The organism is Nonomuraea sp. PA05 (genome assembly GCF_008086045.1).
In the GTDB taxonomy this organism is placed as follows: Bacteria; Actinomycetota; Actinomycetes; order Streptosporangiales; family Streptosporangiaceae; genus Nonomuraea; species Nonomuraea monospora.
The window spans coordinates 113702-168217 of sequence record NZ_VSEY01000001.1; the positions used below are offsets into that span (position 1 = coordinate 113702).

Annotated in this window: 62 protein-coding genes and 1 pseudogene (1 of these 63 running past the window's edge); 34 read left to right on the forward strand and 29 right to left on the reverse strand. The window is 71.3% G+C overall.

From position 1 onward, the window contains the following. Positions 1 to 191: 191 nt before the first annotated feature. The 5 genes from FXF51_RS00505 (at position 192) to FXF51_RS00525 (ending at position 4213) form a co-directional block, all read left to right on the forward strand. Positions 192 to 722: a hypothetical protein gene (locus FXF51_RS00505; protein ID WP_148432194.1), complete on the forward strand. Its 531-nt coding sequence runs from the start codon at positions 192 to 194 to the stop codon at positions 720 to 722. A gap of 2 nt (positions 723 to 724) precedes the next feature. Then, complete coding sequence (locus FXF51_RS00510) at positions 725 to 1141, forward strand: hypothetical protein (RefSeq protein ID WP_222871059.1); 417 nt, start codon at positions 725 to 727, stop codon at positions 1139 to 1141. 75 nt (positions 1142 to 1216) lie between these two features. Further along, the gene (locus tag FXF51_RS00515; protein ID WP_148432195.1) at positions 1217 to 2176 is read left to right on the forward strand and encodes an ABC transporter ATP-binding protein; all 960 of its coding nucleotides are present in this window, start codon (positions 1217 to 1219) and stop codon (positions 2174 to 2176) included. Continuing rightward, positions 2173 to 2898 (forward strand): ABC transporter permease, encoded by a 726-nt coding sequence (locus FXF51_RS00520; protein ID WP_148432196.1) that lies wholly within the window; start codon positions 2173 to 2175, stop codon positions 2896 to 2898. Before FXF51_RS00515 ends, FXF51_RS00520 begins: the two co-directional genes overlap by 4 nt. A gap of 19 nt (positions 2899 to 2917) precedes the next feature. Continuing rightward, complete coding sequence (locus tag FXF51_RS00525; protein ID WP_262379224.1) at positions 2918 to 4213, forward strand: serine hydrolase domain-containing protein; 1296 nt, start codon at positions 2918 to 2920, stop codon at positions 4211 to 4213. Positions 4214 to 4293: 80 nt separating this feature from the next. Here FXF51_RS00525 and FXF51_RS00530 read toward each other — a convergent pair whose 3' ends face one another. The 9 genes from FXF51_RS00530 to FXF51_RS00570 all read right to left on the reverse strand — a co-directional run bounded on the left by FXF51_RS00530 (position 4294) and on the right by FXF51_RS00570 (position 14534). Next, a complete protein-coding gene (locus FXF51_RS00530; RefSeq protein WP_148432197.1) occupies positions 4294 to 7452 on the reverse strand; it encodes an NACHT domain-containing protein in 3159 nt (1052 codons plus the stop codon). A gap of 40 nt (positions 7453 to 7492) precedes the next feature. Continuing rightward, on the reverse strand, positions 7493 to 8104 hold the full coding sequence (locus FXF51_RS00535) for a hypothetical protein (protein WP_148432198.1): 612 nt from the start codon (positions 8102 to 8104) through the stop codon (positions 7493 to 7495). Positions 8105 to 8205: 101 nt separating this feature from the next. After that, positions 8206 to 9639, reverse strand: coding sequence for an MFS transporter (locus tag FXF51_RS00540; RefSeq protein WP_148432199.1), 1434 nt, complete (start codon positions 9637 to 9639; stop codon positions 8206 to 8208). A gap of 36 nt (positions 9640 to 9675) precedes the next feature. Then, positions 9676 to 10476 carry a glycerophosphodiester phosphodiesterase family protein gene (locus FXF51_RS00545; RefSeq protein ID WP_148432200.1) on the reverse strand — a complete coding sequence of 267 codons (801 nt, stop codon included), beginning with the start codon at positions 10474 to 10476 and terminating at the stop codon, positions 9676 to 9678. 36 nt (positions 10477 to 10512) lie between these two features. Continuing rightward, positions 10513 to 11052, reverse strand: coding sequence for a TrmH family RNA methyltransferase (locus tag FXF51_RS00550; protein ID WP_148432201.1), 540 nt, complete (start codon positions 11050 to 11052; stop codon positions 10513 to 10515). After that, entirely contained in the window at positions 11049 to 11639 is a 591-nt protein-coding gene (locus FXF51_RS00555) for a class I SAM-dependent methyltransferase (protein WP_148432202.1), read from the reverse strand. The genes FXF51_RS00550 and FXF51_RS00555 overlap by 4 nt, the downstream gene beginning before the upstream one ends. Positions 11640 to 11650: 11 nt before the next feature. Continuing rightward, positions 11651 to 12598: a VWA domain-containing protein gene (locus FXF51_RS00560; RefSeq protein ID WP_148432203.1), complete on the reverse strand. Its 948-nt coding sequence runs from the start codon at positions 12596 to 12598 to the stop codon at positions 11651 to 11653. After that, positions 12595 to 13536, reverse strand: a complete 942-nt coding sequence (locus FXF51_RS00565; RefSeq protein ID WP_148432204.1) for a DUF58 domain-containing protein — start codon at positions 13534 to 13536, stop codon at positions 12595 to 12597. Before FXF51_RS00565 ends, FXF51_RS00560 begins: the two co-directional genes overlap by 4 nt. Further along, positions 13533 to 14534 (reverse strand): AAA family ATPase, encoded by a 1002-nt coding sequence (locus FXF51_RS00570; RefSeq protein WP_148432205.1) that lies wholly within the window; start codon positions 14532 to 14534, stop codon positions 13533 to 13535. The genes FXF51_RS00565 and FXF51_RS00570 overlap by 4 nt, the downstream gene beginning before the upstream one ends. A gap of 55 nt (positions 14535 to 14589) precedes the next feature. On the opposite strand from FXF51_RS00570, the gene FXF51_RS00575 reads away from it, so the two are divergent. The 12 genes from FXF51_RS00575 (at position 14590) to FXF51_RS00630 (ending at position 25048) form a co-directional block, all read left to right on the forward strand. After that, positions 14590 to 15363 (forward strand): hypothetical protein, encoded by a 774-nt coding sequence (locus tag FXF51_RS00575; RefSeq protein WP_148432206.1) that lies wholly within the window; start codon positions 14590 to 14592, stop codon positions 15361 to 15363. A gap of 50 nt (positions 15364 to 15413) precedes the next feature. After that, positions 15414 to 16277, forward strand: a complete 864-nt coding sequence (locus tag FXF51_RS00580) for a DUF2268 domain-containing protein (protein ID WP_148432207.1) — start codon at positions 15414 to 15416, stop codon at positions 16275 to 16277. A 165-nt stretch (positions 16278 to 16442) separates the two neighbouring features. Then, a complete protein-coding gene (locus tag FXF51_RS00585; protein WP_148432208.1) occupies positions 16443 to 17006 on the forward strand; it encodes a ClpP family protease in 564 nt (187 codons plus the stop codon). 1 nt (position 17007) lies between these two features. Next, positions 17008 to 17625, forward strand: coding sequence for an ATP-dependent Clp protease proteolytic subunit (locus FXF51_RS00590; protein ID WP_148432209.1), 618 nt, complete (start codon positions 17008 to 17010; stop codon positions 17623 to 17625). Positions 17626 to 17751: 126 nt separating this feature from the next. Beyond that, complete coding sequence (locus tag FXF51_RS00595; RefSeq protein ID WP_222871060.1) at positions 17752 to 18741, forward strand: Lrp/AsnC family transcriptional regulator; 990 nt, start codon at positions 17752 to 17754, stop codon at positions 18739 to 18741. A gap of 18 nt (positions 18742 to 18759) precedes the next feature. Further along, complete coding sequence (locus FXF51_RS00600) at positions 18760 to 19653, forward strand: polysaccharide deacetylase family protein (protein WP_148432211.1); 894 nt, start codon at positions 18760 to 18762, stop codon at positions 19651 to 19653. After that, entirely contained in the window at positions 19650 to 20939 is a 1290-nt protein-coding gene (locus FXF51_RS00605) for an MFS transporter (protein WP_148432212.1), read from the forward strand. The genes FXF51_RS00600 and FXF51_RS00605 overlap by 4 nt, the downstream gene beginning before the upstream one ends. Continuing rightward, positions 20936 to 21682 (forward strand): SDR family NAD(P)-dependent oxidoreductase, encoded by a 747-nt coding sequence (locus FXF51_RS00610; protein ID WP_148432213.1) that lies wholly within the window; start codon positions 20936 to 20938, stop codon positions 21680 to 21682. The genes FXF51_RS00605 and FXF51_RS00610 overlap by 4 nt, the downstream gene beginning before the upstream one ends. 66 nt (positions 21683 to 21748) lie before the next feature. Then, positions 21749 to 22747, forward strand: a complete 999-nt coding sequence (locus FXF51_RS00615; RefSeq protein ID WP_148432214.1) for a ketopantoate reductase family protein — start codon at positions 21749 to 21751, stop codon at positions 22745 to 22747. 181 nt (positions 22748 to 22928) lie between these two features. Further along, positions 22929 to 23936 carry a helix-turn-helix transcriptional regulator gene (locus FXF51_RS00620; protein ID WP_148432215.1) on the forward strand — a complete coding sequence of 336 codons (1008 nt, stop codon included), beginning with the start codon at positions 22929 to 22931 and terminating at the stop codon, positions 23934 to 23936. Positions 23937 to 24098: 162 nt separating this feature from the next. After that, positions 24099 to 24467, forward strand: a complete 369-nt coding sequence (locus FXF51_RS00625; protein WP_148432216.1) for an STAS domain-containing protein — start codon at positions 24099 to 24101, stop codon at positions 24465 to 24467. Positions 24468 to 24508: 41 nt separating this feature from the next. After that, positions 24509 to 25048: a hypothetical protein gene (locus FXF51_RS00630; protein ID WP_148432217.1), complete on the forward strand. Its 540-nt coding sequence runs from the start codon at positions 24509 to 24511 to the stop codon at positions 25046 to 25048. A gap of 26 nt (positions 25049 to 25074) precedes the next feature. Here the strand turns inward: FXF51_RS00630 and FXF51_RS00635 are convergent, their stop codons facing one another. Further along, entirely contained in the window at positions 25075 to 25839 is a 765-nt protein-coding gene (locus tag FXF51_RS00635) for an SDR family oxidoreductase (RefSeq protein WP_148432218.1), read from the reverse strand. Positions 25840 to 26079: 240 nt separating this feature from the next. Between FXF51_RS00635 and FXF51_RS62335 the strand changes: the two are divergent. Further along, a pseudogene (locus FXF51_RS62335) lies at positions 26080 to 26311 on the forward strand (integrase core domain-containing protein); the annotation flags it as partial. 491 nt (positions 26312 to 26802) lie between these two features. On the opposite strand, the gene FXF51_RS00645 reads toward FXF51_RS62335, so the two are convergent. Genes FXF51_RS00645 through FXF51_RS00660 form a run of 4 tightly spaced genes read right to left on the reverse strand, consistent with a single transcriptional unit; the run spans position 26803 to position 30200 of the window. Beyond that, positions 26803 to 27507 carry a site-specific integrase gene (locus tag FXF51_RS00645; protein WP_187414079.1) on the reverse strand — a complete coding sequence of 235 codons (705 nt, stop codon included), beginning with the start codon at positions 27505 to 27507 and terminating at the stop codon, positions 26803 to 26805. Between the two features lie 49 nt (positions 27508 to 27556). After that, positions 27557 to 28303, reverse strand: a complete 747-nt coding sequence (locus FXF51_RS00650; RefSeq protein ID WP_148432220.1) for an SDR family oxidoreductase — start codon at positions 28301 to 28303, stop codon at positions 27557 to 27559. Next, positions 28300 to 29280, reverse strand: a complete 981-nt coding sequence (locus FXF51_RS00655) for an alpha/beta hydrolase (protein WP_148432221.1) — start codon at positions 29278 to 29280, stop codon at positions 28300 to 28302. Before FXF51_RS00655 ends, FXF51_RS00650 begins: the two co-directional genes overlap by 4 nt. Next, positions 29277 to 30200, reverse strand: coding sequence for a zinc-binding dehydrogenase (locus FXF51_RS00660; protein WP_148432222.1), 924 nt, complete (start codon positions 30198 to 30200; stop codon positions 29277 to 29279). Before FXF51_RS00660 ends, FXF51_RS00655 begins: the two co-directional genes overlap by 4 nt. Positions 30201 to 30288: 88 nt before the next feature. Here FXF51_RS00660 and FXF51_RS00665 point away from each other — a divergent pair, with 88 nt between their 5' ends. Further along, the gene (locus FXF51_RS00665; protein WP_148432223.1) at positions 30289 to 31236 is read left to right on the forward strand and encodes a LysR family transcriptional regulator; all 948 of its coding nucleotides are present in this window, start codon (positions 30289 to 30291) and stop codon (positions 31234 to 31236) included. A gap of 103 nt (positions 31237 to 31339) precedes the next feature. After that, on the forward strand, positions 31340 to 31465 hold the full coding sequence (locus FXF51_RS62340) for a hypothetical protein (RefSeq protein ID WP_262379225.1): 126 nt from the start codon (positions 31340 to 31342) through the stop codon (positions 31463 to 31465). Here the strand turns inward: FXF51_RS62340 and FXF51_RS00670 are convergent. The 7 genes from FXF51_RS00670 to FXF51_RS00700 form a co-directional block, all read right to left on the reverse strand. Continuing rightward, the gene (locus FXF51_RS00670) at positions 31443 to 32075 is read right to left on the reverse strand and encodes a 2OG-Fe(II) oxygenase (protein ID WP_148432224.1); all 633 of its coding nucleotides are present in this window, start codon (positions 32073 to 32075) and stop codon (positions 31443 to 31445) included. The genes FXF51_RS62340 and FXF51_RS00670 overlap by 23 nt on opposite strands. Further along, positions 32039 to 33454, reverse strand: a complete 1416-nt coding sequence (locus FXF51_RS00675; protein WP_148432225.1) for an MFS transporter — start codon at positions 33452 to 33454, stop codon at positions 32039 to 32041. The genes FXF51_RS00670 and FXF51_RS00675 overlap by 37 nt, the downstream gene beginning before the upstream one ends. Then, complete coding sequence (locus FXF51_RS00680; protein ID WP_148432226.1) at positions 33451 to 34665, reverse strand: arginase family protein; 1215 nt, start codon at positions 34663 to 34665, stop codon at positions 33451 to 33453. The genes FXF51_RS00675 and FXF51_RS00680 overlap by 4 nt, the downstream gene beginning before the upstream one ends. Beyond that, the gene (locus FXF51_RS00685; RefSeq protein WP_148432227.1) at positions 34662 to 35762 is read right to left on the reverse strand and encodes a JmjC domain-containing protein; all 1101 of its coding nucleotides are present in this window, start codon (positions 35760 to 35762) and stop codon (positions 34662 to 34664) included. The genes FXF51_RS00680 and FXF51_RS00685 overlap by 4 nt, the downstream gene beginning before the upstream one ends. After that, complete coding sequence (locus FXF51_RS00690; RefSeq protein ID WP_187414080.1) at positions 35759 to 36922, reverse strand: hypothetical protein; 1164 nt, start codon at positions 36920 to 36922, stop codon at positions 35759 to 35761. Before FXF51_RS00690 ends, FXF51_RS00685 begins: the two co-directional genes overlap by 4 nt. Before the next feature lie 115 nt (positions 36923 to 37037). Next, a complete protein-coding gene (locus FXF51_RS00695) occupies positions 37038 to 37295 on the reverse strand; it encodes a hypothetical protein (protein ID WP_148432229.1) in 258 nt (85 codons plus the stop codon). A gap of 146 nt (positions 37296 to 37441) precedes the next feature. Continuing rightward, on the reverse strand, positions 37442 to 37672 hold the full coding sequence (locus tag FXF51_RS00700; protein ID WP_148432230.1) for a hypothetical protein: 231 nt from the start codon (positions 37670 to 37672) through the stop codon (positions 37442 to 37444). Between the two features lie 197 nt (positions 37673 to 37869). Between FXF51_RS00700 and FXF51_RS00705 the strand changes: the two genes are divergently transcribed. From FXF51_RS00705 to FXF51_RS00725, 5 genes are all read left to right on the forward strand, one after another. Next, entirely contained in the window at positions 37870 to 38268 is a 399-nt protein-coding gene (locus tag FXF51_RS00705) for a UTRA domain-containing protein (RefSeq protein WP_187414081.1), read from the forward strand. After that, positions 38192 to 38380 (forward strand): UTRA domain-containing protein, encoded by a 189-nt coding sequence (locus FXF51_RS63630; RefSeq protein ID WP_411268339.1) that lies wholly within the window; start codon positions 38192 to 38194, stop codon positions 38378 to 38380. Before FXF51_RS00705 ends, FXF51_RS63630 begins: the two co-directional genes overlap by 77 nt. A gap of 354 nt (positions 38381 to 38734) precedes the next feature. Further along, positions 38735 to 39289, forward strand: coding sequence for a calcium-binding protein (locus FXF51_RS00715; RefSeq protein ID WP_148432233.1), 555 nt, complete (start codon positions 38735 to 38737; stop codon positions 39287 to 39289). Between the two features lie 24 nt (positions 39290 to 39313). After that, entirely contained in the window at positions 39314 to 39532 is a 219-nt protein-coding gene (locus tag FXF51_RS00720) for a hypothetical protein (protein ID WP_148432234.1), read from the forward strand. Between the two features lie 123 nt (positions 39533 to 39655). After that, positions 39656 to 39937 carry a hypothetical protein gene (locus tag FXF51_RS00725; RefSeq protein WP_148432235.1) on the forward strand — a complete coding sequence of 94 codons (282 nt, stop codon included), beginning with the start codon at positions 39656 to 39658 and terminating at the stop codon, positions 39935 to 39937. 306 nt (positions 39938 to 40243) lie between these two features. On the opposite strand, the gene FXF51_RS00730 is transcribed toward FXF51_RS00725, so the two are convergent. Then, the gene (locus FXF51_RS00730; RefSeq protein WP_148432236.1) at positions 40244 to 40891 is read right to left on the reverse strand and encodes a winged helix-turn-helix transcriptional regulator; all 648 of its coding nucleotides are present in this window, start codon (positions 40889 to 40891) and stop codon (positions 40244 to 40246) included. 192 nt (positions 40892 to 41083) lie between these two features. Here FXF51_RS00730 and FXF51_RS00735 point away from each other — a divergent pair, with 192 nt between their 5' ends. After that, the gene (locus tag FXF51_RS00735) at positions 41084 to 41371 is read left to right on the forward strand and encodes a DUF4287 domain-containing protein (RefSeq protein ID WP_148432237.1); all 288 of its coding nucleotides are present in this window, start codon (positions 41084 to 41086) and stop codon (positions 41369 to 41371) included. A gap of 490 nt (positions 41372 to 41861) precedes the next feature. Here FXF51_RS00735 and FXF51_RS00740 read toward each other — a convergent pair whose 3' ends face one another. The 5 genes from FXF51_RS00740 to FXF51_RS00760 all read right to left on the reverse strand — a co-directional run bounded on the left by FXF51_RS00740 (position 41862) and on the right by FXF51_RS00760 (position 47960). After that, the gene (locus FXF51_RS00740) at positions 41862 to 42458 is read right to left on the reverse strand and encodes a hypothetical protein (RefSeq protein ID WP_262379226.1); all 597 of its coding nucleotides are present in this window, start codon (positions 42456 to 42458) and stop codon (positions 41862 to 41864) included. Between the two features lie 509 nt (positions 42459 to 42967). Then, positions 42968 to 43786, reverse strand: coding sequence for a GNAT family N-acetyltransferase (locus FXF51_RS00745; protein WP_148432238.1), 819 nt, complete (start codon positions 43784 to 43786; stop codon positions 42968 to 42970). Between the two features lie 177 nt (positions 43787 to 43963). Then, positions 43964 to 45589 (reverse strand): RecQ family ATP-dependent DNA helicase, encoded by a 1626-nt coding sequence (locus FXF51_RS00750; protein WP_148432239.1) that lies wholly within the window; start codon positions 45587 to 45589, stop codon positions 43964 to 43966. A 215-nt stretch (positions 45590 to 45804) separates the two neighbouring features. Next, entirely contained in the window at positions 45805 to 46665 is an 861-nt protein-coding gene (locus tag FXF51_RS00755) for an SCO6745 family protein (protein ID WP_148432240.1), read from the reverse strand. A gap of 137 nt (positions 46666 to 46802) precedes the next feature. Then, complete coding sequence (locus tag FXF51_RS00760; protein WP_148432241.1) at positions 46803 to 47960, reverse strand: pyridoxal phosphate-dependent aminotransferase; 1158 nt, start codon at positions 47958 to 47960, stop codon at positions 46803 to 46805. 51 nt (positions 47961 to 48011) lie between these two features. Here FXF51_RS00760 and FXF51_RS00765 point away from each other — a divergent pair, with 51 nt between their 5' ends. Then, positions 48012 to 48557, forward strand: coding sequence for a helix-turn-helix domain-containing protein (locus tag FXF51_RS00765; protein WP_148432242.1), 546 nt, complete (start codon positions 48012 to 48014; stop codon positions 48555 to 48557). A 101-nt stretch (positions 48558 to 48658) separates the two neighbouring features. Further along, positions 48659 to 49222 carry a DUF4232 domain-containing protein gene (locus FXF51_RS00770; protein ID WP_148432243.1) on the forward strand — a complete coding sequence of 188 codons (564 nt, stop codon included), beginning with the start codon at positions 48659 to 48661 and terminating at the stop codon, positions 49220 to 49222. 22 nt (positions 49223 to 49244) lie between these two features. Here the strand turns inward: FXF51_RS00770 and FXF51_RS62345 are convergent, their stop codons facing one another. Further along, a complete protein-coding gene (locus tag FXF51_RS62345) occupies positions 49245 to 49379 on the reverse strand; it encodes a hypothetical protein (protein WP_262379227.1) in 135 nt (44 codons plus the stop codon). A 90-nt stretch (positions 49380 to 49469) separates the two neighbouring features. On the opposite strand from FXF51_RS62345, the gene FXF51_RS60335 reads away from it, so the two are divergent. Both FXF51_RS60335 and FXF51_RS00780 read left to right on the forward strand, forming a co-directional pair. Further along, positions 49470 to 49796: an ATP-binding cassette domain-containing protein gene (locus FXF51_RS60335; RefSeq protein ID WP_187414082.1), complete on the forward strand. Its 327-nt coding sequence runs from the start codon at positions 49470 to 49472 to the stop codon at positions 49794 to 49796. A 129-nt stretch (positions 49797 to 49925) separates the two neighbouring features. Next, on the forward strand, positions 49926 to 50261 hold the full coding sequence (locus tag FXF51_RS00780) for a hypothetical protein (RefSeq protein WP_262379228.1): 336 nt from the start codon (positions 49926 to 49928) through the stop codon (positions 50259 to 50261). A 7-nt stretch (positions 50262 to 50268) separates the two neighbouring features. Here FXF51_RS00780 and FXF51_RS00785 read toward each other — a convergent pair whose 3' ends face one another. Next, positions 50269 to 50919 carry an Lrp/AsnC family transcriptional regulator gene (locus FXF51_RS00785; protein WP_262379229.1) on the reverse strand — a complete coding sequence of 217 codons (651 nt, stop codon included), beginning with the start codon at positions 50917 to 50919 and terminating at the stop codon, positions 50269 to 50271. A gap of 107 nt (positions 50920 to 51026) precedes the next feature. Between FXF51_RS00785 and FXF51_RS00790 the strand changes: the two genes are divergently transcribed. The 4 genes in view from FXF51_RS00790 to FXF51_RS00805 are tightly spaced (at most 12 nt apart) and all read left to right on the forward strand, a layout consistent with a single transcriptional unit that may run on beyond the window. Beyond that, positions 51027 to 52610 carry an ABC transporter substrate-binding protein gene (locus FXF51_RS00790; RefSeq protein ID WP_148432245.1) on the forward strand — a complete coding sequence of 528 codons (1584 nt, stop codon included), beginning with the start codon at positions 51027 to 51029 and terminating at the stop codon, positions 52608 to 52610. 12 nt (positions 52611 to 52622) lie between these two features. Beyond that, positions 52623 to 53645, forward strand: coding sequence for an ABC transporter permease (locus FXF51_RS00795; RefSeq protein ID WP_148432246.1), 1023 nt, complete (start codon positions 52623 to 52625; stop codon positions 53643 to 53645). Next, the gene (locus FXF51_RS00800; RefSeq protein WP_148432247.1) at positions 53642 to 54502 is read left to right on the forward strand and encodes an ABC transporter permease; all 861 of its coding nucleotides are present in this window, start codon (positions 53642 to 53644) and stop codon (positions 54500 to 54502) included. The genes FXF51_RS00795 and FXF51_RS00800 overlap by 4 nt, the downstream gene beginning before the upstream one ends. Continuing rightward, positions 54499 to 54516 carry the beginning of an ABC transporter ATP-binding protein gene (locus FXF51_RS00805; RefSeq protein ID WP_148432248.1) on the forward strand. Its footprint extends 756 nt past the window's final position, so the window shows 18 of its 774 coding nt (coding positions 1–18); its start codon is at positions 54499 to 54501; its stop codon lies beyond the right edge, outside the window. The genes FXF51_RS00800 and FXF51_RS00805 overlap by 4 nt, the downstream gene beginning before the upstream one ends.

Consider the following 54516-nt stretch of genomic DNA (forward strand, 5'->3'; position numbering starts at 1 on the left):
GGGGGCTCCTTCTTCGCCGGAATCAGAAGCGTAACGATGGTCCGGCTCTCCGGCGGCATATCACGATCAATACTCCTTTCAGCCGTTTGCAAGCGGATTCCCAGTGAAGATCGAGATCCTCTTGCCCGCGATCTGCACCGGAGTCACGATGGCCCCAAGTGTCCATCGCGCAGGGGAACACGAGGTGAGAAATGGCGACGACCACGACGGCGCTCAGCGTTGAAACGCTCAACGGGCGGCACCACAGGACCGCGCTCACGGTCTTCATGATCATTGTGGTGGCTCATTGGGCGGAGCACCTGGTCCAGGCAGTACAGGTCTACGCGTGGGGCTGGCCGCTGGCCGAGGCCCGGGGGGTGCTCGGCCTGCCCTTCCCGTGGCTGGTGACCTCCGAATGGATGCACTACGGCTACGCGCTGCTCATGCTCGTCGGCCTCATCCTCCTGCGCAAGGGGTTCACCGGCAGCGCGCGTACGTGGTGGAACATCTCCCTCGGCATCCAGATCTGGCACCACCTGGAGCACCTGCTGCTGCTCCTGCAGAAGCTCAGCGGCCTCCACCTGATGGGCCGCCCGGTCCCGACCAGCATCCTCCAGCTCGTCTGGCCCCGGATGGAGCTGCACCTGTTCTACAACGCCGTCGTCTTCGCGCCGATGGTCGTGGCCATGGTGCTGCACCGCCGCGCGCGGGCCGGGGCCACCTGCACCTGCGCCGCCCATTGAACGTGCGGGTCAAGCGGCGCCTCAGCGCCTTCACCGTGGCGCTGGCCGGGCTCGGGCTGCTGCTGATCTTCTGGTCCGTGCCCGAGCTCGGGCCCACCATCAAGGCCGCCCGCGCCGACGGAGTGAGCGGCGTGTTCACCGCCCGGGAGCTGCGCTGCATCCAGCATCCCGGGCACGAGTCCTGCGTCTGGGCGGGGGACTTCGCCTCCGGCGACGGGCGGGTCGTACGGCACGACGTCGAGCTGTACGGCAGCGAGCGCGGCACCACCGCGGCGGGACGTACCGTCGAGGCGGTGGACACGGGGCGCGCGAGCCGGGTGTACGGGCCGGACGGCTCGGGGGAGTGGCTGTTCACCACGCTGCTGGCGGTGGCCGGGATGGTCATGGTGGGGGTGGCGGCCAGGCGCGCGTGGCGCTGACGGGCAGCGCGTGCGCCTACGCGAGCGCGTCCGGGGAGACGTGCGGCACTGCGGGGCCGTGCCTATGCTGGTGTCATGGCCCGCGTCCGGCCCCCGCCCGGCCCGGCGATCTCGGCCCGGCGCCTGACGAAGCGGTTCGCCGGCCGGGTCGCCTTCGACGAGCTCACGTTCGAGGTGGAACGCGGCGAGGTGTTCGGTTTCCTCGGCCCGAACGGCGCAGGCAAGACGACGACCGTACGCACGCTCGGCACGCTCCTCGCCCCCACCTCGGGTGCGGCGACCGTAGCCGGGCTCCCGCTCACCCCCGCCAACGGCGCGCGGATCCGCCGCAGGATCGCGGTCCTGCCCGAGTCGCCGGGGCTGTACCTGCGGCTGAGCGTCATGGAGAACCTGCGCTGCTTCGCCGGCCTGTACGAGGTCCCCGCCCCGGCCGCCCGCATCGAACGCGCGCTGCGCGCCGTGGACCTGACCGGCCGCGACCGCGACATCTGCGGCACGCTGTCCAAGGGCCTGCGCCAGCGGGTGGCGCTGGCCAGGGCGCTGCTCGCCGACCCTCAGGTGATCTTCCTCGACGAGCCGGCCTCCGGTCTGGACCCGGCCGCCGCACGCGAGGTGCACGACCTGATAGGCGGGCTGCGCCGGGACGGCGTCACCGTGTTCCTGACCACCCACCGCCTGGAGGAGGCCGAGCGGCTCTGCGACCGCGTCGCGATACTCAACACCACGCTGCGCGCGGCCGGCCGGCCGGCGGAACTGCGCGAGCGGCTGTTCGCGCCGGCGCTCACCGTGCGGACGGCCGTCCCGCTGCCCGATCCCGGCCGGGTGCTGTCCGGCCTGCCCGGCGTCGAAGGCTGGCGGCAGGACGGCGTGGCCGGGTACGTCCTGACGGTCGCCGATCCGGCCGCGGCGGCGCCCGCGCTCACCCGGGCGCTGGTGGCGGCGGGCGCCGACGTGCTCTCGATCGTCCCGACGCGCCCCACGCTCGAGGACGTCTACTTCGAACTCGTCGATCCCGGACAGGCGGACAGGCCATGACCGTCAGCGGGCGGCGGGTGCGCGCCATCGTGGCCAAGGAACTGCGCGAGTACGGACGCAACCGCGCCGTGGTCGCGACGGCGGCCATCCTGCCGCTGGTGTTCCTCATCCAGCCGCTGGTCGCGGTCTTCGCCCTGCCGGTCGCGGCGGCGACCGCGCTGCGGCAGGAGCACACCCTGCTCTACCTGCTGGGCGTCCCGGCACTCGTCCCCTCCACCCTGGCCGCGTACGCGGTGGTCGGCGAACGCCTGCAAGGCACACTCGAACCCGTGCTGGCCACCCCCATCCGCCGCAGGGAGCTGCTGCTGGGCAAGGCCGTGGCCGCGTTCATCCCCTCGGCGGCCATCGCCTACGGCGTGTTCGCCCTGTTCGTGGCCGTCGTCGAGCTGTTCGCGCATCCCGCCGTCGCCGCCGCGTTCGTCAGAGGCCCGGAGCTGCTGGCCCAGGTCCTGTTCACGCCGCCGCTCGCGCTCTGGTCCGTCTGGGTCGGCATCGGCGTCTCAGCCCGCTCGCGCGACCCCCGATCGGCGGGGCAGCTCGCCCTTCTGCTGAGCCTCCCGCCGGTCGCGGTCACCTCGCTGGTCGCCTTCGACGTCATCCCCGCCGTCCTGCCCACGGCGCTCGTGCTGGGGGCGGTCCTGCTGCTCCTGGACGTACTCGGCTGGCGGGCCGCCTCGGCCCTGGTCGATCGTGAACGGCTCGTCACCGGCGCGCGAGCATGACTCCTGTCATGCGAAGCCCATGACACCGGCGACTGACCTCCGCGAGCTCCGCGCGCTCATGCTGGGCGCCATGACCCTCTTCAGCACGTTCGCGTCCCGGCTGGGAGCCGCGACCCTCGCCGCCTCGCTGCTCGCGGCACAACCCGCCGCCGCGGCGCAGGCGGGCGGCCTCGACGGGGAGAGCCTGCGCCGCACCCTCGACGCCCTGCACGCGGCAGGCATGTACGGCGCCTACTCGCACGTCGTGGACGGCAGGCAGACCTGGAAGGGCGCCGCCGGCGTCGCCGACATCGAGACCCGCCGCCCCGTACGCCCCGACATGGTGCACAGGATCGGCAGCATCACCAAGACGTTCACCGCCGTGGCGGTCATGCAGCAGGTGGGCAAGGGCACGATCGAGCTCGACGCGCCCATCGGCCGCTACTTACCGGACCTGGCGCCGGGCGAGCGCGGGCAGCGGATCACCGTACGCATGCTGCTCAACCACACCAGCCACGTCCGCGACCACACCGGGCTGATCTTCCCGACGGTCGAGAGCCTGGACGCCAACCGCTTCCGCACGTTCCCGGCGCGGGAGCTGGCGCGGCTCGGCCTGGAGGCTCCCGCCACCGGTGAGCCGGGGGAACTGCCGGGAATGTACTCCAACACGAACTACGTCATCGCCGGGCTGCTGCTGGAGAAGGTAACGGGCGTCGGCGCCGAGCGCTACATCACCGACCACGTGATCCGCGCGGCGGGGCTGCGGCACACGTCCTTCCCGCGCACCCCGCACGTGCCCGGCCCGCACTCCAAGGCGTACGAGGCGCTGTACGGCTACTTCGACCCGCCCAGGGACTACAGCGTCTACGACATGTCCTGGGCGGGGACGGCGGGCGCGATCACCTCCACGATGGAGGATCTCAACCGCTTCTTCCGGACGCTGCTGAACGGACGGCTGCTCGACGCCGCTCTGCTGGCCGAGATGCGCACGACGGTGCCGGTACGGTCGCTCTCCGGCCCGGTGATCGACTACGGGCTCGGGATCTACCCCCTCGACCTGCCGTGCGGCCGGTTCTGGGGACACGACGGGAGCATCCCGGGCATGCAGACCCTGTCGTTCCTCGACGCGTCCGGCTCCCGGCAGTTCGCCTTGGGGCTCAACCTGCGCAACTACCAGCAAGTGGACGAGAACGGCCAGCCGGTTCCGCACGCCATCGACTACGCGTTCGGCGCCCATCTCCTGGCGATGGCCTGCGGGACGGACAATGCCGCGGCGGGCAGGGTGGCGCAGCCGTACACGCCGCCCCTGATGGACGGGGGGACGCTCACGCCCTGATCAACGCGCGCCCCGGCCCGGCTCGGTCAGCGCGTGCTCGACGTGCGACCGCGGCCAGATCGTGCCGGGGTCGCGGTGAGTCACGGCAGCGTCGGCTCGTCCGGCCAGCGGAAGATCTTGATGATGTCGTGCAGCACGTCGAGCTGGTAGTCGTACAACCAGTAGGGAGAGTCCCGCGACAGGCGGATCGCGGGCTCGAACAGGCGGGCGACGCCGGGATTCCGCGTCAGATGGGCTGCCAGGCAGAGCAGGACGGCCAGGCGCGGATGACGGGCGAGGTCCACGTGCGGCAGGACCAGCTCGACGAGCTCCTTGGCCGGGTCGTTCAGGAGCGTGGCGGCGAGGACGGCGGGGTCGGGGGACAGCTGATCGGCGAGGCGGAGCCGCAGGTTCAGCAGGGACAGGAGATCGTCGTGATCCATCTGGTGGCCGCGCAGCACCAGTAGCACGTCGATCAGGCGCGTCAGCGGTGCGACCCTCGGGGAGGGCGCATCCTGGTCCGGGTAGTCGGAGTCGGGAACAGGGCGGTTCCGGAACAAGGCCATGATCAGCCAGGCTGCGATGCCTTGGTCCCAGGAATCATCGGGCATGCGGTAGGCGAGTCCGTCCTGGATGGCAAGGCCGAGCCGCAGCCGTTCCTCCAGCATCTTGTCCCCGGCCAGCCGGGCCAGGAGGGCCTCGCGATACTCCGGCATCCATCGGACGCCGTTCCTTCCCAGCTGCCCGTCTCGGTAGGCCAGCAGGTCGAGGACTCCGTCGAGCTGCTCAGGGTCGAGCCCGGTGCTCCACAACGTCACGGTCGAGCGCCACGCCCGCAGGTCCTCGCCGAACACCTCGGCGACGAGCATCGGCGCCATCCTCACCCGCAGCAGGACGAGGTTCAGCGAATACGCCGCCAGGTGCCGCACCCGATCCAGGGGAGTCGGCCGGTAGGAGGCGTGACGGCCGGTGTCCGGCCGCTGCCTGACGGATGAGACCAGCTTCTCCAGGAGCGCGGCGACCTGCTTGCGCGACGGCTCGGGCAGTTCGTCGAAGAGTTCGGCGGCGAACGTGAGGATCTGCGGGCGGTCGCTGAACGGCTGATGCGACAGCAGCGCGTACAGGAACCCGTCGTCCACCGCCCTGCCGGGTAGGGCGGGCGTGGCGGCGAGCGCGCGCAGCGTGTCGACGACGTGCGCGGCGACCAGGTACTCGCCGAACGTGGCGTGCAGGAACTCGTAGCAGCGCCGGACGGAGTCCTCGTTGCCGGTGCGCGCCTCGGCCCGGTGCACGAAGAAGAACCGCCCGACCAGGTCGCGACCGATCTCGGCCACGTCGGGCGCCTCCGACTGCCGCTCCTCCAGGGCGATCAGGTCGGCGCCCAGCTCGGCGTCGGTGATGTCCTGGCGTCCGCGGTTGACCATGGCGAACGCCGCCACGGTGAGCCGCCACAGATGGCTCTCGGCCGCCGCCGCGACGGCTTTCTCGCTCAGCGGCACGGGCGACTTGCCCGCCTCCCTGCGGGCGAACTCGTCCAGCAGCAGCCGATAGAGCGCGCTCGTTGACATGACGGTCTCGATGGGTGACGCGGCCGGATCCGCCGCGTACAGGGCGAGCATGAGCAGCAGGAGCGGCTGCTTGACCAGCTCGGCCAGATCGGGGCGGTCGCTCACCGACGTGAGGGTGAGCCGGCGCACCCGCCCGGCCGCCGCGGCGGCCTCGTTGACCCGGTTCCAGCGGTCCAGCCATTGGGCGATCTGGCCGTCGTCGAAGTCCTCCAGCTTGACGATCGGCGTGCCGTCGGTGATGAGCACCCGGTCGGCCACCACCGTGCGGGAGGTGACGATCACTGCCACCGGCATGCCCTGCCGCGCCTCCTTCTGCTGGAAGCCGATGATCTCCTGAAGGTAGCCGCGCCGGTCCCGGCCGCCGGACGCCGCCTGGAGCAGCTCGTCCAGGCCGTCGAGCAGGACGACGCGCACGGCCCGCGGGCTGGCCCGCGCGACCTCCCACCACTGGGCGCGCCGGTTCGTGGCCAGGTCGAGCGCCGCCTGGATCTGGTCCAGCACCGAGTCGTCGGCGTTGACCCGGCGCAGGGGCACGCGCACCACCGTGTACGAGGCCGAAGGCAGGCGGGCGGCCAGCACCTTGGTGAGCAGGCTCTTTCCGGCCCCTGGATGGCCGAGTAGCAGTAGCGGCCGCTCGAAGGCGGCCGGTGAGGTGAGGTGGGCGGTCAGCAGCAGGTCGAGGTGGCGGCTGAAGCGCTGCTCCTGCCACCACTCCTCGGACGCCGGGCGGCTGCCGTCCCGGACGTAGGCGGCGAAACGACAGTGCGGGCCGACGTAGATCTGCTCGACGGTCGGAACGGCCAGCGCGGCGTCGTGGCGTGCGTCCATCGGGACCACTGGTTCGGAAAGTTCGCCCCGGTTCGCGTTCGCGACGACCCCGGCCACGTCCCGCTCGCTCGTCTCGCGGCGTGACAGATCGAGGCTCAGCAGCCGTTCGATCCTGGCCAGCGCGGAGCCTTGCGTCCGGAACGCCTCCCGCAACTCGGCGCGGGCGTTCGTGACGGTGTGCCGGGTGGCCGCGTGCTCGTCCAGGCTGGCCCACACGAAGAACTCGGGAACCGCGGCGGCCAGCCCGAGATAGCGCGTGCGGTACCGCTCCAGTGCCTTGTCCAGCACGGCCCGCGTTTCTGGAAGCGGCCCGGTTCCGGTGAGCCGGAGGAAGCGGAGCGTCCGGGTGCCGAGAGGTTCGAGCCAGCCCGCGACCGCGCCGAGGTTGTCGTGGAAGCCGCGGGTCGCGGACGGGATCGGCACCTCCAGCCGGTAGAGGGCGTCGAAGAGGCGTTCCCCGTCGCCGAGCCACTCGCCGGTGGTGAGCGTCTCCTCGTCCCCGGCGAGCAGGCGCAGGCCTTTCGCCTCCTCGCGCAGCACCTCGAAGAGGGACGAGGCCACGATCGTGGTGTGGGCGGCCGTGATGAGCTGGTGCCGCTCGTAGCCCTCCAGCCCGAGCAGCTTGCCGCGGACGCCGTCGAGGACGGCCCGCAGCAGGCTCGCCGCCTCGTTCTTCTGGTCGATCCAGCCCCACACCGCCGCCAGTAACGCGGCCGGGCCGGGCGCGCCGACCGCGAGCGACGCCACGCCCGCGGCCAGGACGCCGCCACCGAGCAGTCCGTTCAGCCGATCCAGCGCGGGCCGGTCGTGGTGGCCCAGGATCTCCAGGGCGCCGCGATAGGACAGTGAGACATCTCGCCACATCCCGTGCCCCCGGTGGTCGCGTCCGTCCGACTACCTTCCGTTATCGCAGCGCGGGCCGCGCGGTGTTACGCCACAAGGCGGCCGCCGCCCACAGCCCACCCACCATGACCAGCACCCCGTGCGCGACCCGCAGCGGATAGGGCCCGAAGAACTGCGGGATGAACAGCACGAACCCCAGCGCCAGCACCACCCCGCTCCACCGCGGCAACACCCCGGACCGCCACACGGCCACGGCCGCCATGACGGTGCCGGCGGCCAGCAGGACAAGCCCGCCGGCGAACATGCCGACCGGCACGGCCCCGAAGCGGAACTGCTCGGCCAGCTCCATCAACGCGGGCGTCCCGTCGCGCAGGGAGCGCTGGGCGATCACGTTCAGGCCGAAGTCCTCAGCTCCGTAGTAGGGCAGGGTCAGGCCCGCGCCGATCCAGGTGAGCACGGCGGCGCGCAGGGAGAGCCGGTCGCCGAGCGCCTGGTGCAGGCCGAGCACTGCCACGCCGAGCAGGATGAAGCCGGCCATGGCGGCGGCGTGCCCGGCGACCCAGGCGGTGGAGGCCATGGCCGCCGCGTCGTCGCCGGCGGGCCGCAGGGCGATGTAGAGCAGGAAGAGGACGCCGCCGGCGGCGAAGGCCGCGGAGGTGAGCCGAGGGGACATCGATGCTCCTTCTTAAGGGCATTGCTCTGTTATGTGAGCAATGCTCTCGTCAAGGGCGCACTGATGTCAAGAGCGGTGCTCTCTCATGTGATGGGTGTTCTCTAGATGTGGGCGGGGACCTCGTTGCCGGCGTCGCGGATGGCCTTGGGCAGGTTCGTCATGGCCAGCAGGATGAACCCGATCACGAAGAAGACGATCATCGACAGGATGGCGATGCGATAGCTGTTGGTGAACTGCAGCGCCAGGGTGATCGTCAGCGAGCCGATGAACGCCGAGCCCTTGTCGCTGATCTGCAGCAGGCTGAAGTACTCCGCCTCCCTGCCCCTGGGGATCACCTGGGAGAACAGCGAGCGCGACAGCGCCTGCGTGCCGCCCAGCACGATGGCGATCGCGAACGCCATCACGTAGAACTGCAGCGCCTGCCCCTCGGCCACGAACATGGCCATGGCCACGATCGCCGTCCACACCACCAGGCTGGCCAGCACCGTGCGCTTCGTGCCGAGGCTGCGCGCCAGCCAGCCGAGCAGCAGCGCGCCGAAGAACGCCACGAACTGCACCATCAGGATCGCGGTGATCTGCACCTCCTGCGGCAGCTTGAGCGCCTCGGAGGCGAAGGCCGCGCTGTTGCCGATGACCGTCTGCACGCCGTCGTTGTAGACCAGGTACGCCACCAGGAACAGCAGCGTCCTCGGGTAACGGCGCAGCTCGGACAGGGTGCGGCCGAGCTGGCGGAAACTGCCGCCGACCGAGCGCAGCGCGGTGGTCTCGTGCGCGGGCACGGGCCGGTTGCGCAGCCGCAGCAGCGGGACGATCGTGAACGTGGCCCACCACAGGCCGGCCGACATCATGCAGATGCGCACCGCCATGCCCTGGGTGAGGCCGAGGCTCTCGTACTGGAGGTAGAGCACCAGGTTGAGCGCCAGCAGCAGGCCGCCGCCGAGGTAGCCGATGGCCCAGCCGCGCGAGGAGACGCCGTCGCGCTCCTGGGGCGTGGAGATCTGCGGCAGGAACGAGTCGTAGACCACGATCGAGGCGCCGTAGAACAGGTTGGCCAGGATGAACAGCACGCCACCCAGCAGGTAGCGGTCGCCCTCGACGAAGAACAGGCCCATCGCGGACAGCGCCCCGGCGTAGGCGAAGACGCCGAGCATCTCCTTCTTGCGGCCGGTGTGGTCGGCCAGCGCGCCCACGATCGGCAGGACGACGATCTGCAGGAACACCGCGACCGTGGTGATCAGGCCGAAGTAGGCGGCGGGCCTGATGTCGGCGCCGAGCACGTCCACGTACCCCAGCCCGGGGTTCATGACGGTGAGCTGGTCGAAGGTCTCCACGCACCTGCCGGGCTCCACGGACGGGAAGTCCTTGGCGCAGGCCGCGCTCTTGGCGACCGGGATGAGGTACGGGCCCAGGAAGACCGAGATGACCACCGTGTAGAAGGCGGAGTTGGCCCAGTCGTAGAAGTACCAGCCGCGCTGCTCGCGCCGGCGCGCGCCGGGGGAGTCGTCGAGGGCCGCGGGGGGTGCGGGTACGGGCATGGTGACGGATCGCTCCTTGGCGGCGAAGGGAGAGGGTCAGGCGGCGAGGCGGCCGGGATGCCACAGCCCCCGGCGCTCCAGCACGTCACGCAGGCCGGTGACGTTGTCGGTCATGATGCCGTCGACGCCCAGGTCGAGCAGGTGCTCCATGCGGTCGGCGTCGTTGATCGTCCACACGTGCACCTGCATGCCGATGGCGTGCGCGGTGCGTACCAGGCGGCGGGTGGTGACCCGCAGGCCGCGGAAGCCCACCGGCACCTGCGCGCACGGCACCCCGGCGCGCGAGAGCCTGGCCAGCAGGCGGCCGTAGCCGGAGGTGGTCGCGGCGGCCCGCAGCGCGGCGACGCCGCGCGGCCCGAGCGCCGAGCACACCTGCCCGCCGAGCGCCGCCCTGGCCAGCACCAGCCGTTCGTCGGAGAACGAGGTCAGGCAGACGCGGTCGTAGGCGTTGGTGCGCCTGATCGCCTCGGCCAGCGGGGCGATGGCGGCCGCTTCCTTGACGTCGATGTTGAAGCGGATCTCCGGCCAGGTGCCGAGCAGGTCCTCCATCAGCGGGATCTCGTGCACCCCGCCGATGCGGGCCCGCTTGACCGCCTGGTAGGGCAGCTCCGAGATGCGGCCACGCCGGTCGGTCACGCGGTCGAGCGTGTGGTCGTGGAAGGCCAGCAGCACGCCGTCGGCGGTGGCGTGCGCGTCGGTCTCCAGGTAGGTGTAGCCGAGCGCGACCGCCCGTTCGAACGCGGCGGCGGAGTTCTCCGCGCCTTCCGCCGCGCCTCCGCGGTGGGCGAAGGCCAGCGGGCCTGGATGGTCGAGGAAGGCGAATCGACGGCTCAGCACGTCCTGAAGTATGCCCTTCCCGAGTGAACGGTTCGGTTACGAATCAGGGAGATTCTGCCACTCCTGGCGGCGCGCCTCGGACAGCGCGATGGCCGCCGCCACCGCCACGTTGAACGAGCCGACCCGCCCGACCTGCGGGATGTAGCAGGCCCCGTCGACGGCGTCGAGCAGGGCGGGGGAGCAGCCGTGGTCCTCGCTGCCGACGACCAGGCACACGTCGCGGCCCAGAGCGGCCCTGTGCAGGGGAGTGGCCTCGGCGGTCAGCTCGATCGCCAGCACCGCGTAGCCGGCCTCCCTGGCCGCCTTGACCGCCTCGACGGCGGGCACGGCCTCGTGCCAGGTGACCAGGCGCTCGGTGCCGAGCGCGGTCTTGCCCGCCTTGGGGTTGGTGGGCGGGGTGGCGTTGCCGGCCAGCCAGATCTCGTCCACGCCGAACGCGGCGGCGCTGCGGAAGATCGAGCCGATGTTGAACGGGCCGGTGACCGACTCGATGATCAGGCCGAGACGGTTCTGGGTGTTCCTGCGCCAGGTGCGGTTGAGCCGCTTGACGTCGGTGGGGCGCAGTTGCCTTCTCACGGGGTCACCTTCAGTACGCGGTAGGCGGCCCGGCTGACCTCGCGGGAGGCCTGCCAGCCCTGCTCGCCGAGCCAGCGCTGCAGGGAGTCGGAGCCGAGGTGTTTCTGGACGACCAGGTAGGCCACGCCGTCGGGCGTCAGCCGGGTGAGCCACCTGGTGAGCATGTCGTGCAGGGCCTGCTTCCCAATCCGGATCGCAGGATTAGACCAGATGGCCCGAAATTTCACTTCATCTGGCACTTCATCGATATGTACGGACCTTACTTTGTCAAGGGCGGCAGATCGGGCATTTCGCTCCGCGAGCTCCAGGCTCCGCCGGTTCACGTCGACGGCCCACACCGTCGCGCCCGGCGCCCGCTTCGCCATGGTCAGCGCGATCGGCCCGTACCCGCAGCCCAGGTCGAGCAGGTCGCCCTCCTGCGGCGGCGCGGGGACGCTCTCCAGCAGCACGCGCGTGCCGACGTCCACCCGCTCGGGGGAGAACACGCCGCTGTCGGTCTCCAGCCGCAGATGCAGATCGGGCAGGACGAGATCGACAGAGCCGGGCCTGCTCGCGGTGCCCGGCTGCTCGGAGAAGTAGTGCGCCACGTCGCCAAACGTTACGGGATCCGCGAGCCGAACAGGACCGCGGCGCCCGCCACCAGCAGCCCGGCCAGGATGGCCGCCACGATGAACCACTGGGTGATCTCCTGGCTGACCAGCTTGTAGCCGAGCGAGGTGCCGATCTGCTCGTAGACCTCGCGCAGCTCGCTGCCGGACTCGGCGGTGTAGGCGCGCCCGCTGGTGCCGTCGGACAGCGACTGCAGGGTCTGCTTGTTGACGGGCACGTTCACGGGCCGCCCGTCGATGTTGACGGTGCCCTCCTGGGTGCCGTACGCGATGGTGGAGACCGGGACGCGGGCCTGCTGGGCGGCCTCGATGGCCTCGTTCACCGAGCGGCCGGAGGTGTTGTCGCCGTCGGAGAGCAGCACGATCGCGGCCGGCGGCGGGTCGGTGGCGGCCTGCTGGTCGAAGGAGCGCACCGACTCCAGCGCGTTGAAGACGGCCTCGCCGATGGCGGTGCCGGGGCGGGTGGTGAGGTTGCCGATGGCGGTGACAACGGCCTGGTGGTCGGTGGTGGGGGAGATGACGACGTTGGCCGAGCGGGCGAAGGAGACGACGCCGACGTTGAAGCGGTCGGGCAGCTCCCTGGCGAACGCCTGGGCGGCGGCCTTGGCGGCGGTGATGCGGTTGGGCTGCACGTCGTCGGCGTCCATGGACAGGGAGACGTCCAGGGCGATCATGATGGTGGCCCTGTCGCGGGGCACGCGCACCTGGTCGGCGGGCTTGGCGGCACCGATGACCAGCAACGACATCATGACGAGGAAGAGCGCAGGCGCCACGTGGCGGCGCCAGCCGGGGCCCGCGGGGGCGACGAGGTCGAGCAGGGCCAGGTTGGTGAAGCGCACGGTGTAGCGGCGGCGGGCGAACATCGCCGCGATGTAGCCGGCCACGAGCAGCAGCACCAGCACGAACAGCCACAACCAGCCGGGGGCGAGAAACGTCATGCGGTGGGCCTCCGGTGGGCGAGGTGGCTCATGCGGCGCTGGCGCAGCACGAACTGCGCGATGTCGAAGACCCAGTCGCGGTCGGTGCGCAGGACGAGGTGGGCGATGCCGGCGCGGCGCAGGGCCAGGCGGGTGCCCTCACGTTGCAGGGCGGCGGCCTCCGCGTACGCGCGCCGGATCTTGGGCGTTAGGTGCACTTCGCGTACGTTCCCGGTCTCGGGGTCGGCGAACGCGACGCGGCCCACGTCGGGCAGTTCGAGCTCGCGGGGGTCGATGACCTCGACGGCCAGCACCTGGTGGCGGGCCGCCAGCCGCCTGATGGGGCGCTCCCAGGGGCGTTCCGCGTCGGGGTCGAGGTCGGGGTGGGCGTCGAGGAAGTCGGAGACGATCAGCCGCATGCCGCGCCGCCTGCGGGTGGCCGAGAGGATCTCGATGCCTTCCGCGAGGTCGGGCGGGTCGGGCACGACGCTGCCGCGCGGGGCGTCCATGAGGGAGTGCAGCAGCCCGTACAGGGCGGGGCGGCCGGTGCGGGCGGGCATGCGGTGCACGAACTCGTCGTGGATGACCAGCGCGCCGAACCGGTCGCCCATCCGGCTGGACAGGAACCCGATGGCGCCGACGGCGGCCACGACCAGGTCGCGCTTGTCGGTGTCGGCGGTGCCGAAGTCCATGCTGGGCGACAGGTCGGCCAGCGCCCACGTCTCCAGCTCGCGGTCGGCGATGAGGTCGCGGACGTGCGGGACGGTCGTGCGGGCGGTGACGTTCCAGTCCATGCGCCGCACGTCGTCCTCGCCCGGCACGTAGACGCGGCTGTCTCCGGCCTCGCTGCCGGTGCCGGGCAGCAGGCCCTGGTGGGCGCCGTGCAGCAGGCCGTCGAGGCGGCGGGTGACGGTCAGCTCCAGCCGGCGCAGCGCCTGCTCCGCTGTGGTGGGGCTCAACGGTTCTGATTCCAGACGACGAGGGGCGGGGGGACGGCTTGCAGGATCTGCTTGACGACGCTCTCCGGGTCGACGCCGTCGGCGAGCGCGTCGAAGGTGAGCATCAGACGGTGGGACATGACGTCCACGGCGACGTCGCGCACGTCGTCCGGCAGCAGATAGTCGCGGCCGCGCAGCAGGGCCAGCGCCCGGCCGGCGGAGACGAGGCCGAGGGTGGCGCGCGGGCTGACGCCGATCTCGATGGTCTCGGTGAGGTCGGCCAGGCCGTACTCGGCCGGCGCGCGGGTGGACATGACCAGCCGGACGACGTAGTCGGCGACGAGCTGGTGCACCGACACCTGCTCGGCCGCCTCCTGGAGGGCGAGCAGCTTGTCGGGGTCGAGCACCCGCTCGGGGACGGGCGGCCTGACGCTCATCCGGTGCAGGATCTCCAGCTCCTCGTGGGCGCTGGGGTGCGGCACGCGCACCCGGAACAGGAACCGGTCGCGCTGCACCTCGGGCAGCGGGTAGACGCCTTCGGACTCGATGGGGTTCTGGGTGGCCAGCACGATGAACGGCCTGGGCAGGGGGTGGGTGACGCCGGCGAGGGTGACCTGGCGCTCGGCCATCACCTCCAGCAGCGCCGACTGGACCTTGGCGGGTGCGCGGTTGATCTCGTCGGCCAGCAGGAAGTTGACGAAGACGGGGCCCAGCTCGACGTCGAACTTCTCGTTGGACGGGTGGTAGACGCGGGTGCCGACGATGTCGCTCGGCACGAGGTCGGGGGTGAACTGAATGCGGGCGAACGTGCCGCCCACGACGGTGGCCAGGGTGGCGGCGGCTAGGGTCTTGGCGACGCCTGGGACGCCTTCGAGCAGGCAGTGCCCGCGTGCCAGCAGGGCCACCAGCAGCCTTTCGACCATGTGGTCCTGCCCGACGATGACACGCCGGACCTCGTCGAGACTCTGACGCAGCAGTGCCGCGTCGGTTCCGCCCGGCAATTCTTCGGCGACGCTCATGACGCCATTCCACCAAACGCGCCGCAAACGTGCACGACGCCACGTCTGTGCTTTCATGGCAAACGTGGCAAGTCCCCTGCAGTACGGTGATCCTCCCCGGCTGGGGCCCTACGTCGTGCAGGCGCGTCTGCACACGGCGCCGGCCGGGCTCGTGTACCTCGGCCAGGCGCCCGACGGGCGTGCCGTGTCCGTGGCGGTGCTCACCCGGGGCGCGGCCTTCGACGCCGCGGCGCGCGAGCGGTTCGTCACCGCCGTGCGCGAGGCGGGCGGCAGGGAACGGTCCGGGATGCGGGGGTGGCTGGGGCGTTCCGGCCGGTCGCGCGGGGTCGTGCTGGACGGCGCGCCCGAGGTGCTGGCCTTCGACGGCGGGCGGGCGCCGTGGGTGGCGGTGCCGTACGCGCCGGGACGGCCGGGGGCCGAAAGGTTCCTGGAGCCCGTCATGGTGGGCGGGACGTTCATCGGGGAGGCGCACGGGCCTGACTTCGTGCCGTACTGGCTGACCGATCGCGCGCCGGCGCTGGCGGGGCCCACCCGGCGGCGGCTGCCGCTGACCGAGACCCGCAAGCGGGTGCTGTTCGCCGCGCTGGCTCTGGTGCTGCTGCTCGTGCTGGTGACGGCGATCCTGCTGTTGCTGCTGCTCGGGCGGCAGGACACCGAGCAGCAGCCGCGGCAGTTGCCGCCGACGGTGTTCGTGCCGACGCCGCCGCCGACGCCGGAGACGCCGGTGCCGCAGCCGTCGCCGTCGCAGTCGCCTTCGCCGTCGGAGAGCGGGCAGAGCACGCCGGGGCGCTCGCCCGGGGAGGATCCGGGGGACGAGTCGCCGCTGTGAGCCATTAATCGCTTGAGCCTCACGTAACGTGAGGCTTTAGCTTCCGCAGCATGGAAATCATCATTGAGGACACGCTCACGGCGATGGCCGCCATGCTGGAGCAGCCGCTCGAGCGGCGGCCCGACGCGCTGCGGGAGATGATGGCGCCGACGCGAGCCGCGATCCCGATGCCCGGCGACCTCGTCGACATCCACCACTCCGGCGGCGGCTTCCGGGTCGACGCCGACGACCCGCGCTACCTGCCCGCCGTGCGGCGCATGATCGAGCAGGACGTGCTCGGCCAGGTGCGCGGCGCGCTGACCCGCGCCTCCGAACGGCTGAGCGGTGCCAAGCGGCCCGGCCTGGTGAGGGTCATGTTCGCGCTGGGCAACCCCGACAACGAGCACCTGATGACCACGGCCGGCGGATACTACGGCATGGGAGGCGGCTCGGAGTGGCTGTATCTGCTGGCCTGGCCGTCGGATGAGGTCATCGGGCGGATCGGGGCCCTGGCGGTGCACGAGTTCCACCATCTCGTGCGGTTCACCAACGTCGTGTGGGATCCGGTCGCGGTGACCGTCGGGGAGCACGTGCTCGCCGAGGGGCTGGCCGAGGCGTTCGTGCGGGAGCTGCTGGGGCCGGAGGCGATGGGGCCGTGGTCGTCGATGGTGACGGGGGAGGACTACGAGCGGGCCTACGAGCTGATCACGGCCGACTTCGAGCTGGCCGGGATGCAGCACACGCCGGCGTACGTGCTGGGTGACAGCGCCACGCGTAACTTCGGCGGGGAGCCGCGTGGCATTCCCGACATGGCGGGATACGCGGTGGGGCTGAACCTGGTGGATCGTGTCCTGGCCGCCACCGGGCTGACCGCCGCGGAGGCGACCGTGCTGCCCGCCGCCGAGTTGCTGCGGCGCGCGGGCGTGCGCCCCTGACGGGAGGCGTCCCTTCTCACACCCGCGATTGTCTGTAAATGGAAATTCGCTGACGGAGTAATGCGCTTTACGAGAAATGCGCCGCCAGCGAAAAGTTTCGTTGACGCCGAACGGCTGGGTCTAGCGTTTTCCGCAGAAAGGCACGCAGAGAAAGGAGCGCCCGTCATGACGGAGACCCAGCGCGCGGCCTGGCCTGACCAGCTCAGCCAGCGCCTGCTGAAGGAGCGGATCGTCGTTCTCGGCCAGGAGGTCGACGACGAGATTTGCAACCGCCTCTGCGGAGAGCTGCTTTTGCTGGCGGCCGAGGATCCACAACGCGACATAACACTTTACATCAATTCTCCGGGCGGCTCCGTGCAGGCCGGGATGGCGCTCTACGACATGATGCAGTTCATTCCGTGTGACGTCCAGACGGTGGCGATGGGCTTCGCCGCGTCCATGGGGCAGCTGCTGCTCACGGCGGGAGCGAAGGGCAAGCGGTACGCGCTGCCCAACGCCCGTGTCGTGATGCACCAGCCGCTGGGCGGCATCGGCGGCTCGGCCACCGACATCCAGATCCAGGCCGAGAACATGCTCTACACCAAGCGGCGGATGGCCGAGATCATCGCGCACCACACGGGCCAGCCGCTGGAGCGCATCCAGGCCGACTCCGACCGCGACCGCTGGTTCACGGCCCAGGAGGCACTGGAGTACGGGATCGTCGACCACATCGCAGAAGGGATGAACTGACATGAGCGGCCGTTACGTGCTGCCCTCGTTCACCGAACGCACCTCGTACGGGATCAAGGAGATGAACCCGTACAACAAGCTGTTCGAGGACCGGGTGGTGTTCCTGGCGGCGCCGATCGACGACACCGTCGCCAACGACGTGATGGCGCAGCTCCTGACGCTGGAGTCGCTCGACCCCGACCAGGACATCCACCTGTACATCAACTCGCCGGGCGGGTCGTTCACGGCGATGACGGCCATCTACGACACGATGCAGTTCGTCCGCCCGGAGATCCACACGGTCTGCATCGGCGAGGCGGCCTCGGCGGCGGCGGTCCTGCTGGCGGCCGGCGCGCCCGGCAAGCGCGCCGCCCTGCCGCACGCGCGCGTGCTGCTGCACCAGCCGCACGCCGAGGGCGGGCGCGGGCAGGGCAGCGACCTGGAGATCCACGCCAGGGAGATCCTGCGGATGCGCGACCAGCAGGAGGAGATCCTGGCGCGGCACACGGGCAGGGGGGTGCTGGAGATCAGGAAGGACATCGAGCGGGATCGCATCCTCACGGCCGAGCAGGCACGGGCCTACCGGCTGATCGACGACGTCTACGCCTCGCGGAAGCGGACACTGGCCGTGTCCCGCTGATCAGGCTGCTCGAAGCGGAGTGGCGCGTCCCAGCAGGGGCGCGCCACTCCGCTTTCTAGGCAAAAATTGCGGATTACGTCATAGATTGCTTGCTTTCGGGGGATTCCGTCAGTAAGCATGGAACGCATGCAAGAACCCGACGAGCTGGACCGGGCGATCGTCGCGGCGCTGCAGCTCAACGGCCGCGCCCCCTGGAGCCTGATCGCCAGGCTGGTCGGCGCGAGCGAGTCCACCGTGGTACGCCGCGCCGCCCTGCTCGGCGAGAACGGCCTGCTGCGCGTGATCGGCGTGGTGGACGTGCTGCGCTGCGGCCTGGGCGTGCCGGTGCTCAGCCGGTTCCGGTGCCGCCCCGGCACCACGTACGAGGTGGCCGCGTGCCTGGCGGAACGGCCGCAGGCCAGGTTCGTCTCCGTCGTGTCGGGCAGCGCCGACTGCGTGGCCGAGTTCGTGGTGCCCACGCATGCCGAGATCGGCCGGTTGATGGTGGCCGACGTGCCAGGCGGCGACCGGGTCACCGAGAGCGAGACGCACGCGGTCATCCGCACGTTCGTCTCCAACCACGACTGGAACCCCGGCGTGCTCGACGAGCGGGCCACCGCCGAGCTGCGCGACGCGGCCGAGCCGCCGTTCGAGGACCGGTTCCCGCAGGGCGCCCCCGAGCGGCTGGACGAGCTGGAGCACGCCGTCGTGCGGGCGCTCGGCGAGGACGGGCGCATGTCGTACAAGGCCCTGGCCAAGGTCGTGGGCAGCAGCGAGTCGACCGCCAAGCGGCGCGTGGAGTCGCTGGTGCGGCGCGGCTGCCTGCGCTTCCGCACGCTGGCCGAGCCCGAGGTGCTCGGCTACGCGGTGGAGTTCATGCTGTGGCTGGAGGTCGAGCCCGGCCTGCTGGAACGCGCGGGGCAGCAGCTCGCCGGCCACCCCGCCACCCGCTACCTGTCGGCCACCACCGGACGCTTCAACCTGGCGGGGCAGGTGGCGCTGCGCCACTACGGCGACCTGTTCCGCTACCTGACCGACGACGTCGGCTCCCTGCCCGGGCTGCGTGCCGCCGACGTCACCCTCCAGCTCACCACGCTCAAACGCGCCTGGGTGCCCACCCCCGCCGCACGACCGTAAGTAAGGAAACCCCTCCCCATGACAGAACAGCAGCAGCCCTGGCAGTGGGACGAGCAGACCTGGCGGGGCCACGTCGCCCGCGTGCGCGCCGGCCGCCCCCTGCGCCCCGCCTCCTGGCCCGGCGGCGCCCGCGTCGCCGTCGCGCTGTCCTTCGACTCCGACCACGAGACGATCCCGCTGCGTGACGGCGAGACCAGGCCCGGCAAGCTGGCCCAGGGCGAGTACGGCTCCCGCGTCGGCGTGCCCCGCGTGCTGCGCCTGCTGGAGCGCCACCGCATCCCCGCCTCGTTCTTCATGCCGGCGGTCTCGGCGCTGCTGCACCCCGGCGAGGTGCGCGACTACGTGGCCGCCGGCCACGAGGTCGCCATGCACGGCTGGATCCACGAGCGCAACATGCTGCTCGACCCGGCCGACGAGCGGGAGCTGGCCCTGCGCGCCGCCGACACGCTGGAGAAGCTGTCCGGCGCCCGCCCCGTCGGCATCCGCACGCCGTCGTGGGACTTCTCCGACCACACCCTGGCCATCACCATGGAGCTGGGCCTGCGCTACGACTCCTCGCTGATGGCCGACGACGAGCCGTACGAGCTGCTGGCCGGCGGCGAGCCCACCGGCATCGTGGAGATCCCGGTCGAGTGGATCAGGGACGACGCGCCGTACCTGATGATGGAGCGCTACGGCGCGCTGCGGCCGTACACGCCGCCGCGGCAGGCGGCGGCGATCTGGCGTGACGAGTTCGACGGCGCGCTGGCGGAGGGCGGGCTGTTCCAGCTCACCCTGCACCCGCACATCATCGGCCACCGCTCCCGGATGGCCGCGCTGAGCGAGTTGCTGGAGCACATCACCGCGCACGACGGCGTCTGGTATGCCACGCACGCCCAGATCGCCGGGTACGTCCTGGAGCACGCCGCATGACCGCCACCGCCACCCCCGTCACCCGCCTGACCCCCCAGCAGCGCAAGGCCATCGTGGCCGGCGCCATCGGCAACACCGTCGAATGGGTGGACTGGGCGATCTACACCACGTTCGCCGCGGTGTTCTCCAAGCAGTTCTTCCCCTCCGGCGACGAGACGGTGAGCCTGCTGTCCACGCTGGCCGTCTTCGCCGTCGGCTTCCTCATGCGGCCCATCGGCGGCGCCATCCTGGGCGCGTACGGCGACCGGTACGGCCGGAAGAAGGGTATGACGCTGACCATCTCGCTGATGGCGGCGGCCGCGTTCGTGATCGCCATCTGCCCCGGCTACGAGAGCATCGGCATCCTCGCGCCGATCGTGCTGGTGCTGGCCCGGCTGGTGCAGGGCTTCTCGGCGGGCGGCGAGTTCGGCACCTCCTCGGCCTTCCTGGTCGAGTCCGCCGCGCCGGGGCGGCGCGCGTTCGCCGGGTCCTGGCAGCAGGTGTCGGTCGGCGGCGGCGTGCTGATCGCCTCCGGCCTGGGCACCGTGCTCACCTCCACGCTGGACGAGGCGGCGCTGCAGAGCTGGGGCTGGCGCGTCGCGTTCGTCCTCGGCGGCCTGCTCGGGCTGGTCGGCCTGTGGCTGCGGGTCTCGGTGCCGGAGACCGAGGCGTTCGCCAAGGCCGCCTCCGACGGCAGGACCCGCGCCAACCCGCTCGTCGTGATGGTCAGGGACCATCCCAGGGCGGCGCTGCGGGTGGCCGGCGTGACGATCGCCGGGACGCTGCTGTACTACGTCTGGGTCAGCTACATGCCGACGTACGCGCACGTCGACACCGGCATCCCGCTGAACCAGGCGCTGCTGGCCAACACGATCGCGGTGCTGGTGTTCCTGATCCTGCTGCCGTTCGGCGGGCTGCTGTCGGACCTGGTGGGGCGCAAGCCCACGATGGTCGGCTTCGCCCTGGGGTTCCTGGTGCTGGCCTGGCCGGCGTTCCGGTTCCTCGACGGCGGGTTCGGGTCGCTGCTGGTCATCGAGCTCGTCGGGATGGTGTTCCTGGTCGGCTACTCGGCCAACTGCGCGGCGATCATGGCCGAGCAGTTCCCCGCCGAGGTGCGCACGACCGGGATCGGGCTGCCGTACGCGCTGGCCGTGGCGATCTTCGGGGGCACCGCTCCGTACGTCACCACCTGGCTCAGCTCCAGCGGCCACCGCGACCTGGTGTGGATGTACGTGGCCGCCGCCGCGCTCATCGGCGTGATCGTCTACGCCACCATGCCCGAGACCAAGGGAAAGGAGCTGACATGACCCGCCACGTCCTCGTCACCGGTGCGGCGAGCGGCATCGGCGCCGGCGTGTGCGAGCTGTACGCCGCCGAGGGCGCCGCCGTCACCGCCGTGGACCTGCGGGCGGCAGGACCGCGCTCGATCGTGGCCGACCTGGCCGACGCCGAGGCCGCCGAACGGGTGGTCGAGCGGGCCTGGCAGGCGTACGGGCCGGTGGACGTCGTGGTGAACGCGGCCGGCATCTACCCGGCCACGCCGTTCCTGGAGATGACCGCCGCCCAGTGGGACCGGGTGCAGGACGTCAACGTCCGCGCCCCCATGCTGATCACCGCCGCGTTCGGCCGGGCCTGCGCCGCGGCCGGCCGTCCCGGGGCGGTGGTGAACATCGCCTCGGGCGCCGCGCTGCGCGCCCGCCCGGGCGCGGCGCACTACTGCACGTCGAAGGCGGCGCTGGAGATGCTCACCAAGGCCGCCGCGATCGAGCTGGGCCCGATCGGGGTACGCGTCAACGCCGTCAGCCCCGGCTTCGTCACCGTCGACAGCGCCGCCAACCCGGTCACCGAGGAGTACGCAGCCGCCGTCTCGGCCAACGCCCTCGGCCGGCGCGGCGTGCCCGGCGACGTGGCGCGGGCCGTGCGCTGGCTGGCGGGCGAGGAGGCCGGGTGGGTGACGGGCACCGTCCTGCGCGTGGACGGCGGGGCGTCGGCGGGCACCACCGCCCTGCCCCTGCACTGGAACGGAACGAGCGAGGTGCAACGGGCATGAACTGGAACGGAACGGACGGGGTGCAACGGGCATGAACTGGAACGGAACGGGCGGGGTGCGACGGCCATGAACGACTATGTCATCGTCGGTGGCGGCGCCATCGGCGGCACGATCGCCTTCCACCTGGCCGAGGCCGGGCACGAGGTGCTGCTCGTGGACGCCGACCCCGCGCACGTGGCGGCGGTCCGCGCAGGCGGCCTCGTCCTGCGCGGCGCGGACGGCGACCGCCGCGTCCGGGTGCGCGCCGCCACCCCCGAGGAGGCGGACGGGCCGCTGCGGCACGTGCTGCTGTGCGTCAAGGCGCAGGCCACCGCCGGCGCGGCCGGCTGGATCGCGCCACGGCTCGCCCCCGACGGGTATGTCGTCTCGGTGCAGAACGGCCTGAACGAGCAGCTCATCGCCTCGTACGTGGGCGACGCGCGGACCGTCGGCGCGTTCGTCAACATCTTCGCCGACGTGGTCGAGCCGGGCGTGATCAAGGACGGGGGGCCGGGCGCGTTCGTGATCGGCGAGGTGGACGGCGGCTCCAGCCCGCGCGTGGACCGGCTCGTCGCCGACCTGGCCGGGCTCGGCGCCAAGGCCACCGGCAACGTCGGCGGTTACCTGTGGGCCAAGCTCGGGTTCGGCGCCATGCTGAGCGCGACCGCGCTGGCCGACGCGCCCATGGCCGGCCTGATCGACCGGCACCGGCCGCTCATGCACGCGCTGGTGGCCGAGGTGTTCACCGTGGCGGGCACGCTGGGGCTGCGGCTGGAGCCGTTCGACGCGTTCGACGCGCGGGCGTACCTGCCGGGGGCGCCTGAGCAGGCGCGGGAGGAGGCGACCGACCGGCTGACGGCGTGGCTGCGTACCCAGCCGAAGGACCGCAGCGGCATCTGGCGCGACATCGCCGTCCGGCACCGGCCGATCGAGGTGCACGACCACTACCGGCCGGTGTTCGCGCAGGCGCGGGCGGCGGGGGTGGCCACGCCGCTGCTGAGCGGCATGCTGGCGCGGCTGGCCGAGGTGGAGACGGGCCGCTCGCCGATGAGCGAGCGGCATCTCACCGAGCTGCTCGCCTCCTGAGAGCTGAGCCCTGAGAGCTGTCGCCTCCTGAGAGCTGAGCCCTGAGAGCTGTCGCGTCCTGAGAGCTGAGCCCTGAGAGCTGAGCTGCTCGCGTCCTGAGGGCATCCCCGCCGGGCTACGATCGCGTCATGGCCGGTCGTTCAGCCGCCCTCGCGAGGGCCACGCGCGGGCGGGGCGAGCCATGGAGCCGTTGACGTTCGACAGCCGCGACCTCGGGCAGACCGAGGAGTTCCTCAGCAAGGTCTACGCCAGAATGCGCCTCGGCTCCGACGCGGAGCGCCCGCGCACCACGGTCTCCCGCCAGGTCCTGGGGCCGATCGGCGTCGACCGGGTGCGGCTCGACTGCACCATGGACTACGAGGTGCATCCGCTCGGCAAGCTGTGCCTGCTCCTGGTGAAGTCGGGAACCATCGCGCAGCAGGTCGCGGGCCAGGAGCAGGAGGTGTTCGGGCCGGGCGACGCCGTGTTGTTCGCGCCGCCGGACCGGCCCTACTCCGGCCGGATCCGCCACGCGGCCGGCACCTTCGTCCTGCTCGGCGACGCGCTGCTGGAGGAGGTGGCCGGCGCCGCCGGGGACCGCGCGCCCGGGCCCGTGCGGCTGCTGGGACACCGGCCCGTCTCCGCCCTCGCGGCCCACCACCTCCAGCGGACGATCACCTACCTGCGCGACGACGTCCTGGCCGACCCGGACCTGGCCGGCGAGCCGCTCGTCGTCTCCACGGCCGGGCAGCTCCTGGCCGCCAGCGTCCTGGCGGCCCTGCCCAGCAACGCCGCGGCCGCGTCCGACGCCACCGGCGCCGACCGCCACGACGCCCACCCCCAGACGCTGCGCCGCGCCGTCGCCTTCATCGACGAGCACATCGGCATGCCCATCGGCATCGCCGACATCGCCGCCGCCTGCGGCGTCACCGCCCGCGCCCTGCAGTACGCCTTCCGCCGGCACCTGAACACCACCCCGCTGCGCTACCTCCGCCAGGCCCGCATGGCCCGCGCGCACGCCGAGCTGCGGTCCGGCGACCCCGCCGAGACCACGGTGGCCGCGATCGCCGCCCGCTGGGGCTTCTTCCACCCGGGCAAGTTCGCCCTGTCCTACCGGGCCGCCTACGGGTGCGCGCCCAGTGACACATTGCACGTTTACCCCGAACCGATTTCGCTGATGGGACAGCAGAGGGCGGATCCCTTCGCCTAGTGTGCTGACCGGGCACGGTCGCAGGGCGAAGAGTGAAGTGACAACGATCGACGCCGTGCCGGCACAGATCCCCCGGACGATGGAGCCCACGCTGGAACAGATGCACACGACCGCGTCCAGGCTCGTCCTTCCGGCACCGCGACCGCAGGCCGCCAAGGCGTCATGTCGTCCCTGAAGCTGACCTGCCGGGAGCTGCCCGGCGGCGTGCTGATCGCGGTGGCGGGCGAGCTCGACTCCACCAACGCCGACGACCTGGAGAGCTACGCCGAGCGGCGCCGCCTCCCGGGGCCGGGCATGGTCCTCGACCTGACCGGATTGACCTTCATGGACAGCCGCGGCCTGCACGTCCTGTTACGGCTGAACGCCGCCGTCCGCGAGCAGGGCGGGCTGCTGCGCCTGGCGGGTGTGCAGGACGTGCCCGCGCGCGTCCTGCAGATCACCGGGGTGTGGCTGGCCCTGCACATCCATCCCGACGCCCGGCACGCCGCCACCGCGATGCGCGAGCACCAGGCGGCCGCCAGGCCGACCTGACCCGGGCGTCACGGCGTGCCGCGCTGTCCTGTCCAATAGGTGTGACCACCGGCGGCGGCAGCGAGGAGAACACCGTGGCGGCTCACGGCCTGATGTCCCTGCTGCACGCGGTGGCGGTGGCGGCCGGCTGCGGGCTGGCTCTCGCGCCCGCCCTGCTGCCCTCCGGGCGCGCCGCCAGGAAGTGGCCGTACGCCGCGATGGCGTTCGGCATGGCGGCCGGGCATCTGAACGGGCTCTTCCTCGTCGTCGCGGTGCTCGTGCTGCTGACCGCCGGCTGGCTCTGCGGCTCACCCTCCCGCCGGGCCGAACTCGGCCACCACCTCCAGGACTTCGTCGTCATGTCCGTGCTGCTGGTGCTGGCGGCGCTCGGCGGGCCCGCGCTCGCCGGAGACCCGTCCGGGCACGCGCACGGCGCAGGGGGGCTGGCGGCGGCGGCCCTGGTCATCGGGGTGGTCTGGACGTGCGCGCGGCTGGTGCGCGTCGTGGCCGGGCGGCACGGTGATCGCGGGACGTTCGAGCGGGACGCGTGCTCGGCGGGGATGGCGGCCAGCATGACGTTCATGGCCGCGCTCGCCCTGTGAACGTCCGAACCGCGGCCGGTCCTGCGTTAGTTCCCGTGCGGATCGGCGGCGTTCAGCATCGCCACGACCTGCTCATAATCACCCCGCGCCTCCCCGTACCGCAGGAACTTCACCCGCTCCACCTGGATCTCCTTCGCGTCCGGCTGCGTCTCCAGCAGCTCCACGACCTCCGCCACGAACTCCTCCAGCGGCATCGCGAACTCGCTCTCCTCCTGCCCGGGCAGCAGCGCCGTCCGCACGGACGGCGGCTCCAGCTCCACGACCTGCACCCCCGTACCGTCCAGCTGCAGCCGCAGCGACTCACTCAGCATGTGGATCGCGGCCTTGGAGGCGTTGTAGCTCGGCGTCACCCTGAGCGGCGCGAACGCCAGACCCGAGGAGACCGTGACGATCGTGGCGCCCGGCCGCGTCTGGAGATGCTCGACGAACGCGGCGATGAGCCGGATCGGGCCCAGCACGTTGGTCGTCACCACCTCCTCCGCCGAGGCCAGGAACGACTCGGGCCGCCGCCAGTCTTCGATCCGCATGATGCCGGCCATCGTGATCAGCACGTTGAGGCCGGGGTGGCGGGCCAGCACCTGCTTGGCCGCGGCCTCGATGCTCGCCGCGTCCGTCGTGTCGATGCGTACCGTGCCGAGGCCGGGGTTCTCGGCGGCGATGCGGTCGAGCAGGTCCGTGCGGCGGCCGCCGATGATGACCGTGTTGCCCTTGGCGCGGAGGGCGAGGGCGAGGGCGAGGCCGATGCCGCTGGTGGCGCCGGGGATGAAGATGGTGTTTCCGGAGATGTTCATGTCTTTGAGCTTGGCGCGATTTCCGGTGCGGGTGCAGAGAGCGGTCATCGGGGGATCGGCGATCCCCCGATCGCGCGAGTGAATGCCGCTGTCCATGCTCCGGACACGTCGCTGAGCTCCTGTTTCTCCTTTGGTGGGCGGGGTGGTGCGGGTGGAGGGAGGAGCGGGGAAGGCCCGGTCGATCGCCGATCAGGTGCGCGCCGAACTCGTCGTGGACGCGCTGCGGGCCGCGGCGCACACTCGCGTGGCGCGTTCGGCACCAGTGCCGACAAACGCGGCGGCCGAGTCCTTCAACGCGAGTCTGAAACGTGAGACGCCACAGGGCGCGCACCGCTGGCCTGACGCCCGCACCGCCCGCCTGGCCGTGTTCCGCTGGATCACCCGCTACAACACGGTCCGACGGCACTCCCACCTCGGCCAGCTCAGCCCGATCGACTACGAGAAGACGGCGCCAGCGGGACGAACTGCGTCAGCAGGCGGACTCCACCCGGAGCCGGAGCGCAGTGACCCTGCTGGAGCTGGAGGCGTTGCAAACGCGGTTACGGCAGGAGCGGTACGCCGGTGCCGGCGCGCTCAGTTTCACCGAGACGCGCAAGGTCGGAACGGGTGAGGTCGTCGCCGTGTCCGTCCATAAGGCCGATCGCTCCCGACGCCCTGGCAAGCCATGTGGAAAATCTCGGCCAGACGCCGGTGGAGCAGTGCAAGACCTGCATGAGAGCACCTTGCGCCCGGCCAAGCCGCGACGGCCACGCCGCTCGCTGGACAACAACCAGGCCGACCTGTGGGCCAGCCTGACGGGCGGAGGTCAGCGCATTCAGGTGTTCCTGGAGGAGATCCAGGTCTCGCAGATCAAACCGGGCGACGATCTGGCGGCGAAGGTGCCCGAAGGCATGACCTGGGTGGGGCCAGACCAAGTACGAGTGAAAGGGGCAGCGTCCCTTCCCGCCTCGGAGAAGTCGCTGATCAGTGGGTACGGCGACGGGGTGCTGGGGCCTCGGTGGCCGCCGAGGTGGGGTGGCGGCGCTGTGGCAGCAGATGGGCGGTGCCGCGCTCCCAGTACACCCATTTGATCGCGCCGCCCTTGGCCTGGACAGGCGCCCGCCTATGCTCCAGGTCCAAGTCTTCGACGTTGAGCGCCAGGATCTCCGCGGCCCAGGCGGCGGTCTCGTAGAGCATTCGCCACAGGGTCTTCTCGCGCAGTGGGATGTCGCGGCGCGACAGTAGCCGGTGGATGGTGGTCTTGGCGACCGCGCGGGTCTCGTCGACGCTCTCCTTGCGGCGTTCGGCGTCGGCCGGGACCGAGGGCGCGGCCCAGTGCTTCTTGGTCTGGCACCAGGTCAGCCAGGAGATGACGGCGGCGCGGTTGCGGTTCCAGGTGGCTGGCGCGCTCTCGCCCCATGGCTCGGTGAGCGCGGCGCCGATCTCGGCGTCGGTCACGTCGGCGAGCGGCCGGTCGCGGCCGAGCCGCTCGATGGTGCGGTCGATGGCCGAGGCGCAGGCGCGGTGGGTGTCGGGGCTGGCCGTGCGCGGGGTGGCCAGGAAGGCATCGCCGCCGTGGCCAGAGTGACGTGTCCGCCACGCAGAGCGGAAACCTTCGGCGTCGCGTTCACGCCGGTCGCCGCGCGACGGCCGTCGGGATGTACCGGATGACGTGCCGGAGTCGCGCACCGCCCCGGCGAAAGATCAACCGCCCCATTTCCACGAGGGCCGACGATGATCAGGCAAGGATCGCATTCACAAGGCCGCCGTCGATGACCAGGTCCTGGCCATTGATGTAGGACGCCTCACGGGAGGCGAGAAACGCCACTGCTGTGGCGACCTCCTCCGGCCGGCCGAACCTCCCCGCCGCGATACGACCGGTGATGGCCGTAGTCTCCGTCCCGCTCAACGCCGCAGCGGGATACATCGGTGTGTCGATGTATCCGGGACTGATCGAGTTGACGCGGATGCCCCGGGGCGCGAGATCCGCCGCAAGGGTGCGGGCCAGGTTGTGCACGGCCGCCTTGGTAGCCGAGTACAGCGTGAGAATGCCGTTGCCGCGGTGCAGGGTCCAGGAGGCGTTGATGACAACGGAGCCGTTCTCGGTGATCAGCGGCAATGCCTTCTGGATCGTGAAGAACACGCCTTTGAAGTTCACGTCGACGGTGTGATCGAAGTCGGTCTCGGTGATGTCGGCGAAGGGCGCGAAGGCGCCCACTCCGGCGTTGGCGAAGACGACGTCCAGCCCGCTGAAGCGCGTCCTGATCGTGTTCATCAGGGCGTCCAGAGCCTTGAGGTCGGCTGTGTCCGCCACCACGCCGAAAGCGCGCGGGCCGAGCACGGCGGTGGCCTGGTCCACGCGTTGCCGGGTGCGGCCGGTGACGACCACGTGGGCGCCCTCGGCGATGAGGCGGTGTGCGGCGGCCAGTCCCATGCCGCTCGTGCCGCCGGTGATCAGGGCGGTCTTGTCGGTGAAGCGTGTCATGCGAGTGCTCCGGAGATCCAGTCGGCGGCCGTGGCCAGCCAGTCGGGGCGGGCGTTGCCGAGCAGGTGATCACCATGCGGCAGGCACATGTAGTGCCCGTGCGGTGCCAGGCGGGTCAGCGGCTCGCCGTTGGTCACGCCGGGGATGACGTCCTGGCCGCCGTCGATGACCAGCAGCGGGCAGGTGATCTGCGGGGCGAGGGCGGACAGGTCCACCTGGCCGGCGAAGCGGCGGGCCGCTTCTTCGCCCCCGGCCCGCTGGATGAGGAGGTCCTGTACGGGAGGTGGCAGGACGTCCCAGTGCAGCCGGAAGGGGCCGCTGACGGTGACGGCGGCCGCGACGCGGCTCTCCCGGGCGGCGCTTTCCGCGACGTAGTAGCCGCCGAGGCTGAGCCCGACGAGTCCCACGTTCCGCGGGCGGAGTGTGTCGATGACCTGGCCGATCACATGGTGGTAGTCGGCGCGGACGGTGCTGGTGGCGGCGAGTGCGCCCTGTCCTGGCCCGTCCACGGCGAACACGGCCAGGCCCCGGCGCAGCAGGGCGGTGACGAGGTCGTGGAACTCCTCCTTACCGGAGTCCAGCCCCGGGACCACCACCACCGTCGCGGCGGCATCGGCTGGGCCGCGCAACCAGCCGGTGAAGCCCGGCCCTTCGATCCGGCGCGCCTGCGGATCCAGCAACTCCAGCGCCCGTCCCATGGCGGTGTCGGCCTCGGCCGCCGCGAGCGCGCTCTGCCGGTTCGGTCCCAGGGTGGCGAAGTGGAACCAGCGCGCCGCCGCCTGGAGGTGCTCGCCCGCCGAAATCGTCGTGGCCGCCTGCCCGGCGCGCGCCAAGTACCCACGTGCGGCGCGCATGAAGGCCTCGCCCCACTGGTCCAGGTCCGTCAGTTCGCCGGTGACGCGCAGGTACTCATGCGGGTCCAGCCCGGCTCCGGCGGCGCGTGACAGGTTGGCGGCGGCGAAGTCCGCGGCGCTCATCGCGATGCTCCGATCGTCAGTACGGCCTTGCCGCGGATCCGGCGTTCCCGCAGGTCGACCAGGACGTCGGCGGTGCGGCTCCAGTCGGCGGTGCGGCCGATCTCGGGGTGCAGCCGCCCGCCGGCCGCCAGACGTACCAAGGTGGCCAGGTCAGGACCGTACGGCGCGCCCGCGTAGTGGAAGTGCCGGATCACGGCGTTCTGCGGCCCGGCCAGCAGGTCGAAGAAGTCCACCGTCGCAGGGGTACGGCTGGCCTGCCCGAACCACACCAGCAGGCCGGCCGGCACCAGCCGGGCCAGCGCGGCCGGGAGCGCCTCGCCGCCGGTGGACTCCAGCACCACGTCGAACGGCCCGTCCGTCTCGTTCACGTCGTGCACGACCGCGGCGGCGCCCAGCTCGCGCAGGCGCGCGCCGCGCTCCGCCGTGGCAGTCACCGCGGTCACCTCCGCCCCGGCCGCGGCGGCCAGCTCGGTCAGGTAGTGCCCCACTCCGCCGGAGGCGCCGGTCAGCAGCATCCTCTTGCCCGTCACGGCGCCGGCCGCGCGGAGCAGCCGCAGCGCGGTGATCCCGGCCAGTGGCAGGGCGGCCGCCTGCACGGTGGTGAGCCCGTCGGGCAGGACGGCGATCGAGTGGGTGGGCACGGCCGCGTACTCGGCCCAGCCGCCCATGGGTGGATGGCCTGCCACCCGGCTGCCGGCCGGCGGGCCCGAGCCGTCGGAGGCGGCCTGCACGACCAGTCCTGCGACGTCCTTGCCCGGCTGCAGACCGGGCTCCGGCGTTTCCAGCAGGAACGTCTCCCCGCGATTCGGGGAGAACGCGTCAACCTTGATCAGCGCCTCGTCCGGGGCGGGCACGGGCTGAGCGGCCTGGGCGAACTCCACCGGCCGCGAGGCATCCCCCGTAGGGATCAATCTACGCATGCGGCCATGAAAGCGGCAGGCGGGTCGCCTGAGCCAACAACGGAAGCGAGGAGCCGACAACCATAGGTTGTCGCCTATGGTGACAGCCGTGGACTTGGACCTGGCGCAGGTGCGCGCGTTCGTACAGGCGGCAGAAGAACTGCACTTCGGCCACGCGGCCGAGGAATTGTTGATCTCCCAGCAGGCTCTGTCCAAACGGATCGCCCGCCTGGAGTCCACGCTCGGCAGGCGCCTGCTCGACCGCGGCGGCCAGGGGGTGCGCCTCACCGAGGCCGGCCAGCGTTTCCTGGAGCCCGCCCGGCAGGCGCTGGCCGCCGCCGACGTGGCCGTGGCGGCTGTGCTGGACACGCACCGCCCGCTGCGGATCGACGTGTGGGGCCACCTGTACGCGCCCATGCGCACCCTGGCTCAGGTGGCGACCGGCGAGCCGCGGCTGGAACTGGGCCACGGCCGCGACCTGCCGTCGGTGATCACCGCGCTGCTGCACGGCGACATCGACGCCGCCTTCGGCCGCGTCCACGCGCCGCTGCCCGCCGGGCTGACCCATCGCCTGGTACGGCTGGAACCCGTGGACGCGATCCTCCACGCCGATCATCCGCTGGCGCACGCGCCCGCGATCCGTCCGGTGCAGTTGCGCGACGGCGTACTGTGGACGCCCGGCGCGCTCCACCGGCTGGACTTCCTGCACCGCTTCGCCATGGCCTTCGGTATCCACCAGCACGCCGAAGGCGCGAACCTGGGACTGGACCACTTCCTGGACGATCTGGCAGCCGACAGGCACCGCTTCAGCCTGCTGCCCGCAGACATACCCCTCCCGCCGCATCCGGCGATCCGCTCGATCCCGCTGATCGACCCCACACCGCTGTACGCCTGGTCACTGCTCTGGCGCGACAACGGAGGCCACCCACTGCTGGACACCTTGACAAGCGCCTTCGTGACGGAGGCCGAGCGCAACCGGTGGCTGGAGCACGATTCCACCCGCGATTGGCTACCCGAACGCCACAGCACGGACGCCAGCGCATTGACTACATCATGAGGAGCTGTGATCAGTAGGCGGCGGAGAAACATGAGGTGGCGCCTGAACCACCGCACCGTCCCGCCCGGAGGTCCGCTCACGCCGCGGTGAGATCGAGCCGGTCATGCAGTTGCGGGCCGATCGGGAGCGGGCGCCGGCGACGGACGTCGACGAGTACGTGATCAAGAACGTCGACGCCGCCCCGCCCCCATTCCTGGCGGGGCGCGTCACGGAGTCAGGAAGCCGGTGATGGAGCGCCGAAGGTTGTCGCCCGCGCCCGCCTCCACCTTCCTCACCCGGTGGAACGTGCCAGCCACCATCACCACGAGCCGGTTCGGCCGGGGCGCGATGGACGTGGCCGGCACGGGAGCGTTCATCAGGTCCTTGGGGACGTCGAACTCGGCACACGGCACCTCGCCGACCGGGCAGTCGAACAGCTCCAGCTCGCCGCCCCACGTCGCCCGCCACTCGCCCGACAGGTAGAGCGTGTACGCCGCCCCCCGGCCGCTCCCGTCGTCGTGCCAGTCCAGCCCGGACCCCCGGCCGTACCGCCAGAACTTGAACCGGTCATTGTCCGCCGCCGTCACGCCGAGCGCGTCGAGGCCCCTCCTGACGGCCGACGTCACCTCTCCGGCGTGCTCCTCGCCGGCTTTCGCGGAGGCGTACGACGCGTCGGCGTAGAACGCCACTCCGTCGAACATCGGATCGACCGAGCTGAAAGTGGGCCGGTGCCGCACGGCCCGCTCCTCCTCCCGCCAGGCGGCCAGGGCGTCCTGGGACAGGGCGTTGTCGACCACCACGAACCGCCGCCCCTGTACGAGGGTCACGGCCTCGGCGGTCCGTCCGTCATGAGCTGCCACGCTCGCGCCTCCTGATCTCCTTGGACATGGCCTTCCGCCTCGCCTTCTCGGCCGCCCTCGCGACCGGATCCCGGGGAGGCCGACGAGGGCACCCCCTGCCACGCCGGGTCACCGGCGCCGTCCTCGAGAGCGCGGTCCCGCAGCCCCGAACGCGGGACCGCCCAGAGGAGCACCGCCGCCGCCGTGGCGACGATGACGGCCGCCAGCCCGGCCAGGTACGCCGTCCGGCCCACCAGGTTCGCGAACGGCAGCGCGATCACGAAGCCCAGCGGCACCATCGCCGTGGTCATGGTCGTCTCGAACGATCCGACCCGCGACAACATCGGCTTGGGGACCGTGAGCTGCACGAGGGTGTCGAAGACGACCCCGGCGACCCCCGCCGCCAGAGCCGCCAGGAACAGGGCGCCCGCGACCACGACCAGATGCCGGCCGTACGCGAGAGCCAGGAGCTGCACCGGCATCGAGACGACCAGCAGGGCGACGGTGAGCAGCCCACGCCATTCGACGCGCACGTGCCCGCTCACCAGCGCTCCCAGCAGCCCGCCCGCGGCCAGGAACGTCACGATGACGCCCCACTGCTCGATGCTCCCGAACCTGTCCTGCACGGTGATCGGTCCGAGCACGCTCACCGAGGCCAGCCCGACCTGCACCGGAACCCAGACGAGGATCGCGCCCAGGACCAGCGGCAGGCGGGGCATGACGCGCACCGCGTCGAGGAACCGCACGCGCTCCCCCGCGCCGCCGTCATCGTCCTCGGCGGGTCCGCGCTGCGGCGGCCGGGCCCGGATCAGCCGCCTCAGCCAGGCGAGCGAGACGAGGGAGACGACGAAGGTGGCGGCGTCGAAGAAGAGCGCCAGCGGCACGCCTCCCACCACCACCAGCAGCGACGCGAGCGCGGGCCCGGCCAGCCGTCCGGTGTCCCCGGCGACGTCGAGCCAGGAGTTGGCCTTCTGCAGCTGGGCGGGGCGGACCAGCTCGGGGAGCAGCCCGACGGCGCCCGGCGTGAAGAAGGCCGTCGCCGCGCCGTAGACGGCCGCGGACACGACGAGGTGCCAGAGCTCCGGGCTCCCGAGGGCGAAGGTGATCGCCGGAAACACCTGGGCGGCCAGGCGGACGGCGTCCGCGCCGAACATGACCGGCAACCGCCCGACCCGGTCCGGCAGGCTGCCTCCGTACGCGATGAAGACGAACCTCGCCAGCCACAGGGCCAGCAGCACCATCGGGATGCCCCGCCCGTCGGGCGCGACGGCCAGGGCGGCGAACGCGAAGGTGACCGAGACGATTCCGTCCCCCAGCTGTGAGACCGCCTGCCCCGCCAGGTAGACCCTGTAGAGCGGCGACGACAGGGGCGAGCCGGGTACGGCGGGAGCGTCGGTCATGCGTCTTCTCCGGCGAAATCGTGCACCGGCGAGCCCCGCCCCACCACCTGCCCCGCCTCCGCGAGCTGGACGGTCTCCACGAGATCGGCCAGATGGGCGGCCGTCAGGTGGCGGCCGGACGGGGAGGGGCACGCCTCCACCAGGTCGCTCGCGACCAAGCGGCCCGCTGCGGCGACGCTTCGTACCAGGGCCGTCAGCGTCGCGGGGTCGAGGCCGCCGCCGGCGGGATAGACGACATCGGGAGCGTACGCCGGGTCCAGCACGTCGATGTCCACCGTGAGGTGCACGGGCGCGCCGGCGCAGAACCGCGCGATCGTGTCCGCCGCCTCAGGCGCGCGGGCCTCGTCGGCCGTCAGGTAGGAGACGCGCCCGTTCGTGGCCTGGTCCAGGTTCGTGTCGACGCCACGCACGCCGATGGTGAGCCATTCGACGTGGGGATGCTCGCAGAGCACCCAGCTGACGAAATTCCCGCAGTCCGCGGTGACCGCGTTCCCGGCCGGGCGGCGGTCGGCGTGCGCGTCGAAGTGGACGACGCGCAGCGCCGGATGCCTGCCCGCGACCGTGCTGATCACCGGGTAGCCGATCGAGTGGTCCCCGCCGATCACCAGAGGCCGGTGGCCCTGCGCCAGGACGGTGCCGACGAGGGCCCGCAGCCGCTCGTGGGCCGCCGCCCCCGTGTCGGTCTGCGCATGGACCGCGAGGTCACCGTGATCCACGAGGCCGGGCAGTCCCTCGGCCGGCCGGGCCCGCAGCGTCCACGACCAGGTGCCCGGCTGGGCCAGAAGCCGGAGCCTGCCCGCGAGGGCCTGGCGGATCACGGGGACGGCGTCCTTGGGCCGGGGGCCGGGAGGGCCTCCCAGATCCACCGGCGCTCCGATCAGTCCCCATACGGCCGCGGCGGCCCTGGTGCCCGCGGGCAGGGACAGCGGGGTCCCGGCCGGCCGCGCGAGCCCGCCGGTCGCCGCCGCCGAGGCGTCCGGCGGCACGATCAGGCGGATCCTGCGCAGGGCCTTTTCCGCCTCCTCAGTGAGCCGCACCGCTGGCGCGCCGTCACGGCGTTCCCCCAGCTCCCACAGCTCTCGCAGGGGCGGGGTCAAGGTGAGCCGCGTGCCCTCGGCCTCGTTGACGAGGTCGCCGCCCTGGATCCGGAACGCCGGGTTGAGGACCCACGGGGCCCCGGACTGGTCCACGCTCGTCATGGCGAGGCTCACCAGGCCTGCTCGACCAGGAGGAGCCCGGCGCGGACCAGCGAGTCAAGCGCCTGGTCGATCTCCGCGTCGGTCAGGGCGATGCCCGCCGTGTCCTCGCGCAGCGTGGTTCGCCCCGCCGACCACTCGTTCATCCAGGGTGCGAGACGGCAGTCGATCCTGAGCCGCACGCCGAGGCTCTCGATCGCCATCAGGCCGTTCCCGGCCTCGACCAGTGGCGGGAACCGGGCCGCCCACCTGAGCCGGGTACCGGTGTACGGGACGCTCTCCACCGACCACGGGAGCGACAGGCCCTCGCGCCTTTCGAGCGACTGCGCGGAACGCACCTCCCGCGCCCGGTGCACGTCCGAGGCCAGGGCGGTCATGAGGGAGTCGAGCTCGCCGCCGTCATCGGGCGTCCCCTCGGTCCTGGGCCGGTTGGACCAGGCGTCCAGCGCGGTCCGCGCGAGATCTTCGGGGGTGGACGCGTGCAGGCCGAAGGTCCAGTGCAGGCTCGGCCCGATGCCGGTGGCCTCGTGGTCCCATCCCCGGGGGATGTGCCACACGTCGCCGGCGTGCATGTCCGCCTCCTCGATCAGCCGCGCGCCGGGCCCGGAGCCCTCCCAGATCCGCCAGTGCTTGCTGCCCTCCGCCTGGAAGATCACCGTGGCGTGGCCGTCCGCGTGGCGGCCGAACGCTGACTGCGTCGTCCAGCAGGCGTAGCAGTTCACCCAGGCCGGGTCGTCGGCGAAGTACTCGAACTCCTCCCGCAGGCGAGCAGGGCCCACGTGGAGGCGGTCGGCCCTATTGGCGACGAGGGTCGCGCCGGAGCGGAGGTACTCGACCATGGCGCCGTAACGCCAGTTGCGGTGCACGATGTCGCCGCCGTCGATCCGCGTGCTGATGTAGGTGCCGGGATAGGCCATGGGTTCGGACGACAAGCGGATCATCAGCGGTTCGATCGTGGTCGTTCTCATGATGTGGTCGATGACGCCCCATCCGAGCGACGCGTGCCACGATCCCTGCGGGACCCGGCCGACCAGCAGCTCGTTCCCGAACGACTTGCGCCAGACGGACTCCCCGCCGAGCGCGTCGACGATGTTCTCCCACGACAATGTCATGACTGTGTCCCAACGCTCCGAAGGACGCCCACGCGGACCAGGGCCCGCACAGCGGCTCGCAGCTCTGGCGTGGTGGCCGCGTCGCGCAGCTCGTCGGCGCCGACGAGGACGCCGGGCTTCAGCAGGCGGGCCAGCTCACCGAGATCGACGGAGAGCTCTCTTCCCAGGGCGAAGACGCTGTGGTCGGCGATCACGACCGGCAGGCGGGTGACTGTATAGGGTGGACCTTGATCGCTGGTTCTGCCGGGGAACCGGGGCGGCGAGCCGTACCCGCACGACCGGCGGAGCATCGCCTGTCGCCGCACGGCCCGCTCGACGCCGTCGTCGCCGAGGGCGTCCCGGAAGGCATCGATCGCGCCGGCGACCGGATCCCCGTCGGCCTGTTCCTGGTGCTGGGCGTTCCGGCGGCGCAGCTGGTGGAACAGCGCGTCCGTGGCGGTCTGCCCGGGATCTTCCGGATACACCGTGAGCCCCAGGAACAGCGACGGGCCGTCATTGCGGAAGAGGTGGTACATCCCCGCCGGGATCAGCAGGAAGTCACCGGGCGCGAGGCGGACGCTGTCCGCCGACGGCAGAAGAGGCTCCGCGTCCAGCGTGTGCGGGCGCCCCTGGCCGAGTGCCGGCAGGCTCAGACCTGGCCAGGTCCACGCCGTCTTCGCCGCCGGGCCGAGGTGGAAGATGAAGGAGGGCTCCGGGTCGGTGTGCACGCCGAACGGGGTGGTGCCGGAACTGGCCACGAAGCAGTACCAGTCCACCCCTCTCGTCAGCGGAACGCCCGCCGATTCGAGCGGGAGGACGAAGCCGGTGTAGAGAAGCTCGGCGAGCTCGGCGTCCCAGGAGTCCAGGCCGTTGATCGCCAGGCAGATGTCGTTCTTTCCGGTGCGGGTGGAAAGCCAGGAATGGACCGGGGACCGCCCGGAAAACGCCCCCGATATCAGTTTTTCCGAGGCGTCATAGTCGAGGCAGGTGTCACGGAACGCTCTCATGGCGGGCAGATCCGTGTCGTCGCCGTCCACTCTGGTGGTGGCGGCCCGGAGAGCGCCGAGAACGAGGTCCGCGAGAACGTCCGGTTCGCGGATCAGGCCGGGAATGTGCACGCGTTCGGCGAAATGCGGCCCGTCCCGCTCGCAGAGTTTCCGCCAGGTGCCTTCGTCCAGCAAATCTCAGACCTCCGGAATCGTGCGGTGAATGGTCCCGTCAAGCCGCCTGACCAGCCCGGCGGGCGCGGGAACCCATCCTGTGCTCAGACAAGTCCCGCGCCCACCGGCTTGCGGATCAGTGACCGACGTCCCGCTGCGGCCGCATCCAGAGCTGCCGGTCCTGCAAGGCGGCGACCGACTCCTCCGACACGATGATGTCCGCGATGTCGACGAGAACGGGGCCCCGCCCTTCGTGCCGGTCGAATTCGTTGTGCGACGTCATTTCCATGTAATTCCCTTCTTGTTGTCGCGGGCCCGCGACGTGCACGGACCCGGTAACAGGAATCAGCGGCTCCGAACCGCGGGAGAACCCGTGCCGCAGCGTCACGGGCATGCCGGCTTTTCTTGTGCCGCTGAGGGCGTTATCGCTGAGTCTTCACCCGTGGAAGGGCGTTCGCCCAGGTCACCGACCGGGCATTCTCCGGACATTCACCGGGCGAATCCGTGGCCCCCGCCGCTGGGCCACCGGTTGCTGACGGCTCAGGTGTCGCCCGCCCGCGCGGCGCGGCCGGGGCGGAGGGCCGGGATGAGGAAGAAGATGCCGCCCGGGATGGCGTAGCCGGCCGCGTTGAACAGCGTCGGGCTCTGCGCGGAGGCGCCGGCGATGAAGGACACGACGGCGGCGGGACGGCTGGCGGACAAGCCTGCGACCTTGGTCTTGTCCTGGGCGGCCAGGGCGTGGCGGACTTGGCGTTCGATCAGGCAGATCACGGTGATCAGCGCGTTGATGCGGCGGTTGTTCTTCAGATACAGGTGGGTGACGGCCGAAATTCCTCGCTTGAGCTGTGTTCAGCTTGGTGGGATTGCTCCCGGTCTGTCACGGACCGTGACGGCGTGTTGACGTACGCTGCGGCCGGTATGACGAGGAGGTTGATGACGGCGACCGGTTGATGGCAGTTCGGGCAGCTTTGCGCGGTGCTCGGGGCTGCTGGCACTCCTGGAGGAGGGCTACGTCTACCGGTGGCGAGATCATCCTGGCCGGGCGACGCCCGTCGGCCCAGCTCATCCGGGCGGAGGAACGCCCGCCGACCTCCTCGGCCAAGGAGGCGCTGGGCCTGGCCGGAGACGAGACCGACCACGAGCCCATCGCGCTCGAGACCACGTACTTCCCCAGCGCGCTGACCCCCGGTCTGCTGGAACAACCCCTGACCGGCTCGCTCTGGCACATCCTGCGCACCCGCTATGCCGTCGTGCCCACCGATCGCCGCCGCCGTCATCCGGTCCATCGTCATCGACGACGCCTCCTGCGCCCGGCTCAAGGTCCGCAGCGCCTCCAGCGGCATCCTGCTCACCCGGCGGACCCATGACGGTGAGGGGCGCTGTATCGAGTTCGCGCGTGATGTGTACCGGGCTGACCGCGCCTCCTTCAGGCCCGCATCCCGATACCCGTCTGAGCGCGGTTGCGCGCGGCAGGGGTGAGCCGGCCGCGGCGAAGGGGGTCCTGCGGGTGAGCGGGATGCGGCTCGCCTTCCGCCATCCTCTGGAACGCAGTGCCGCCTGCTACCTGGTCCCGCTGACCGACTGACTCGCGATGTCCACCGCGTGCTGGCCGGGGCGACGGCCGATCCGGTCCGCCCGCCCTCTTGTGGCGAGGGCCGCTGTTCGGATCGGTGCGGGAAGGCCGGGCGTGAGTCGCCTGGCAGTTCCCGACAGCACTTCCCGACCGTGTATTTGGCCACGGAACCCCAGGAACCTCCACGCTTCAATCGGTGTGCACGGGCGACGCCGCGAAAGAGGCCGCCCACAGACACCACCGATCACAGGGGGATCCCCATGCGGAACCGCATCGGCGCAACGCGAACCACCGGGCTGCGCGCGCTCCTCGTCGGCACGGCGATGGCCGTGCCGCTGCTCGCCTTCACCGGTCCTGCGCACGCCGCCGGCACCGTCAGCAACAGCAACGGGCGTCTGGCCATCACCTCGACGACCACGAACAACGCCATCACGGTGAGCGTGTCCGGCTCGAACTTCCGGGTCTCCAACACCCTCACCACGCTCTCGGCGGGCGGCTCCTGCGTACAGGTCAACGCCAACACCGTGGACTGCGCGGCATTCAGCGTCAGCGACATGACCGCGAACCTCAGCTCCGGCACCGACCTGCTCATCAACAACACCTCGCTGCCGTCGCTGGTCTTCCTCAGCTCGGGCGGCGACATCTTCCAGGGCGGCTCCGGCCAGGACCTGGTCAACGCCGGCAGCGGCAACGACACCCTGACGGGCAACGGCGGCAACGACACGCTGCTCGGCGGCCTCGGCTCCGACCGCGCCACCGGCGGTGCCGGGACCGACAGCTGCACCGCCGAGGTCGAGGTCACCTGCGAGTCCTGACCGGGGCGTGCACCGCGCGGGGCCGTGGTCGCCGCGAGCTGGGCCCGCTGCGGTCTGCTCGGCGCTGCGCCGGCGGCGATCCTGTCTGTGCCGCTTGCGGTGCTGCTCGATCACGCGCCCGTCGTGGCCGAGGGGTTTGGCCTGCCCCTCAAGCAGGAACGGCGTACGCTGTTGCGCGGCGAGCGCGGTGCGGTGGTGAACACTCCGCCATGTTCTGATCCGGTCCGCGACCGGGCATGCTGAGGCGTTACGACCGGGCGACCATGCTGGATCGGTCGGGACAGGCGCCGAAGCCCGTCCGGTTGGGTTGCACCATCTCATGGTGGTGCAACTCGTCGGCTCCCATCTGTCAGTGACATCAGGCAGGTGAACGCTCTCGCGGGCGTCATCGTCATGTGGTTCATCGCGATGCGGCGGACGAAGGGCGGGGCGGACATCGGCGAGGATGATGGTGACGCCCGCGGCCGGATGTTCGGCCGTGGATATGTGGTGATCGTCGTTCTTGAAGTGGCTGCCTTGTTCGGCGGCATCCAGGCGCTCCGTCTGCTGGGATGGCCGACTGTGGCGGGCGTGGCCTGGACGGCGCTCATCGTTGGCATGCCTTTCGTCAGCGGCGTGCTGTCGGGCATGGTCCTGCTGTCCGGATAGGTCGTCTACGCGTACCAGCAGTTCTCGCGCATCGCAGCGCTGAAAGCGGGCCGACGATGATCCGCGGCGTCTATCAGGCCAGAGGCGCCGCCAGCCGTCCGCCGTCCTGGACGTCGGTGGCGGCCACGAACTGGCCGGTCGCACAGCGGTCCCGCTGGACATGGTGAGCGACTTCCGGCATCGCTGGCCCAGATGCTCGGACAACCCGTTCGGCGGCGCAGGACTGCGACCTCGTGCCGTAGTGCGAGGACTTTCCTGTTCTTGGAGGCTGCTGCTCCGGCTGGGAAGCCTGGACAAACCCGCAACTCAGAAGCGGAACATCTCGCTGAATCGGCCGAGTAGCGCGGGATCGCCTTCCGTGCGCACGCTGCCGTCGCGGAGTACTTCGCCGGGGGTCTTGCTGCCGCTCATCAGTTCGCGGATGGGGTAACCGGTCAGGCGTTCGATGATGAGGCCGGGGGAGGGGTGCGGGCCGATGCCGACCGCGAGCTCTCCATCGGTGATCTGCAGGCGGAGCGTGAAGTCGCCCATGCGGACCTCGTAGCCGACAGTGACTCCGCGCGCTGCTTCCGGCCGGTAAGTAGTGCGGAAGGACATGGCGATCGACTCGGCGGTGACGATCTCGCCGGGGCGGGGCTCGGTGAGTGTCCGCGCGCCCCAGCGGCCCAGTGCGATCAGTGCGGGTTCGAGGTCGCGTCCGTAGTCGGTGAGCTCGTAGACCACGGCGCGGTCGGGGTGCGGCAGCGCGCGACGGGTGGCCAGTCCTGCCTCCTCCAGCTGCTTGAGGCGGGCAGAAAGGATGTTGGTCGGGATCGTGGGCAACCCCTTGTGCAGGTCCGTGAAACGCTGGGCCCCGGTGAGCAGGTTGCGGATGATCAGCATGGTCCAGCGTTCGCCGACCATCTCCATCGCGCGGGCCAGGCCGCAGAACTGTCCGTACTCCCGAGACGCCATGATGCAGATCATAACTCGTGCTGCAGTTGACAAAGCTCACTTGCAAAAGACAAGCTTGCTGATCACGGAGTCGCGAAGCAGGTTCATGCAGGCCACCGGCCCGGCGCTACTGACCTACCGGCCGGCCTGAACCACCCGAACGCGTAAGAGATCATCACGGGGTCCCATCTCCGCCGCAGAATGGAGAACAGCATGTCGTTCCAGGCCTACCTCGACAACATCGAGGACAAGACCGGACTGACGCCACGGGAGTTCATCACTCTGGCGAAGGAACGCGGCTTCGATGCCCCGTCCGTGAAAGCCGGCGTGATCGTTGACTGGCTGAAACAGGACTTTGAGCTCGGACGTGGACACGCGATGGCGTTGGTGCACGTCATCAAGAAGGGGCCGAAGATCGACGCCAGACACGTCGGCAGCTCGGGCTCCCACCGCGACGAGTCCGACACGCTCTGGCTGGACGGCAAGAACAACCGGCCCTGACGAGCTGAGCGAGCCGGGCACATCTCGTTCGCGGCCCGAGGGCCCCGCGAGGGGTGCGCGGGCCAGACCCGGAGTCGATGATGAGCCTGGAGAGCCTGGGGCTGAGCGCCGAGCGGGAGCGTCTCTACCGTTCACGGAGCTGACACTCGCCTGGGACGTGCTCACCGGGCTGACAGAGGAGCACCGCGGCGGCAGGCCGGTCCAGATGGTTGAGCACATTCCCGAGGGGGCGGCCGTCACCCGCCGCATCCGTACGATGCCGGCCGCCGACCCCGGAGAGTTCGCACACCTGAAGATCCGCGCCCGTCACGACTCGTCCGATTACGACGGCTCTGCCCGGTTGGGAGAGGCAGGGATCGCAGCTCCGGGTGCGGGAACCTGCAGCTCACCTCACAACCGGCCACGCGCCTCCACCGGCACTGCCGACTGAAGAACTGACGACGTGCTTGGCGTCGATCTTCGGCCTGCCCGTGATGACTCATGCCAACCCTCAACGGATTCCCGCCCGAACTGCGAGATCGCGGGCCAGATGGGCACGACGCAAGCCATGCGAACGCAAGTAGCGGAGATCCGCAGCGGTGTCGTACATGAGCTGGACGTGGAAGTAATTCACCTGCTCCAGCACCGCGAACAGCCCGAACGCCAGGCCTGGCCAGCTTCCTACCCCTGGATCGACCACCACCGCCCAGACGATGAACAGCAGTCCAGCCACCAGCACGGCGACGTTACCCCTGCGAGCGAACACGAAGGCACCGGCTCCTGGGAGAGACCTGCTTCGCGTGGCGATCTGGCGCAGCTTGGCTGCCCAGTACCCCGCTCCCTCCAGCAGCAGCATCGCGAACAACGCGAAGCCCACGCTGTTTCCCGCGGTCACAGGAAAGCCCACCTTGCCGAACCAGATCACCGCCTGCAGCGGGATGTTGAGCAACTCCAGCCACATCAGGGACCGTAACCGTCGCTGAGCCCAGGCGCGAGAACGAAGATTCATCGTGACGACTATGGCAGCCCAGCCCGCTGCTGGAGAAACCGGCGCATGCGCGGAAGTGTGTGAAGATGCGCGCGTGGAACCGACGACCACCAGCGGCACGGTCTTACGCTGGGCAGCCATGTTCCCGTCCGGCGTACTCCTCCTCGTAGGGGTCGGATGGCTCATGCCCGGAGAGGACGATCGATTCGCCGGCTCGGCTTCCCGTATGGGCGCACGCTGGGGAAGGACGAGGTGCGGGTGACGCGGCCCCTGTGGGGCTCTTGGTACACGCTGTGGAGCGATCCGCACCAGTCGTCGCCCCGAACGGCGGCCATGACCGGCCAGCGCCCGGCCGCGTCGGCGGGGCGAACCATCGCGATCCGGAGTAGCTCGACCGGCCGCCGCTGTAGAGATGCCCGCCGCGAGAGGACTCTGACCCCGGTGGCCGTCGTCGAACACGGCGTTCACCTCGGCGAGGAGCGTGCGGCCCTTCGTGGCGTCTCGCAGGTGCTTAACATGCACCAGTCCGACCGTGCGGTCGGACAGCCGCCTGGCGAGTGCGCCAACCATGCGGTGCGGCATCGCGACATGCTCTTCGGTCTCGACGATACGGCGACGGTGCCGGCCGGTCAGCCCATCGAGATGAGAATGGGCGCGACGTACCGCCCGCGATCACCCGGGTGCCCGTGGGCGCCGTGAACCATCGTCGGCAGGGCCGCGGGCCCCTCGGCGGGCCCCAGCCCGGTGAGCCAGGAGCGCAGGCCCGGGTAGGCGTCCAGCAGGTCGATCCGCACGTCGCGGTCGGCGCCGTGGGCGGCGGCCAGGATGAGCTCGCGGGCGGACTCCTCCGAGGGCGCGACGACGGGGCCGATGACCCGGTGCGGGCCGGCGTTCCAGGCCACGGCGAAGCCGCCGTCGGTGACGACCGTGCGCTCGGCGGTGGCCAGCAGGGCGGTCAGCGCCGTGCTCCGGTCGGCGCCGGTGACCTCGGCGTCCAGGTCGAGCAGCGCGGCGTGGTCGTCCGCCGTCGCCACGCGGACCGCGGACGATCCCGCCGCCCCCTTCATCGGGCCCATGTTGATCGTCAGGCTGCCCGTGGGACGGAAGCCCAGCCGCTCGTAGACGGGCCGCCCGAACCGGGTCGCGGTCAGCTCCACGACGCGGTCCCCTGCGGCATCCAGAGCGTGCTTCATCAGCCGCGTGCCGAGCCCCTGTCTGCCGTACCTGAGGGCGACCAGCATCATGCCGACATCGGCCAGCGAGTCGCCGTAGCGGGTCACCACGACGCACCCGGCCAGGCCGTCGCCGTCGGCGGCGTCGATGGCGTAGACCTCGCCCGCCTCGAACATCAGCCGCCATTTGGCCTCGTCGGTGGACCACTCGCGATCGTTTTCGAGCTGCTGGCACAGGGGCAGTTCGTCGAGCCCGAGACGTCGAATATCACTCACAAACGGGAACCTACTCCCTCGAACCCTCCACAACCGGCATGAGATCGCTGCCTTCGCGGGTTTCACCCGCGACGGCCAGGAACTGATGGTCACGTCCAGGTCGGGCCCGCGGCGTCGGTGGGGGCATGCGAACGGCCGGCACTCGGCGGACCGATCGACGGCCCGCGCGACCGCCCCTCAGGGAGCGGCCGAGGTCTCGACGAGGAGCTGTTGTTCGAGAACCGCGTCGAGTTGCAGCTCACGGTAGCCGGCCGTGTCGAACAGAACCGTCAGCCGGTCCTCGCCGCGCTGGATGACCTCGCCCGGCCCCCAGGTGCGGTGATCGACCCGGGTGTGCAGGGGGAACGGCCCGGCTTCCTCCGGTTGCCGGTCGGCGGTGCCCGCCAGGCAGTTGTCGCAGTTCTCGCACGGCTCGGCGAGTTGCTCACCGAAGTAGCCGAGCAGGAAACGCCGCCGGCAGTCGCCGGTCTCGGCGTAGCGGCGCGTCATCTCCAGCCGCGTACGTTCGACGTCACGACGCCGCTCGGCCAGCCGCCGGGCGAGGTCCGCGGCGGTCTCCGGGCCGGGAGCGCCGGGCACGGAGTCGATGCGGAGCCTGCCCAGCCGTACCGCACCGGTTCTCTCCAGCAGGTCGAGCAGCAGCGTCAGGCGGCGCGGCGACAGCCCGGTACGCGCGCACAGCGTCTTACGGTCGATCCCGGAGCCCGCCCCGGCGATCGCCTGCGCCACTGCGGTCAAGGTCGCCAGGTCCGGTACGGCGGCGGTGAAGTAACGCTGCAGCCCCAGGTCCTCGGGACGGTAGAACAGCACCGCCCTGGCAGGCTCGCCGTCGCGGCCGGCCCTGCCGATCTCCTGGTAGTAGGCGTCCGGCGACCCGGGCACCTCGGCGTGGAAGACGAACCGTACGTCCGGCTTGTCGATGCCCATGCCGAACGCGCTGGTGGCGACCACCACGTCCAGGTCGCCGGCCATGAAGCGGCCGTGCACGTCGTCGCGTTCGGACCGGCGCAGCCCGGCGTGGTAGGCCGCCGCGCGCACCCCCGCGTCGTTGAGCAGCTCGCTCAGGCGGCCGGTCTGCCTGCGTACCGCCGTGTACACGATGCCCGGTCCCGTCTCCTCCCGCACCGCCGCGACGATCTCGGGGGCCGGGTCGTCCAGCATCCGGCGTACGGCCAGCGAGATGTTGGGCCGGTCGAAACCCTGGACGATCTCCACGGGGTCACGCAGGCCCAGCCGTTCGGCGATCTCCACCCGCACCGGGGGAGCCGCGGTGGCGGTCAGGGCCGCGATCGGCGGACGGCCCAGCGCCTCGGCCAGCGGCCCGAGCCGCAGGTAGTCGGGGCGGAAGTCATGCCCCCACGAGGAGATCAGGTGGGCCTCGTCCACCACCAGGAGGGAAGGCGCGGCGGCGGCCAGGTCACGCATGACGTCAGGCCGGGCCAGCTGCTCCGGCGCGCAGAACAGGAATTCCGTCTCTCCGGCCCGCAGCGACTCGAAGGTCGTCCTGCGCTCGCCGGCCGATGTGCGGGCGTCCAGGCTCACCGCCTCCTCGTCGCGCTCGCGCAACGCCTCGACCTGGTCGCGCTGCAGGGCGATCAGGGGCGAGACCACCACGGTGGGGCCGGGCAGGAGCAGCGCGGGCACCTGGTAGATCGCGGACTTGCCGCCGCCGGTCGGCATCACCACCAGGACGTCCCTGCCCTGCGCCAGAGCGGTCATCGCGGCCAGCTGACCGGGCCGCAGGCCGGTCAGGCCCAGAGCCTGCCGGGCCACCCGCCGGCACTGCGTATCCGCATCCTTCATCGGCCCTCCCACCGCGCCCGCACTGTCTGGATGCCGTTCCTGCCCAGGCAGGCGGCCGGCATGTCACCCCGCTCGCGGGCCGCTCCGTCCGCACGTCCACCTGCACGTCCACCTGCACGGACGAGGCCTGCGACGGGGCCGGGCCGGTGGCGGCCGGCGCGGAGAGATGACACGAGCATGCTCGCCCGGTTCCGGGTGAGCCCCGGACATGAAGATCAGCCCGTTCGTGGTGTTCCTGGACGCTCAGGGGCCGTGCCCCAGGGCATCAGCTCGGCTGCCACCAGTCTGCTCCAGGGACGTACCAGAAGGCGCAGCTCCTGACAGCGATCGTCGCCGAGTGCGGCGTAGGGCGCCCTGGCCATCCGGTCGGTCGCCTCCTCGATCGCCTCACGTTCCCCGCGGCCCTGCTCGGTCAGTGAGCCGTCACGGAGCCAGCCGCGCTTTTCGAGCCTGTCCACAGCGGCCGCCCAGTCGGTCTCGCTCCAGCCGCGGGTGACCCGGAGTGTCTCGGCCGGGACGGCGCCGGTGGCGGCGTGCGTGACGAGGGCTTCGATCCCGCTGAGCCCGGCGGTCAGCAGGGCGGCCAGATGGCCGTCACCGCGAAACTCGCGCAGCAAGGTCGCGGCATGCCAGAGCATCAGGTGCGGAGCGGCAGGCCAGGGCAGCGCGGTGTGCGCGGCGTACAGGGGCCGGCCGCTCAGCTCGTCGGAGACCGCTCGGGCCGCCTCCCGGGCCAGCGCGGCGGCATGGGTCATCTCCGGCGAGTCGACGGCGCCGCCGAGCACGCGGCGCAAGGTCGCGTCGACCGCGTTGAGCCGGGCGTCGAGGATGTCGGCGGGAGACGCGAGGTGCCATGCGGCCGGTATCGCCCGACGTACGAGCTGCGGGTTGAAGTTGTAGAAGGTGGCGGTCACCGCCTCCGCGGTGACCGGGCCGAGTGCGGCCGCCCGGGATGCGAAGTACCCCATCCGCCCGGTCAGCCCGAGCTGTTCGTACGCGGCAGTCGCCTCGGGGGAGAAGTAGATCATGCCGTGCAAGGGCTCCAGCGTCCGCCAGGTGGGGCGTTCCAACGTCATGCCGGCGAAGATACCGACCGGTAGGTATCTAGTCCACCCGTCTCTTTGTTCGGCGTCGAAGGTGACGCCGTTGGCCTGCCCGTGGGCCGCCGCCCAGAGGCAGGCGCGGATGGAGTGGTTGTGCAGGCGGCGGGCCGTCAGATGGCCAGGCGGAAGCGCTCGCCGAGGCCGGCGAGCCGTTCGACGGGTTCGTTGGCGAAGACGAGCCGCAGGTAGTGCCCGCCGCTGGGCCCCCAGCCGTCCATGGGAGTGGCTGCGACCTTCGCCCGGTCGAACAGGCGCTGCGACAGCTCGGCGGCCGTCATTCGCAGGGGTCCGGTGTCGATGAGGAGTGACCAGCCGCCGTGCGGCCGGATGACCGGGTAGGCGGCGAGCTGGTCCAGGACCGTCTCGCAGCGCCGCTGCCACGTGGCGGTGGCGGCGGCGACGTCGGCGTCGGCATCGGGTGCGTCCAGCGCGGCGGCCACGGCTCGCTGGGCCAGCCCGACCTGGCAGACGACATTGGTCATGCCGACGAGGCGGATGTCGGCCATGATGGGGGCGGGGCCGGCGACCCAGCCGACGCGCCAGCCGATCAGCCGTAGTTCCTTGGAGGCCGAGCCGACGGTGATGGTGCGCCGTGCCAGACCCTCATGGGCCGCGGGGTGGCTGGGCGGGCGGCCGTCGAAGCGGATGCGTTCCATGGCCGCGTCGTAGATCAGCCAGGCGTCGTGGCGCTCGCAGGCGTCGGCGAGGGCAGACCAGTGGCGCTCGTCCAGGACGAGGCCGGTCGGCATGGCCGGCCCCATCATCAGGACCGCCGCCGTACGGGGCCCGACGGCGCCGGCGAGTCGTTGGGGGTCGACGGTCCAGCCGCCCGCGGTGGGCTGTGCGGGGACGAAGCGGGGGACGCCGCCTGCCAGCCGCACCCGGTTGACCAGGCCCGCGTAGATGGGGTCGCACAACACGACCTCCTGCCCGCCCTCCACGGTGGCCAGCAGCGTGTTGAGGATGCCGTTCAGCCCGCCGGCCACGCTGACGCATTCGGTGGCCGGATCGTAGTGGCGGCCGCTGATGCGCCCGACGTGCCCGGCGGCGGCCTCGCGCAGGGAGCGATGGCCTTGGAACGGCAGATAGCTGTTGGCCGCGTCATCGTCGACGGCGGCATGCGTGGCGGCCAGGGCGACGGCGGGCGGACGCAGGTCGGTGTCGAGGTTCTCCAGTCGCAGGAACTCCGGGTCGCCCATCGCGTCAGCCGCGTCACCGATGGCGTCCACGCCGATGCCCGGGATGTCCCGCAGCCGCGTCACCGTCATGTCTCCTCCGAACCGTTTTGCTGGTACACGTATACCACTATGCTGATATGCATGGATCTGACGCAAGTGGTGGGGCAGAACGTGCACCGGCTCCGAGCGGCGGCCGGGATCTCGCTGGCCGACCTGGCGTCCGCCAGCGGCATCAGCAAGACCACGCTGCACGGCATCGAGCAGGGCCAGGGCAACCCCACCCTGAGCACCCTGTGGGCCCTGGCCACCGCGCTGAAGGCGTCCCTCGGCGAGCTGCTCGAAACGCCCGCCTCGGCCGTCGAGGTGGTGCGCGCCGACGACCGGCGACCGCAGGTCGACGGCGACGCGGTCAGCGCGCGGCTCCTGCACCGCATCAGGGTGCGCGGCACCGTGGAGGTCTACGACATCGCCATCGGCCAGAACACCCAGCACTCCGACGCCCACCTGCCCGGCGTCGAGGAGTGCCTCGTGCTCACCGGCGGACGCGTCACCACCGGCCCCGCCGACTCCCTCACCGACCTGGCAGAAGGCGACTCCATCCGCTTCGACGCCGCCCGCCCGCACCAGTACCGGGGCCACGCCGCCCACAACCGCGCCGTCCTCCTCATGGTGCATCCCGACAACTGAGGAGAGCGTCGGCAGAACGAGGGGCCGCCGCCGGCAGCCCTCCGGACGGCTCCAGCCGGATTCGATATCGGGTTATGTGCCGTCCGGCACAATAGGACCCGATGACCGTCATGTCCGCCGTCCGGGCGCTTTCCCTCGCCGTGCTGTGCCTCGCCGGTTGCGGCGTGGACGCGCGGGCCACCGTACAAGACCGGCCGCCCGCGCCCCCCACGGCAGTGCAGCGGCCGACGCCGCGCCCCACGCCCGCGGCTTGTCCCCGCTCGGGCACGTCGCTGACCGCCGAGCAGCCGAACGCCGCCATGGGGCTCCGCGTTCAGACCATCATCCTCACCAACTGCGGTGACGAGGTCCGCAGCGTCCACGGCTACCCGCGCGTCCGCCTCCTGGACGAGGCCGGTGAGCGGCTCGACCTGGAGATCGACAAGGGTGCGCAACGGATCACGACCGCGGTCGAGGACCCCGGCCCGGTGACCGTGTCCCTCCGCCCGGGCCGCTCCGCCCGCTTCGCCCTGGTGTGGCGCAACACGTACGGCGACACCGAGGAGGCTCCCCTGCTCGGCACCACCCTCGTGGTCGGCGGCCACCGTGTCCGAGGCCACTTCGACCTCGGCTCGACCGGCCGCCTGGGCGTCACCGCTTGGGAGCCGGCCGCCGCCGGCGAGTAACGGCGGGCCGTGCTCGTCGGAATCAGCGGTGCGACAGGGACGGCAGCAGGTGGTCGACCGCCTGCTGTTCGGCCGCCGACAGTGGCCGGAACGGCGTCAGCCGTACCTCGCCCCCGGTGCAGGACCAGGTGCCGCGGGCGAAGCCGTCGACGAGCACCGTCGGCAGGACCCTGGCCTGGCCGGGCGCGACCTGCCTGCGGTTGGGGTCGGCGATGATGAGGCCGCGGCCGGCGTGGTCCAGGAGGGCGTGACGAAGACGTTCGGCGCCGTACGCGCGCTGAACGGCGTGATCCTGCGGATCGAGCCCGGCCAGGTCCACGGGGTGCTCGGGCCCGACGGCGCGGGGAAGACGACGCTGATGCGGATCCTGCTGGGCCTGATCCGCAGCCGCACGGGATCCGTCAAGGTCCTCGGCGGGCCGCCCGGAGACGGCCGGGCGTCGCGGCGGATCGGCGCGCTGATCGAGACGCCGGCGTTCGTGCCGCACCTGTCCGGGCGCGCCGACCTGCGGATGCTCGCCCGGCGCGCGGCCTGCCCGTCGCGGAGGCCGGGCGGGCGCGCGGCGGCGCGCTGATGGACTGAGCCGTGCCCGCGCCCTCTCCGGCGACTGCCGCGCTGGACGGATTTCCCGCTCCGACAGGACGCCCTCACCATATGTCCAGCCGCATGCTGATATTTCGGAAATGTAGGGACCATAGAGGGCGTGAATCTCAACGGTCGTACCTTCGTGATGGTCAGCTCCACGGCGAGCGCGGTGAACCCCGACAGCCCCACCCGTTTCCACTACTGGGAGGCCGACGAGGTCGTGTGGGGCGAGTACACCGGCGACACGGTGACCCACGGACGCTTCGTCGGCACCCGCGACGGTGACAAGGTCTCGATCGCCTACGCGCACGCGCTGGTGGCCGGCGGCAAGGCGGGCGGGCAGAGCAGCAGCCGCATCGAGACGGGCGACGACGGGCTGCTGCGCCTGGTGGAGGAGTTCAGCTTCGACGGGGACGACACGCCGCACGTCAGCGTGTGCACCGAGGTCGCATAGGCAAGGCTCAGTCGTCCTTGCGCAGGGCGGCCCGGCCCTCGGCGGCGCCGACGAAGCGCATCTTGCCGAGCGGCACGTCGCCCTGCGCCTCCTGGACGGGCCGCCGCTGCTGGCGGGACCGGTCGCGGGCGGCGTCACGGTCGCTGGGCAGCACGTACGGCCGCCTGAGCACCTCGTCCAGGATGAACACGGTCTCGGTCGCCTTGACGGCCGGGATGTTGGCCAGCCGGTCGGTCACCATGGAGTGCACGGCGGCCACGTCGGAGACCCGCACCTGGATCATCGCGTCGTGCTGCCCGGTGGTGATCGCGCAGTACTCCACCTCCGGCATCCTGGCCAGCTCGGCCCTGAACTGCTTCCACATCTGCTGGCGCACGGTCACGAAGATCAGTGCCGTGATGCCGAGACCCGCCCTTAGGTGGTCGATCTCCGCCGTGAAGCGTTTGATCGCGCCGTCGGCGCGCAGCGCCTCGAAGCGGGTGTAGGCGTTCGCCCGGGAGATGCCCACCCGTTCGGCCAGCGCGGCGACGGAGATCCTGCCGTTCTCGCGCAGGACCTCAAGGATCTTCAGGTGGATGTCGTCCAGTTCGAGACCGATGCCGATCCGTCCAGGCTGACCGCCACCGCTGACACCATTTCTGGAAATTTCACTCATCATTACCTCATCCACCTTTATATACGTCCAGCCGACCGCACAGTCCCTGGACGATCTGCCGCACAATCCTCGACATCCTTCTGCTGAACGTCCAATCTTGGAGGACTCTCATGGCGACCCGCTCGCAGACGGCGGCCGTGCTGCTCGCCGGTGCACTCGCCCTGGCCGCCTGCGGCAGCGGCGGCGGCACCTCACAGACCCCCGCGGCCTCCGGTGGCGGCGGGAAGACCCTCGTCATCGACACGTCCTTCGACCTCAAGACCGCCGACCCCGGCCGCACGTACGAGCCGACCGGCCTCATCGTCGGCAAGGCGGTGTACGAGACGCTGCTCACGTTCGACGGGGCCGACGTGACCAAGCCCGTGCCGGCGCTGGCCGAGTCGTACGAGCTGTCGGAGGACGGCAAGACGCTGACCCTCAAGCTCAAGCAGGGCGCGACGTTCGCCGACGGCACGCCGCTGACGGCCGACGACGTGGTGTTCTCGCTGACCCGCGTGCGCGACATGAAGGGCACGCCGTCGTTCCTGCTGGACGGCGTCGAGGTGGCCAAGACCGACGACACGACGATCACGCTGACGTCGAAGACGGCCAACCCGGCGCTGCCGTTCATCCTGCCGAACCCGGCGCTGGGCATCCTCAACAGCAAGGTCGCCAAGCAGAACGGCGCGACCGCCGACGCCCAGGACAAGGCCGAGCAGTACCTGAACGCCAACTCCGCCGGCTCGGGGCCGTACACCATCGAGTCGTTCAACGTGAGCAGCCAGGTCACGCTCAAGGCGAACCCGAAGTACTACGGCACCAAGCCCGCCTACGACAAGGTCGTCATCCGCAACGTCGAGGCCGCCACCCAGAAGCTGAACGTCTCGCGCGGCGACAGCCAGGTGGCGCTGAACCTGTCGGGCGACCAGGTGACCGGCATGCCCGCCACCATGCAGGTCAAGAAGACCGCCTCGGCGAACGTCATCTTCCTGCTGGCCAACCAGGACTCCGCGATCAGCAAGACCACGCCGAACGCCAAGTTCGTCGAGGCCGTGCGCAAGGGCGTGGACTACGCGGGGCTGCTGGAGCTGGCCGGCGAGGGCTCGACCCAGGCGCCGGGCGTGATCCCGTCCCAGATCCTCGGCGCGCTGCCCGCCGACCAGGGGGCCAAGCGGGACGTCGAGGGAGCCAAGGCGGCGCTGGCCGCCAGCGGCCTGTCCAACCCGACCGTGAAGCTGGAGTACCCGAGCGAGCTGACCGTGAACGGCCTGTCGTTCCAGCCGCTCGCCGAGCGCATCCAGGCCAACCTCAAGGAGGTCGGCATCACGGTGGACCTGCAGCCCGCGCCCGTCACGACGGCGCTGGACAACTACCGCAACGGCAAGGAGGAGATGGGCCTGTGGTACTGGGGCCCCGACTACCCGGACCCGAGCGACTACCTCGCCTTCCTGCCCGGTAAGACCGTCGGCCTGCGGGCCGGCTGGAAGGAGGGCGCGGCCAAGGAGATCGAGGAGGCGGGCGCCAAGGCCGCCGAGACGATCGGCGACGACGCGCGCAAGACCGCCTACGCCGACGTCCAGACCAAGCTCAACGCCTCCGGCCCGTTCATCCCGCTGATCCAGCCGAGCCAGAACATCGTGACGGCCGCCTCCGTCACCGGCCTGGAGTACCACCCGGTCTGGACCGTGGACGTCGCCGACCTCGGCGCGAAGTAGGGGCGGTCCCAGGTGCCTCCGCTCGCGCGGTTCCTCATTCGCCGCGTCCTGCTGGCCGTCCTGATGGCCTGGGGCATCACGCTGGTGACGTTCGTCCTGACGAACCTCGTCCCCGGCGACCCCGTCGCCGCCAACCTCGGCCAGCGGGCACTGGGCGACCCGGCCATCGTCGCCCAGTGGCGGGCCGAGCACGGCCTGGACAAGCCGCTCTGGCAGCAGTACCTGATCCACCTCCAGGGGCTGGTCCAGGGCGACCTGGGCATGAGCCAGCAGAGCCACCGCCCGGTCAGCCAGGACCTGGCCGAGTTCGTGCCGGCGACTCTGGAGCTGGCGGGCGCGGCGATCCTGGTCTCGCTGGTGCTGGGCGTGGCGTTCGGCGTCGTGGCCGCGCTGCGCCGCGACCGGCTCTCCGACCACGCGCTGCGGGTGCTGAGCCTGATCGGCATCTCGGTGCCGACGTTCTGGCTGGCGCTGGTCGCGTTCTACGTGTTCTTCTACCGCCTGCAGATCACCCCCGGCAGCGGCCGGGTGGACGCCGCTCTCGGCGGCGCGCCCGCCGTCACCGGGCTGCAGACGGTGGACGCCGTGCTGGCCGGCCGCTGGGACATCTTCTCCTCGGCCGTCGGCCACCTCATCACGCCCGCGCTGGTGCTGGCCCTCTACACGATCGGCCTGCTGACGCGCTTCACCCGCTCGGCGGTGCTGGAGGTGCTCGGGCAGGACTACGTGCGCGCCGCCCGCGCCAAGGGCCTGCCCGGCAGGACCGTCCTGTTCCGGTACGTGCTGCGCTCGGCGCTGGTGCCCATCATCACCGTGGCGGGCCTGGCGTTCGGCAGCCTGCTGTCCGGCACCGTCCTGGTCGAGGCGATCTTCGCCTGGCCCGGCATCGGCCAGTACGCCTACAAGAGCGCCACCACCCTCGACCTGCCCGCCGTCATGGGCGTCGGCCTGGTGGTGGGCATCGTCTACCTCGTCATCAACCTGGTCGTGGACGTCCTGTACGGCGTCATCGACCCCCGAGTGAGGCTGCAATGACCCGCGTGAGTCTCCTGAAGAGGCTCCCCGAGGCGTGGCGGCAGCCGCTGGCCGTCGCCGGCGCCGTGCTCGCGCTGCTGTGGCTGGTCGTGGCGCTGGCCGCGCCCTGGCTCGCGCCGCACGACCCGCTCGCCCAGGAGCTGCCCCGCCTCGCGCCGCCCGGCCCTGGACACTGGTTCGGCACCGACCAGCTCGGCCGCGACATCCTGAGCCGCGTCATGTACGGGGCGCGGGTGTCGATCCCGCTGACGTTGCTGCTGGTGGTCCTGTCGGTGCTGATCGGCGGCCTGCTCGGCGCGTGCGCCGGATACTTCGGCCGCTGGGTGGACGAGACGATCATGCGGGTGGCGGACCTGGTGTTCGCGTTCCCGACCGTGATCCTGGCCATGGTGGTGGCCGCCGCGCTCGGCGCCAGCCTGACCAACGCGGTGCTGGCCGTGCTGGTGGTGGCCTGGCCCGCCTACGCCCGCGTCACGCGCGGGCTGGTGCTGGGGGTGCGCGAGCGGGAGTTCGTGCTGAGCGGGCGGCTGCTGGGCTTCTCCGTGTGGCGTTCGCTGCGTGTGGACGTGCTGCCGAACATCACGGGCCCCGTGCTGGTGCTGGCCACGCTCGACATCGGCACCGCCCTGCTGCTGCTGTCCGGGCTGTCGTTCCTCGGCCTGGGCGCCAAGCCGCCGTCCCCCGAGTGGGGGGCGATGGTGGCCTCCGGCGTGGAGGTCTTCGACAGCTGGTGGGTGGCGACGTTCCCGGGGCTGGCCATCCTGACGGTCGTGCTGGCGTTCAACTTCCTGGGCGACACGCTGCGCGACGCCCTCGACCCCCGCACGGCCCGCGCGATCAAGGAGCGTGCCCTGTGACGCTGGACATCACC

What these genes read in the sequence shown, in the direction of transcription:
- FXF51_RS00505 (WP_148432194.1), top strand. Translation starts at nt 192, where the DNA reads ATGGCGACGACCACGACGGCGCTCAGCGTTGAAACGCTCAACGGGCGG.
- FXF51_RS00515 (WP_148432195.1), top strand. Translation starts at nt 1,217, where the DNA reads ATGGCCCGCGTCCGGCCCCCGCCCGGCCCGGCGATCTCGGCCCGGCGC.
- FXF51_RS00520 (WP_148432196.1), top strand. Translation starts at nt 2,173, where the DNA reads ATGACCGTCAGCGGGCGGCGGGTGCGCGCCATCGTGGCCAAGGAACTG.
- FXF51_RS00525 (WP_262379224.1), top strand. Translation starts at nt 2,918, where the DNA reads ATGACACCGGCGACTGACCTCCGCGAGCTCCGCGCGCTCATGCTGGGC.
- FXF51_RS00530 (WP_148432197.1), bottom strand. Translation starts at nt 7,452, where the DNA reads ATGTGGCGAGATGTCTCACTGTCCTATCGCGGCGCCCTGGAGATCCTG.
- FXF51_RS00535 (WP_148432198.1), bottom strand. Translation starts at nt 8,104, where the DNA reads ATGTCCCCTCGGCTCACCTCCGCGGCCTTCGCCGCCGGCGGCGTCCTC.
- FXF51_RS00540 (WP_148432199.1), bottom strand. Translation starts at nt 9,639, where the DNA reads ATGCCCGTACCCGCACCCCCCGCGGCCCTCGACGACTCCCCCGGCGCG.
- FXF51_RS00560 (WP_148432203.1), bottom strand. Translation starts at nt 12,598, where the DNA reads ATGACGTTTCTCGCCCCCGGCTGGTTGTGGCTGTTCGTGCTGGTGCTG.
- FXF51_RS00570 (WP_148432205.1), bottom strand. Translation starts at nt 14,534, where the DNA reads ATGAGCGTCGCCGAAGAATTGCCGGGCGGAACCGACGCGGCACTGCTG.
- FXF51_RS00575 (WP_148432206.1), top strand. Translation starts at nt 14,590, where the DNA reads ATGGCAAACGTGGCAAGTCCCCTGCAGTACGGTGATCCTCCCCGGCTG.
- FXF51_RS00580 (WP_148432207.1), top strand. Translation starts at nt 15,414, where the DNA reads ATGGAAATCATCATTGAGGACACGCTCACGGCGATGGCCGCCATGCTG.
- FXF51_RS00585 (WP_148432208.1), top strand. Translation starts at nt 16,443, where the DNA reads ATGACGGAGACCCAGCGCGCGGCCTGGCCTGACCAGCTCAGCCAGCGC.
- FXF51_RS00590 (WP_148432209.1), top strand. Translation starts at nt 17,008, where the DNA reads ATGAGCGGCCGTTACGTGCTGCCCTCGTTCACCGAACGCACCTCGTAC.
- FXF51_RS00595 (WP_222871060.1), top strand. Translation starts at nt 17,752, where the DNA reads ATGCAAGAACCCGACGAGCTGGACCGGGCGATCGTCGCGGCGCTGCAG.
- FXF51_RS00600 (WP_148432211.1), top strand. Translation starts at nt 18,760, where the DNA reads ATGACAGAACAGCAGCAGCCCTGGCAGTGGGACGAGCAGACCTGGCGG.
- FXF51_RS00605 (WP_148432212.1), top strand. Translation starts at nt 19,650, where the DNA reads ATGACCGCCACCGCCACCCCCGTCACCCGCCTGACCCCCCAGCAGCGC.
- FXF51_RS00610 (WP_148432213.1), top strand. Translation starts at nt 20,936, where the DNA reads ATGACCCGCCACGTCCTCGTCACCGGTGCGGCGAGCGGCATCGGCGCC.
- FXF51_RS00615 (WP_148432214.1), top strand. Translation starts at nt 21,749, where the DNA reads ATGAACGACTATGTCATCGTCGGTGGCGGCGCCATCGGCGGCACGATC.
- FXF51_RS00620 (WP_148432215.1), top strand. Translation starts at nt 22,929, where the DNA reads ATGGAGCCGTTGACGTTCGACAGCCGCGACCTCGGGCAGACCGAGGAG.
- FXF51_RS00625 (WP_148432216.1), top strand. Translation starts at nt 24,099, where the DNA reads ATGTCGTCCCTGAAGCTGACCTGCCGGGAGCTGCCCGGCGGCGTGCTG.
- FXF51_RS00635 (WP_148432218.1), bottom strand. Translation starts at nt 25,839, where the DNA reads ATGAACATCTCCGGAAACACCATCTTCATCCCCGGCGCCACCAGCGGC.
- FXF51_RS00650 (WP_148432220.1), bottom strand. Translation starts at nt 28,303, where the DNA reads ATGACACGCTTCACCGACAAGACCGCCCTGATCACCGGCGGCACGAGC.
- FXF51_RS00655 (WP_148432221.1), bottom strand. Translation starts at nt 29,280, where the DNA reads ATGAGCGCCGCGGACTTCGCCGCCGCCAACCTGTCACGCGCCGCCGGA.
- FXF51_RS00660 (WP_148432222.1), bottom strand. Translation starts at nt 30,200, where the DNA reads ATGCGTAGATTGATCCCTACGGGGGATGCCTCGCGGCCGGTGGAGTTC.
- FXF51_RS62340 (WP_262379225.1), top strand. Translation starts at nt 31,340, where the DNA reads ATGCAGTTGCGGGCCGATCGGGAGCGGGCGCCGGCGACGGACGTCGAC.
- FXF51_RS00675 (WP_148432225.1), bottom strand. Translation starts at nt 33,454, where the DNA reads ATGACCGACGCTCCCGCCGTACCCGGCTCGCCCCTGTCGTCGCCGCTC.
- FXF51_RS00685 (WP_148432227.1), bottom strand. Translation starts at nt 35,762, where the DNA reads ATGACATTGTCGTGGGAGAACATCGTCGACGCGCTCGGCGGGGAGTCC.
- FXF51_RS00695 (WP_148432229.1), bottom strand. Translation starts at nt 37,295, where the DNA reads ATGCCCGTGACGCTGCGGCACGGGTTCTCCCGCGGTTCGGAGCCGCTG.
- FXF51_RS00715 (WP_148432233.1), top strand. Translation starts at nt 38,735, where the DNA reads ATGCGGAACCGCATCGGCGCAACGCGAACCACCGGGCTGCGCGCGCTC.
- FXF51_RS00730 (WP_148432236.1), bottom strand. Translation starts at nt 40,891, where the DNA reads ATGGCGTCTCGGGAGTACGGACAGTTCTGCGGCCTGGCCCGCGCGATG.
- FXF51_RS00735 (WP_148432237.1), top strand. Translation starts at nt 41,084, where the DNA reads ATGTCGTTCCAGGCCTACCTCGACAACATCGAGGACAAGACCGGACTG.
- FXF51_RS00750 (WP_148432239.1), bottom strand. Translation starts at nt 45,589, where the DNA reads ATGAAGGATGCGGATACGCAGTGCCGGCGGGTGGCCCGGCAGGCTCTG.
- FXF51_RS00755 (WP_148432240.1), bottom strand. Translation starts at nt 46,665, where the DNA reads ATGACGTTGGAACGCCCCACCTGGCGGACGCTGGAGCCCTTGCACGGC.
- FXF51_RS00760 (WP_148432241.1), bottom strand. Translation starts at nt 47,960, where the DNA reads ATGACGGTGACGCGGCTGCGGGACATCCCGGGCATCGGCGTGGACGCC.
- FXF51_RS00765 (WP_148432242.1), top strand. Translation starts at nt 48,012, where the DNA reads ATGGATCTGACGCAAGTGGTGGGGCAGAACGTGCACCGGCTCCGAGCG.
- FXF51_RS00770 (WP_148432243.1), top strand. Translation starts at nt 48,659, where the DNA reads ATGACCGTCATGTCCGCCGTCCGGGCGCTTTCCCTCGCCGTGCTGTGC.
- FXF51_RS00785 (WP_262379229.1), bottom strand. Translation starts at nt 50,919, where the DNA reads ATGATGAGTGAAATTTCCAGAAATGGTGTCAGCGGTGGCGGTCAGCCT.
- FXF51_RS00790 (WP_148432245.1), top strand. Translation starts at nt 51,027, where the DNA reads ATGGCGACCCGCTCGCAGACGGCGGCCGTGCTGCTCGCCGGTGCACTC.
- FXF51_RS00800 (WP_148432247.1), top strand. Translation starts at nt 53,642, where the DNA reads ATGACCCGCGTGAGTCTCCTGAAGAGGCTCCCCGAGGCGTGGCGGCAG.